49 protein-coding genes, 1 other RNA gene and 3 pseudogenes (2 of these 53 only partly in view) are annotated in these 57,671 nt (G+C 72.2%); 19 read left to right on the forward strand and 34 right to left on the reverse strand.

The features are described 5' to 3' along the window. The 3 genes from V6U90_RS00775 to lipB all read left to right on the forward strand — a co-directional run. Positions 1-245 carry the end of a DUF2079 domain-containing protein gene (locus V6U90_RS00775; RefSeq protein ID WP_442933493.1) on the forward strand. 1,627 nt of this gene lie to the left of the window's left edge, so 245 of the gene's 1,872 nt are visible here — the last part of the coding sequence; the start codon falls outside the window, past its left edge; its stop codon occupies positions 243-245. A gap of 237 nt (positions 246-482) precedes the next feature. Beyond that, entirely contained in the window at positions 483-1,736 is a 1,254-nt protein-coding gene (locus tag V6U90_RS00780; RefSeq protein WP_334430537.1) for a TolB family protein, read from the forward strand. 66 nt (positions 1,737-1,802) lie between these two features. Beyond that, positions 1,803-2,441, forward strand: coding sequence for a lipoyl(octanoyl) transferase LipB (lipB, locus tag V6U90_RS00785; RefSeq protein ID WP_334430538.1), 639 nt, complete (start codon positions 1,803-1,805; stop codon positions 2,439-2,441). Between the two features lie 73 nt (positions 2,442-2,514). Here the strand turns inward: lipB and aspS are convergent, their stop codons facing one another. Then, positions 2,515-3,801, reverse strand: coding sequence for an aspartate--tRNA(Asn) ligase (aspS, locus tag V6U90_RS00790; protein WP_334430539.1), 1,287 nt, complete (start codon positions 3,799-3,801; stop codon positions 2,515-2,517). A 460-nt stretch (positions 3,802-4,261) separates the two neighbouring features. Between aspS and lipA the strand changes: the two genes are divergently transcribed. Beyond that, positions 4,262-5,206, forward strand: coding sequence for a lipoyl synthase (gene lipA / locus V6U90_RS00795; protein ID WP_334430540.1), 945 nt, complete (start codon positions 4,262-4,264; stop codon positions 5,204-5,206). A 190-nt stretch (positions 5,207-5,396) separates the two neighbouring features. Next, positions 5,397-6,086 (forward strand): DUF4191 domain-containing protein, encoded by a 690-nt coding sequence (locus tag V6U90_RS00800; RefSeq protein ID WP_334430541.1) that lies wholly within the window; start codon positions 5,397-5,399, stop codon positions 6,084-6,086. 182 nt (positions 6,087-6,268) lie between these two features. On the opposite strand, the gene V6U90_RS00805 is transcribed toward V6U90_RS00800, so the two are convergent. Further along, positions 6,269-6,679: an RDD family protein gene (locus tag V6U90_RS00805; RefSeq protein WP_442933494.1), complete on the reverse strand. Its 411-nt coding sequence runs from the start codon at positions 6,677-6,679 to the stop codon at positions 6,269-6,271. A gap of 252 nt (positions 6,680-6,931) precedes the next feature. Between V6U90_RS00805 and glnA (V6U90_RS00810) the strand changes: the two genes are divergently transcribed. Continuing rightward, on the forward strand, positions 6,932-8,356 hold the full coding sequence (gene glnA / locus V6U90_RS00810; protein WP_334430543.1) for a type I glutamate--ammonia ligase: 1,425 nt from the start codon (positions 6,932-6,934) through the stop codon (positions 8,354-8,356). A 130-nt stretch (positions 8,357-8,486) separates the two neighbouring features. Here glnA (V6U90_RS00810) and V6U90_RS00815 read toward each other — a convergent pair whose 3' ends face one another. The 3 genes from V6U90_RS00815 to mptB (V6U90_RS00825) form a co-directional block, all read right to left on the reverse strand. Beyond that, positions 8,487-10,058 (reverse strand): pyridoxal phosphate-dependent decarboxylase family protein, encoded by a 1,572-nt coding sequence (locus V6U90_RS00815; RefSeq protein ID WP_334430544.1) that lies wholly within the window; start codon positions 10,056-10,058, stop codon positions 8,487-8,489. Positions 10,059-10,171: 113 nt separating this feature from the next. Beyond that, positions 10,172-11,683 (reverse strand): polyprenol phosphomannose-dependent alpha 1,6 mannosyltransferase MptB, encoded by a 1,512-nt coding sequence (gene mptB, locus V6U90_RS00820; protein ID WP_334430545.1) that lies wholly within the window; start codon positions 11,681-11,683, stop codon positions 10,172-10,174. A gap of 4 nt (positions 11,684-11,687) precedes the next feature. Further along, positions 11,688-13,082 carry a polyprenol phosphomannose-dependent alpha 1,6 mannosyltransferase MptB gene (gene mptB, locus V6U90_RS00825; protein ID WP_334430858.1) on the reverse strand — a complete coding sequence of 465 codons (1,395 nt, stop codon included), beginning with the start codon at positions 13,080-13,082 and terminating at the stop codon, positions 11,688-11,690. A 44-nt stretch (positions 13,083-13,126) separates the two neighbouring features. Between mptB (V6U90_RS00825) and V6U90_RS00830 the strand changes: the two genes are divergently transcribed. Next, positions 13,127-14,857, forward strand: coding sequence for a hypothetical protein (locus V6U90_RS00830; protein WP_334430546.1), 1,731 nt, complete (start codon positions 13,127-13,129; stop codon positions 14,855-14,857). Positions 14,858-15,095: 238 nt separating this feature from the next. Here the strand turns inward: V6U90_RS00830 and V6U90_RS00835 are convergent, their stop codons facing one another. Further along, positions 15,096-18,119 (reverse strand): bifunctional [glutamine synthetase] adenylyltransferase/[glutamine synthetase]-adenylyl-L-tyrosine phosphorylase, encoded by a 3,024-nt coding sequence (locus V6U90_RS00835; RefSeq protein ID WP_334430547.1) that lies wholly within the window; start codon positions 18,117-18,119, stop codon positions 15,096-15,098. A 9-nt stretch (positions 18,120-18,128) separates the two neighbouring features. After that, a complete protein-coding gene (locus tag V6U90_RS00840; protein ID WP_334430548.1) occupies positions 18,129-18,896 on the reverse strand; it encodes a type 1 glutamine amidotransferase in 768 nt (255 codons plus the stop codon). A gap of 53 nt (positions 18,897-18,949) precedes the next feature. Here V6U90_RS00840 and V6U90_RS00845 point away from each other — a divergent pair, with 53 nt between their 5' ends. Further along, complete coding sequence (locus tag V6U90_RS00845) at positions 18,950-19,900, forward strand: S66 peptidase family protein (protein ID WP_334430859.1); 951 nt, start codon at positions 18,950-18,952, stop codon at positions 19,898-19,900. A gap of 138 nt (positions 19,901-20,038) precedes the next feature. Further along, positions 20,039-20,494 carry a hypothetical protein gene (locus V6U90_RS00850; RefSeq protein ID WP_334430549.1) on the forward strand — a complete coding sequence of 152 codons (456 nt, stop codon included), beginning with the start codon at positions 20,039-20,041 and terminating at the stop codon, positions 20,492-20,494. An 81-nt stretch (positions 20,495-20,575) separates the two neighbouring features. Here V6U90_RS00850 and V6U90_RS00855 read toward each other — a convergent pair whose 3' ends face one another. From V6U90_RS00855 to glnA (V6U90_RS00880), 6 genes are all read right to left on the reverse strand, one after another. Beyond that, complete coding sequence (locus V6U90_RS00855; protein ID WP_334430550.1) at positions 20,576-20,950, reverse strand: VOC family protein; 375 nt, start codon at positions 20,948-20,950, stop codon at positions 20,576-20,578. 209 nt (positions 20,951-21,159) lie between these two features. Beyond that, positions 21,160-21,330, reverse strand: coding sequence for a DNA-binding protein (locus V6U90_RS00860; RefSeq protein WP_334430551.1), 171 nt, complete (start codon positions 21,328-21,330; stop codon positions 21,160-21,162). Positions 21,331-22,052: 722 nt separating this feature from the next. Continuing rightward, positions 22,053-25,367: an NACHT domain-containing protein gene (locus V6U90_RS00865; RefSeq protein WP_334430552.1), complete on the reverse strand. Its 3,315-nt coding sequence runs from the start codon at positions 25,365-25,367 to the stop codon at positions 22,053-22,055. A 138-nt stretch (positions 25,368-25,505) separates the two neighbouring features. After that, positions 25,506-26,201, reverse strand: a complete 696-nt coding sequence (locus V6U90_RS00870) for a helix-turn-helix transcriptional regulator (RefSeq protein WP_334430553.1) — start codon at positions 26,199-26,201, stop codon at positions 25,506-25,508. A 101-nt stretch (positions 26,202-26,302) separates the two neighbouring features. After that, the gene (locus tag V6U90_RS00875; RefSeq protein ID WP_334430555.1) at positions 26,303-26,728 is read right to left on the reverse strand and encodes a DUF350 domain-containing protein; all 426 of its coding nucleotides are present in this window, start codon (positions 26,726-26,728) and stop codon (positions 26,303-26,305) included. 152 nt (positions 26,729-26,880) lie between these two features. Beyond that, on the reverse strand, positions 26,881-28,230 hold the full coding sequence (gene glnA, locus V6U90_RS00880) for a type I glutamate--ammonia ligase (protein ID WP_334430557.1): 1,350 nt from the start codon (positions 28,228-28,230) through the stop codon (positions 26,881-26,883). A gap of 278 nt (positions 28,231-28,508) precedes the next feature. Here glnA (V6U90_RS00880) and V6U90_RS00885 point away from each other — a divergent pair, with 278 nt between their 5' ends. Both V6U90_RS00885 and panB read left to right on the forward strand, forming a co-directional pair. Further along, a complete protein-coding gene (locus V6U90_RS00885; protein ID WP_334430559.1) occupies positions 28,509-30,302 on the forward strand; it encodes an NAD+ synthase in 1,794 nt (597 codons plus the stop codon). A gap of 122 nt (positions 30,303-30,424) precedes the next feature. After that, positions 30,425-31,348, forward strand: coding sequence for a 3-methyl-2-oxobutanoate hydroxymethyltransferase (panB, locus tag V6U90_RS00890; RefSeq protein ID WP_442933495.1), 924 nt, complete (start codon positions 30,425-30,427; stop codon positions 31,346-31,348). A 132-nt stretch (positions 31,349-31,480) separates the two neighbouring features. Here the strand turns inward: panB and npdG are convergent, their stop codons facing one another. The 4 genes from npdG to V6U90_RS00910 form a co-directional block, all read right to left on the reverse strand. Continuing rightward, positions 31,481-32,179 (reverse strand): NADPH-dependent F420 reductase, encoded by a 699-nt coding sequence (gene npdG / locus V6U90_RS00895; RefSeq protein ID WP_334430561.1) that lies wholly within the window; start codon positions 32,177-32,179, stop codon positions 31,481-31,483. 162 nt (positions 32,180-32,341) lie between these two features. Further along, a complete protein-coding gene (locus V6U90_RS00900; protein ID WP_334430563.1) occupies positions 32,342-33,769 on the reverse strand; it encodes an RNB domain-containing ribonuclease in 1,428 nt (475 codons plus the stop codon). Positions 33,770-33,875: 106 nt separating this feature from the next. Further along, complete coding sequence (locus V6U90_RS00905) at positions 33,876-34,994, reverse strand: hypothetical protein (RefSeq protein ID WP_334430565.1); 1,119 nt, start codon at positions 34,992-34,994, stop codon at positions 33,876-33,878. A gap of 83 nt (positions 34,995-35,077) precedes the next feature. After that, positions 35,078-35,281: a hypothetical protein gene (locus V6U90_RS00910; RefSeq protein WP_334430566.1), complete on the reverse strand. Its 204-nt coding sequence runs from the start codon at positions 35,279-35,281 to the stop codon at positions 35,078-35,080. 199 nt (positions 35,282-35,480) lie between these two features. Between V6U90_RS00910 and V6U90_RS00915 the strand changes: the two genes are divergently transcribed. Both V6U90_RS00915 and V6U90_RS00920 read left to right on the forward strand, forming a co-directional pair. Further along, positions 35,481-35,942, forward strand: coding sequence for a hypothetical protein (locus V6U90_RS00915; protein ID WP_334430567.1), 462 nt, complete (start codon positions 35,481-35,483; stop codon positions 35,940-35,942). A 104-nt stretch (positions 35,943-36,046) separates the two neighbouring features. Beyond that, complete coding sequence (locus tag V6U90_RS00920) at positions 36,047-36,550, forward strand: NUDIX hydrolase (protein WP_334430568.1); 504 nt, start codon at positions 36,047-36,049, stop codon at positions 36,548-36,550. A 28-nt stretch (positions 36,551-36,578) separates the two neighbouring features. On the opposite strand, the gene V6U90_RS00925 is transcribed toward V6U90_RS00920, so the two are convergent. From V6U90_RS00925 to V6U90_RS00935, 3 genes are all read right to left on the reverse strand, one after another. After that, positions 36,579-36,701 carry a hypothetical protein gene (locus V6U90_RS00925; RefSeq protein WP_334430569.1) on the reverse strand — a complete coding sequence of 41 codons (123 nt, stop codon included), beginning with the start codon at positions 36,699-36,701 and terminating at the stop codon, positions 36,579-36,581. After that, positions 36,692-37,600 (reverse strand): hypothetical protein, encoded by a 909-nt coding sequence (locus V6U90_RS00930; RefSeq protein WP_334430570.1) that lies wholly within the window; start codon positions 37,598-37,600, stop codon positions 36,692-36,694. The genes V6U90_RS00925 and V6U90_RS00930 overlap by 10 nt, the downstream gene beginning before the upstream one ends. A 229-nt stretch (positions 37,601-37,829) precedes the next feature. Then, the gene (locus V6U90_RS00935; protein WP_334430571.1) at positions 37,830-37,958 is read right to left on the reverse strand and encodes a hypothetical protein; all 129 of its coding nucleotides are present in this window, start codon (positions 37,956-37,958) and stop codon (positions 37,830-37,832) included. 187 nt (positions 37,959-38,145) lie between these two features. On the opposite strand from V6U90_RS00935, the pseudogene V6U90_RS00940 reads away from it, so the two are divergent. Both V6U90_RS00940 and V6U90_RS00945 read left to right on the forward strand, forming a co-directional pair. Next, positions 38,146-38,399, forward strand: a pseudogene (locus V6U90_RS00940) (hypothetical protein). A gap of 1,566 nt (positions 38,400-39,965) precedes the next feature. After that, positions 39,966-40,910 carry an acyltransferase domain-containing protein gene (locus V6U90_RS00945; protein WP_334430861.1) on the forward strand — a complete coding sequence of 315 codons (945 nt, stop codon included), beginning with the start codon at positions 39,966-39,968 and terminating at the stop codon, positions 40,908-40,910. 554 nt (positions 40,911-41,464) lie between these two features. On the opposite strand, the gene rnpB is transcribed toward V6U90_RS00945, so the two are convergent. Next, positions 41,465-41,881: RNase P RNA component class A (gene rnpB / locus V6U90_RS00955), an RNA gene on the reverse strand. A gap of 38 nt (positions 41,882-41,919) precedes the next feature. Further along, on the reverse strand, positions 41,920-42,420 hold the full coding sequence (locus V6U90_RS00960; protein WP_334430572.1) for an imine reductase family protein: 501 nt from the start codon (positions 42,418-42,420) through the stop codon (positions 41,920-41,922). Here V6U90_RS00960 and V6U90_RS33880 point away from each other — a divergent pair. From V6U90_RS33880 to V6U90_RS00970, 3 genes and pseudogenes are all read left to right on the forward strand, one after another. Then, positions 42,414-42,527: pseudogene (locus V6U90_RS33880) on the forward strand (hypothetical protein); the annotation flags it as partial. The gene V6U90_RS00960 and the pseudogene V6U90_RS33880 sit on opposite strands and share 7 nt — an antisense overlap. 30 nt (positions 42,528-42,557) lie before the next feature. Next, positions 42,558-42,761 (forward strand): hypothetical protein, encoded by a 204-nt coding sequence (locus V6U90_RS00965; RefSeq protein ID WP_334430573.1) that lies wholly within the window; start codon positions 42,558-42,560, stop codon positions 42,759-42,761. A 143-nt stretch (positions 42,762-42,904) separates the two neighbouring features. After that, positions 42,905-43,666, forward strand: coding sequence for a sulfite exporter TauE/SafE family protein (locus V6U90_RS00970; RefSeq protein WP_334430574.1), 762 nt, complete (start codon positions 42,905-42,907; stop codon positions 43,664-43,666). Between the two features lie 69 nt (positions 43,667-43,735). Here the strand turns inward: V6U90_RS00970 and mctP are convergent, their stop codons facing one another. The 7 genes from mctP to V6U90_RS01005 form a co-directional block, all read right to left on the reverse strand. Beyond that, the gene (gene mctP / locus V6U90_RS00975) at positions 43,736-45,433 is read right to left on the reverse strand and encodes a monocarboxylate uptake permease MctP (protein WP_334430862.1); all 1,698 of its coding nucleotides are present in this window, start codon (positions 45,431-45,433) and stop codon (positions 43,736-43,738) included. Between the two features lie 6 nt (positions 45,434-45,439). Then, complete coding sequence (locus V6U90_RS00980; protein ID WP_334430575.1) at positions 45,440-45,679, reverse strand: DUF3311 domain-containing protein; 240 nt, start codon at positions 45,677-45,679, stop codon at positions 45,440-45,442. A 235-nt stretch (positions 45,680-45,914) separates the two neighbouring features. After that, the gene (locus V6U90_RS00985) at positions 45,915-47,159 is read right to left on the reverse strand and encodes a bifunctional RNase H/acid phosphatase (RefSeq protein ID WP_334430576.1); all 1,245 of its coding nucleotides are present in this window, start codon (positions 47,157-47,159) and stop codon (positions 45,915-45,917) included. Further along, positions 47,156-47,896 carry a zinc ribbon domain-containing protein gene (locus V6U90_RS00990; protein WP_334430577.1) on the reverse strand — a complete coding sequence of 247 codons (741 nt, stop codon included), beginning with the start codon at positions 47,894-47,896 and terminating at the stop codon, positions 47,156-47,158. Before V6U90_RS00990 ends, V6U90_RS00985 begins: the two co-directional genes overlap by 4 nt. Next, complete coding sequence (locus V6U90_RS00995) at positions 47,893-48,765, reverse strand: Nif3-like dinuclear metal center hexameric protein (RefSeq protein ID WP_334430578.1); 873 nt, start codon at positions 48,763-48,765, stop codon at positions 47,893-47,895. The genes V6U90_RS00990 and V6U90_RS00995 overlap by 4 nt, the downstream gene beginning before the upstream one ends. 91 nt (positions 48,766-48,856) lie before the next feature. Next, positions 48,857-49,456, reverse strand: a complete 600-nt coding sequence (locus tag V6U90_RS01000; protein WP_334430579.1) for a flavoprotein — start codon at positions 49,454-49,456, stop codon at positions 48,857-48,859. Between the two features lie 16 nt (positions 49,457-49,472). Continuing rightward, the gene (locus V6U90_RS01005) at positions 49,473-50,699 is read right to left on the reverse strand and encodes a helix-turn-helix domain-containing protein (protein ID WP_334430581.1); all 1,227 of its coding nucleotides are present in this window, start codon (positions 50,697-50,699) and stop codon (positions 49,473-49,475) included. A 221-nt stretch (positions 50,700-50,920) separates the two neighbouring features. Here V6U90_RS01005 and V6U90_RS01010 point away from each other — a divergent pair, with 221 nt between their 5' ends. Then, entirely contained in the window at positions 50,921-51,595 is a 675-nt protein-coding gene (locus tag V6U90_RS01010) for a bifunctional DNA primase/polymerase (protein ID WP_334430582.1), read from the forward strand. Between the two features lie 137 nt (positions 51,596-51,732). On the opposite strand, the pseudogene V6U90_RS01015 reads toward V6U90_RS01010, so the two are convergent. From V6U90_RS01015 to V6U90_RS01035, 5 genes and pseudogenes are all read right to left on the reverse strand, one after another. Continuing rightward, positions 51,733-52,443, reverse strand: a pseudogene (locus V6U90_RS01015) (FAD:protein FMN transferase); the annotation flags it as partial. A gap of 80 nt (positions 52,444-52,523) precedes the next feature. Then, positions 52,524-53,120: an FMN-binding protein gene (locus V6U90_RS01020; protein WP_334430584.1), complete on the reverse strand. Its 597-nt coding sequence runs from the start codon at positions 53,118-53,120 to the stop codon at positions 52,524-52,526. Between the two features lie 27 nt (positions 53,121-53,147). Beyond that, positions 53,148-54,368 (reverse strand): ferredoxin reductase family protein, encoded by a 1,221-nt coding sequence (locus V6U90_RS01025; RefSeq protein ID WP_334430586.1) that lies wholly within the window; start codon positions 54,366-54,368, stop codon positions 53,148-53,150. A 198-nt stretch (positions 54,369-54,566) separates the two neighbouring features. Beyond that, entirely contained in the window at positions 54,567-55,946 is a 1,380-nt protein-coding gene (locus V6U90_RS01030) for a DUF1501 domain-containing protein (RefSeq protein ID WP_334430588.1), read from the reverse strand. Between the two features lie 8 nt (positions 55,947-55,954). After that, positions 55,955-57,671 carry the 3' portion of a DUF1800 family protein gene (locus V6U90_RS01035; RefSeq protein WP_334430590.1) on the reverse strand. 449 nt of this gene lie beyond the right edge of the window, so the window shows 1,717 of its 2,166 coding nt (coding positions 450-2,166); its start codon lies beyond the right edge, outside the window; it ends in the stop codon at positions 55,955-55,957.

Genomic DNA, 57,671 nt, shown 5'->3' on the forward strand with positions numbered 1-57,671 from the left:
CCTTCGACACCCTGGTGATGCAGGCCGCGCGGTACGGCCGGGTGCCGATCGTCACCGAGGGGACCCGGCAACTGGTCCGCGACGACCTGCGGTACTGGCGGGTCGAGGTGGTCGTGCTGGCCGACCGGGTGCACGGGGCCAAGTTCCCCGTCGATGCCGACGTGCTGCTGCGCACCACCACCGCGCTGCTCGGCCCGCCGCAGCGGGTCGACGACGTCTGGCTCTGGCGGGTCGGACCGGCCTGACCCGCGCCGACGTCCGGGCCGGACCAGCCTGACCCGCGCCGACGTCCCGGTCGGACCAGCCTGACCCGCGCCGACGTCCGGGCCGGTCGCGCGGCACCCGCGTCCCGCGCAGCAGACCGGACCGATCGACGGGCAGCGTTCCTCGACCGGATCGCGTCTAATGGGCCAATGGTCTCGCGTGCACGTTCCGGATGGCGACCGCGGAGCAGGGCGGAACTGGTCCGGGGAACAGCCGCGGTGTTCGCCGCCCTGGTGCTGCTGGCCGCCGCCGCGATCGCGCCCGACTGGCTGGCCCGGACCGCCGGCGCCACCGCCACCGGCCAGCCCGCCGCACCGAGCCGGCTGCACGATCCCTGGTTCTGGCAGGCCACCGTCGGGCAGCGTCCGGTGGGTCCGGCCACCGTCCTGTTCTTCACCGACCGCACCCGCTATTTCGAGTCGACCGGGGTGATGGTCGGCCGCCGGGGTGGGTACCGCCTGCTCCCGGTCGATGTCGGCGAGGGGCAGGGGATGCTCTCCCCAGACGGACGGCTCTATCTGCGCCCGGGCAGCGGGGTGGTGGTGGACCTGGCCACCGGCGAGGAGCGGCGGGCCGGCCCGGCCGGGTTCCGCCCGCTGGCCTGGTCACCCCGGGGCGTCGAGTTGCTGGGTACCCGGGACAACGACGACAGCGTCATCACCTACGGCCCGGACAACCGGTCGGTGGACGACCCGGCCCGACCGGACGACCTGCTCACCGTCGACCTGCACACCGGGCGTACCCGGGTGGTTCCGGCCGACACCTTCGCCAGCCACGCCGCCGCGTCCTGGTCCCCGGACGCGCGGCTGATCGTGGTCGCCGGCGCGGTCGGACCGGGCGACGGGGACCGGCAACGGGTGTCGGTCGTCGACCCGTCGACCGGGACGGTGCGCTGGAGCCGCGACCTGGACGGGCGGTACCGGCTCGGCGGCCGGGCCGCGTGGAGTCCGGACGGCAGCCGGATCGCCCTGCTCGGACACGAGGGCTGCGCCGGGGACGCCTGTCCACCGGACGCGGTGGCCGCCCGGCAGTGGCGGATCGGCTACCTGGACGCCCACACCGGCGCCCCGCTGGGTCCTTCGCTCCCGCTCGACGGGTGGCCGAAGGAGGTGGTCGGCTGGCGGGCCGGTACCGAGCCGGTGCTGACCCGGGTACCGGAGGGCGAGGTCCGGGTCGAGGGCGGTCACCTGGTCGTCGTCGCGGTACGGGGCGACGGCCGGGCCGAGACGCTGCTGGACTCCCCGGCCGGGGTGACCGGTATCGAGTTGCCGGACGTGGTGCTGGCCCGGTCGGCGTTCGGCGGTGGGGATCCCCGGCCGTCGGTGTTCGCCGCCCCGCTCTGGTGCTACCTGCTGGTCGCCACGCCGCCGTTGCTCCTGGTCGGCTGGCTGATCCGGAGCCGGCGCGCCACCGGTACGCCATCCGGTGGCACCCGGGCCGACACCACAACCGGCGCGACACCCGCCGACTGACCCGACACCCGACGGGTGAGCGGTCTCACCGGCCGCTGCCCGTCCCGGCCGGACTACGCTGGCGACGTGACCAGTACGACTTCCGGCCTGACGGCCGTACGCGCCGGCGTACTCGACTATCTGACCGCGTGGGACGAGCAGCGCCGCCTGCACGAGGCGGTGGTGGCGGGCGAGGAGTCCGACACGGTGCTGCTGCTGGAGCATCCCAGCGTCTACACCGCCGGTAAGCGGACCGAGCCGTGGGACCGGCCGATGGACGGTACCCCGGTGGTCGACGTCGACCGGGGCGGCAAGATCACCTGGCACGGTCCGGGGCAGCTCGTCGGTTACCCAATCCTGAAGCTGCCCGACCCGATCGACGTGGTCGCCTACGTACGGCGTACCGAGCAACTGCTGATCGACGTCTGCGCCGAGCTGGGGCTGGCCACCACCCGGGTGGAGGGGCGCAGCGGCGTGTGGGTACCGGACGACGAGCGCGGACCGGCCCGCAAGGTCGCCGCCATCGGGATCCGGGTGGCCCGGGGCGTGACCCTGCACGGCTTCGCCATCAACTGTGACTGCGACCTGACGTACTACGACCGGATCGTGCCCTGCGGCATCCAGGACGCCGGGGTCACCTCGCTCAGCGCCGAACTGGGCCGGCCGGTCACCGTGGCCGAGGTGCTGCCGGTCGTCGAGCACCGGCTGCCGACCCTGCTCGCCTGACCCGCCTCAGGTGTTAACAAGGGCCCCTTCCTATACCGAAAACGATAAGAAGGGGCCCTTCCTTACACCCCCGCTAGGGGGTGAGCCGGTTCAGGTCGCGCGGGAAGGCGGTCACCTCGCGGACGTTGGTCGCACCGACCAGCCGGGCGACGAAGCGTTCCAGCCCGATCGCGAACCCGCCGTGCGGCGGCATGCCGTGCCGGAACCCGTCCAGGTAACCGGTGTACGCCCCGACCGGTTCACCCCGGGCGGCCAACGCCGCCAGGTAGTCGTCGTACCGGTGCAGTCGCTGCCCGCCGGTGACCAGCTCCACACCCCGGAACAGCAGGTCGAACCCGTTGGAGTACGCCGGCCGGGCCGGGTCGGGGTGGGTGTAGAACGGCCGTTTCGCCATCGGGTACCCGGTGACGAAGACGAAGTCGCTGCCGTGCTCGCGGGCCGCCCACTCCCCCACCGCCCGCTCGTGGGCCGGGGCGAGGTCCGGCTCGTCGTCCGGTGCACCGGCGACCGCGAGCGCCTCGGTGAAGTGCAGCGCGGGGATCTCGGCCGGTACCGACGGTACGGCGAGCCCCAGCGTGGCCAGCGCGCCACCGGCCCGGACGGACACCTCCGCGAGCATGCCGGCCAGGACGTCCCGCAGCACCGCCATCACGTCCCGGTGGTCGGTGACGAACCCTAGTTCGGCGTCGAGCGAGGTGTACTGCGCCAGGTGCCGGACGGTGTCGTGCGGTTCGGCCCGGAACACCGGCCCGACCTCGTAGACCCGTTCGAAGACCCCCACCATGAGCTGCTTGTAGAACTGCGGGGACTGGGCCAGGTACGCCGGCCGACCGAAGTAGTCGAGGGCGAATACGGTCGCCCCGGACTCGGTCGACGAGCCGACGATCTTCGGGGTGTGCACCTCGACGAAGCCCTGCCCGTCGAGGGCGGACCGGAACCCGGCCACCGCCGCCGCCGAGATCCGCAGTGCGGCGGCCCGGGTGGGATGGCGTAGCGCCACGGCCGCGTGGTCGAGCTGCGTCGGCAGGCTCGCGGTGAGCGCCGGACGGTACAGGTCGAACGGCGGGGGTACGGCGGGCGCGCCGAGCAGGCGTACCCGTGGGTCGGTCAACTCGACCCCGGCGGGCGCCGCGGGTTGGGCCACCGGTGTACCGGTGACCTCGACGGCGCTCTCCTCGGTGAGCTGCTCGACCACGGTGCGGGTCGCCGGGTCGGTGATCACCACCTGGGCCAGGCCGGTGGCGTCCCGGACGATCAGGAAGGCCACCGACTTGAGCAGCCGGCGGCGGTGTACCCAGCCGGCGATCCGAACGGTGGCGCCGATGTGGGTGGGGAGTTGGCGGGACAGGACGCGTTGCATGGCGGCTACCTCCTCGTCTGTACGCAACGCCTCCGCCACCGGCGGATGCCGGGCGGCGGAGCCTGCTGTCAGCCCCGGGAGGTGTGGGCGAGCGGGAACTCGCGGTGCCACCACACCTTCACCACCGGTCAGGTACGGCCGGTGGCCTCGTTTGTCGCCCGTGACGCCGGGCGTGGTCGGCGGGTTCTACACGGACGCCGTAGCGCCGTTCTTCCCGCAGCTCGGGAGGGTCTTCACGTCCGGTGCGGAGACCACCTTCCCAGCTACCGGTGGTTCTCTCTGCTCCGCTGGCCGGACGCTACTCGGCTCCGTCATCGCCGTTGCCGCCCGATGGTAGTGCGTTTTCCGGGCCGGAGCCGCGAATCTTCCCGGCCCGGGTGACCGGACTCACGAGATTTCCCGTGGTGAGCCGCGTCGCCCCGCTCCATCGACCACCGCCATCGGGCGTAGGCTCGGATTCGTGACGATTGCTCCCGAGGGCCGGCGCCTGCTGCGCATCGAGGCCCGCAACGCCGAGACCCCGATCGAGCGCAAGCCGCCGTGGATCAAGGTCAAGGCCAAGATGGGGCCGGAGTACACCGAGCTGCGGGGTCTGGTGTCCCGCGAAGGGTTGCACACGGTCTGCCAGGAGGCCGGCTGCCCCAACATCTACGAGTGCTGGGAGGATCGCGAGGCGACCTTCCTGATCGGCGGCGACCAGTGCACCCGCCGGTGCGACTTCTGCCAGATCGACACGGGCAAGCCGGCCGAGTTCGACGCCGACGAGCCGCGCCGGGTCGCCGAGTCGGTGGCCACCATGGGGCTGCGGTACGCGACCATCACCGGGGTGGCCCGCGACGACCTGCCCGACGGCGGTGCCTGGCTGTACGCGGAGACCGTCCGGCAGATCCACGCCCTCCAGGCCGGTTGCGGCGTGGAGCTGCTGATCCCGGACTTCAACGCGGTACCGGAGCAGCTGGCCGAGGTCTTCGGTTCCCGCCCCGAGGTGCTGGCGCACAACGTGGAGACGGTCCCCCGGATCTTCAAGCGGATCCGGCCGGCGTTCGGCTACGAACGGTCGCTCGATGTCATCCGGCAGGCCCGCGCGGCCGGCCTGGTCACCAAGTCCAACCTGATCCTGGGCATGGGTGAGGAGCGGGCCGAGGTCTCCCAGGCGCTCCGGGACCTGCACGACGCCGGTTGTGAGCTGATCACCATCACGCAGTACCTGCGCCCCACCCCGCGGCACCACCCGGTCGAGCGCTGGGTGAAGCCAGAGGAGTTCGTCGAGCTGCGCGAGGAGGCCGAGGAGATCGGCTTCGCCGGGGTGATGAGCGGGCCGCTGGTGCGTTCGTCGTACCGGGCCGGCCGGCTCTACCGGCAGGCGCTGGACGCCCGCACGGAGCAGGCGCCTGCGGCGCTCTGACCTGGCCCGGCAGGACTGACCCGATCCCGGTGCCGCCCGCCTGCCAGCGGGTGGCACCGTCGTCCGGGCCGCTCTTGGCCGCAGGGCCGGGTGGCCCGGCTCAGGGCCACCGGGCTGCTCCGGCCGGCATGTCCGGGTGGCGGCCGGGCGCGGATCAACCCGGTGTACGTGGACCACTAGACTCCCTGGCATGGCAAAGCCCCAGGAGAAGGTCTCGTTCGGCCAGCGGCTGAAGCAGATCGGGATGGTGTTCTCGTTCACCGCCAAGCAGGACCGGTGGTTCGCGCCGCTGGCCGCCGCCGCGGTGCTGATCCCGCTGTCGTTGACCGTGGTCGCGGTCCTGCTCTGGGGCTGGCTCTGGCTGCCGATCGGCATTCTGCTCACGCTGCTCGCCCTGCTGATCGTGCTGAACGTACGCTCCAACGCGGCGATGATGAACGCGGCCGAGGGGCAGCCCGGTGCGGCTGCGTCGATCGTGGAGAACATGCGGGGTGACTGGCGGGTCACTCCGGCGGTCAGCTCGACCACCCAGATGGACATGGTGCACCTGGTGATCGGGAAGCCGGGCGTGATCCTGCTCGCCGAGGGCAACCCCCAGCGGGTACGCGGGCTGCTCGGCCAGGAGAAGCGGCGACTGTCGAAGGTGATCGGCAACGCCCCGCTCTACGACTACGTGATCGGGCAGGGCGACGGTGAGCTGCCGGTCCGCAAGCTGCGGATGACCATGATGCGGCTGCCCCGGAACCTGACCGGCAAGGACGTCAACGCGCTCGACAAGCGGCTCAAGGCGCTCACCGCCCGGCCGCAGATGCCGAAGGGCGCGATCCCGAAGAACATGCGCCCGTCGAAGGGCGCATTCCGGCAGATGCGCGGTCGCTGACCGTCGACGGTTCCACCGTCGCACACCGCCCCGATCACCTTCAGGTTGTTGATGAGGTTTGCGGGGCGAGCAGGTCGGCAGTTCCCGCCGGCCTCGATCAACAGCGGTTCCCCCGCCACTTTCCGGACCAACAGCGGGCGTGGCGGCGCCGCCGCCGGGCGCCGCCCCTGCACCGCCGGCCGCTACCGGGTGGCCGGGACGACGACCGAGCCGACCAGCCGGTCGTGCAGGCCACGCCGCTGCTCGTCCATCAGCAGGGCCGGGACGACGAGGGCGAGCAGCACGCCACGCAGCAGCGCCCGGATCACGCCGATCCGGCCGCCGTCGGCCCAGGCGAGGCAACGGATCCGGGTGACGAACATGCCGGGGGTCTGGGCGAAGAGCCCGATGAACAGGGCGTACTCGAAGACCAGGACCACCACCGGCGCCCAGCCGTCGCGTACCGGGTCGGCGAAGAGGTTCGACACCAGCAGGCAGAGCACCCAGTCGATCAGCAGGGCGCCGAACCGGCGGCCGAGGCTGGCCGGGACGAACTGGGAATCCGCAGCGGGCGGTACGGGTACCGGATCATGCGTCGTGGTCACAGCAGTCAAGGTTAGCCAGGGCGCCTCCGGGGTCCGCCCACCGGTTCCACAGATGGCGGCAAACAGGACCAAAAACATGAATTGCCGGAATCCGGCACCTGCGGGTATCGTCCGAACGGACATCGGATGACGGCTGAGCGGCGCGTACGACGCTCCGCGAGTGACGTAACACGGCAGAAACACTCAAGACACGGCCGGGCAACCCCACGGTCATAGCGTCGCCAGCAGCCTAGCCACCCAGTGGACGTGCCAGGAGGACGTGTGTTCGCCAATCCCGAGGAACTCCTGCGATACCTCAAGAACGAGGACGTAAAGTTCGTCGACGTACGTTTTTGTGACCTGCCCGGTGTGATGCAGCACTTCAACCTGCCGGTCGAGTCGTTCGACGAGAGCGTCTTCGCCGACGGTCTCGCGTTCGACGGTTCCTCGATCCGCGGGTTCCAGGCGATCCACGAGTCGGACATGCTCCTGCTCCCGGACGTCGCCAGCGCCTTCATCGACCCGTTCCGGGCGCAGAAGACCCTCGCGCTGAACTTCTTCATCCACGACCCGTTCACCCGTGAGGCGTACTCCCGGGACCCGCGGAACGTGGCCAAGAAGGCCGAGGCGTACCTGGCCGCGAGCGGCATCGCGGACACCGCGTACTTCGGTGCCGAGGCGGAGTTCTACATCTTCGACTCGATCCGCCACGAGACCTCCGCGCACCAGGCGTTCTACTACATCGACTCGATCGAGGGCGCCTGGAACTCCGGCCGCGAGGAGGAGGGCGGCAACCGCGGTTACAAGACCGCGTACAAGGGCGGCTACTTCCCCGTCCCGCCGGTCGACCACTACGCCGACCTGCGGGACAGCATGGTCCGCCGGCTGGTGGACACCGGCTTCACCGTGGAGCGCTCGCACCACGAGGTGGGCACCGCCGGCCAGTCCGAGATCAACTACAAGTTCTCGACGCTGCTGCACTCGGCCGACCAGCTCCAGCTCTTCAAGTACATCATCAAGAACGAGGCCTGGGCGGCCGGCAAGACCGCGACCTTCATGCCCAAGCCGCTCTTCGGTGACAACGGCTCCGGCATGCACACCCACCAGAGCCTCTGGCTCAACGGTGAGCCGCTGTTCTACGACGAGACCGGTTACGCCGGCCTGTCCGACACCGCCCGCTGGTACATCGGCGGTCTGCTGCACCACGCGCCGTCGCTGCTCGCCTTCACCAACCCGACGATCAACTCGTACCGTCGGCTGGTGCCGGGCTTCGAGGCCCCGGTCAACCTGGTCTACTCGCAGCGCAACCGCTCCGCCTGCACCCGTATCCCGGTGACCGGCAGCAACGCCAAGGCCAAGCGCGTCGAGTTCCGCGTGCCGGACCCGTCGAGCAACCCGTACCTCGCCTTCGCGGCGATGATGATGGCCGGCCTGGACGGCATCAAGAACAAGATCGAGCCGCCGGCGCCGATCGACAAGGACCTGTACGACCTGCCGCCGGAGGAGTGGGGCTCGGTCAAGCAGGTTCCGGGTTCGCTGTCCGAGGTGCTCGACGCCCTGGAGGCCGACCACGACTACCTGCTGGAGGGTGGCGTCTTCACGCCGGACCTGATCTCCACCTGGGTCGAGTGGAAGCGCGCCAACGAGGTCGACCCGGTCCGCCTGCGGCCGACCCCGCACGAGTTCGCGATGTACTTCGACTGCTGAACCGACCCGCTCGACGGCTCGGGGCCGGTCCGCTCACCGCGGACCGGCCCCGAGCCGTTGCGGTAAGGAAGGGCCCCTTCTTAACGCATTCGGTAGAGGAAGGGCCCCCTCTTAACACCCGTCGCCCGCCTCAACCCGCCAGTTTGGCGGTCAGCTCGCGTACCACCCCGACCAGCAGGTCGATGTCGGTCTCGGTGGTCCGCCAGTTGACGATCGCCGGACGCAACGCGACCCGCCCGTCGTAGACGGTGGTGCCGACGAAGACCCGCCCGTCATCGAGCAGGGCGGCGCCGACACGCCGGTTGAGGTCGTCCAACTGCTCCTCGGTCCGCCCGGCCGGGCGGGCCCGGAAGCAGACGATGCAGAGCGGCACGTCCGCGAGGCGTTCGAGATCGGGCGCCTCGTCGACCAGCCGGGCCAACCGCTGGGCCAGATCGAGATGGCGCTCCACCATCGCCCGGTAGCCGTCCCGCCCGTACGCGGCCAGGGTCGCCCAGATCGGCAGGGACCGGGCCCGACGCGACGACTCCGGACCGAGCAGGGCGTAGTCCGGACCGCCCGTGTCCCCCTTCGCCCCGTCCCCGGGTACCCGATCAACGGCCGCCGGAGCGACGGCGGCCGGGGCAACGACGGCCGGGGCAACGACGGTGGCCTGGTCGTCCGCCGCAACGGAAGCCGGCTGGCGGAGCGCGCTGCGTTCCCCCGGCAGGTACGCCGCTCCCGGCATGCCGAACGCGGCGGCCAACCGGGACGGATCCCGCAGGAACGCGAATCCGCTCTCGTAGGGCACGTTGAGCCACTTGTGCCCGTCACCGGCGATCGAGTCGGCGCGTTCGATCCCCTGGACCAGCCGTCGGGTCCTCGGCGAGAGCGCCGCGAAGAGCCCGAACGCGCCGTCCACGTGCAGCCAGGCGCCGTACCGCTCGGCAAGGTCGGCCAACTCGTCGACCGGGTCGAAGTCGCCGGTGTTGACCTCGCCGGCACTGGCGATCAGCACCGCCGGTGCGGCCAGTTCCGCCAGGCGGCGCTCCAGTGCCACCAGGTCGACCCGCCCGACCCGGTCGGCGGCGAACACCTCGACCGCGTTGCGGCCGTGGCCGAGCAACTGCAACGCCTTGCGGTCGCTCGGATGGACGTACCCGCCGGAGAGCACCGGCATCCGGGGCAGGCCGGTCAGCCCGTCGGCCGCCACGTCCGCCCCGTGCCGCTCGCCCCACCAGTGGGTCGCGGCGGCCAGCGCGGTGAAGTTGGCGAAGGTGGCGCTGGCGACCAGGGCACCGCCGTACGACTCCGGCAGGCCGAACAGCTCGCGCAGCCAGCGCAACGCGACCGTCTCCGCCTCCGCGGCGAACTGCGACGAGGCGCGGAAGCTGGCGTTCTGATCCAGCAGGGCGGCGGTCCAGTCGGCGGCGAGCGCGGCCGGCGTGGCCCCACCGGTGACGAAGTGGAAGAAACGCGGCCCGGCCGAGTGGGTCGCGGCGGCGGTCCCCACCCGCAGCAGCCGCCGCAGTGCGGCAGCCGCCCCGTCGCCCTGCCCGGGCATCGGGTCTCCGGCGGCCGGCACGGCAAGTTCCGCGAGCAGGTGCCGTGCCGCCGGGTCGTGCACCGGGCGGTCGGCCAGGGATTCGAGGTACGGTCCGGCGGCCTCGTACACCTGCCGTAGGACGTCCACGGTCGCGTCGTCCCGCAGCGGATCGGTCATCACGTCTCCCCTCGGCCGGCCCTGGCGGCGGTCCGCCCTCACCCTGGCAGCAGGGATGGACGGCGACAGGAGCCAATCCGTGCCGGGTGGCTCCGGGCGCAGATGCCTCGGGGTCAGTTGTTAATAGGGGGCCCTTCCTCTACCAAATGCGTTAAGAAGGGGCCCTTCCTTACTCGGTGGGCGAGCGCAGCGAGCACCAGCGCGGTCATCAGGACGGCGCCGGGGGCCTTGGTGTAGCGGGCCAGGTTGGTGCCGTCGGGCAGGACGAGGAAGGCCGCCACCGCGCAGGGCAGCAGGAACCAGGTGGTCCGGGTCATCGTGACGGCGAGCAGCAGCAGCGGCCAGGTGGCGTACCAGGGGTGGAAGACCGGGGCGAGCACGACGGTGCCGGCCAGCGCGAGACCGGCGCCGGTCAGCGCCACCCGGGGGCGGGCCGCGTCCAGCCGGGCCATCCGGTTGCGCCCGGGACCGAGCCGGCCCACCTGGTCGACGGAGGTGCCGACACCGCGCAGTTCCACCCAGGCCCGCCAGAACAGCACCACGATCAGCAGGGCGAGCAGTACCACCGCGACGGCCCGGGTGACCGGTACGGCTTCCGGGTCCCGGCCGACGAGCCCGCCTGCGTAGTCGATGACGAAGCCGACCGCAGTGGGTGGGGAGGTCCACTGTTTCGAGTCACCGCTGCTGGCCAGGGCGCCGACCCAGCCGGGGCCGAGCCCGGAGAGTCCGGTGACGGCGGCCAGCGCCGCCAGTGTCCCGGCGGCCAACCACGCGCCGTCGGCGGCGAGCCGGCGCGGCCGGTACAGCCCGGCGAGGCCGGCGAGCGCGGCGAAGGGCAGCACCACGATCGCGGTGGCCTTGACCGCCACGGCCAGGCCGAGCAGGGCACCGCCGGCCAGCAGCGGCCCGGGGCGGCCGGGGTGGCGGACCACCAGCAGCAGTGCGGCGGCGAGCAGACCGAGCATGACCGCGTCGTTGTGCGCGCCGGAGACCAGGTGCACGCCGACCAGCGGGCAGGCCAGCACCAGCCACAACGCCCGCTGCGGCGGGACCCCGCAACGCCGGGCCAGTTCGGGCAGGCAGAGCGCGGTGAGCAGCACCCCGGCCAGGGCGACGATCCGCAGCACGACGAGGGTGCCGGTCAGGGTGCTGCCGAGGTCGGCGGCCAGCCCGGCGAGGGCCATGAAGACCGGGCCGTACGGGGCCGGGGTGTCCCGCCAGATCGGGGCGACCGCGTCCACCCAGGGGCAGCCCGCCCCGGCGGGGCCGACGGCGTACGGGTCACCGCCGGTCGCGTACATCCAGCCCTGGCAGGCGTACGAGTAGACGTCCCGGCTGCCCAGCGGGGGCGCGACCAGCAGCGGCAGCAGCCAGAGGGCCACCGTGCCGAGCACCCAGCGGGTACCCGGTGTGCCGTGCCGCAGGGCCCACCAGGCGGCGGTGAGCAGGGCGGTACCGGTCAGCCAGGCGACCGCCGGCCACGGCCCGTACCGGCCGGCGAGTGGTCCCGGGGGCACGGTCGACAGTGCCCCGCCGAGTCCGGCGGCGACGGCGAGCAGCACCGAGCCGACCAGTCCGCCCCAGCGTGCGAGCGGGTAACGGGCCGGCTGGTCGTCACCTGTCACCGGGTCACCCGTTCCGCTGGCCGGTCCTCCGCGCCGACCGTACCAAGTGCACGACGACCGCGATCACGATCAGCGTCATCAGGGGGGCACCGGGCATCTTGGTGTAGCGGGGCAGTCCGGTGCCGTCGGGCAGCACCATGAAGCTCACCACCAGGGCGGTCACGGTGAACCAGCGGGTGTGCAGTGCGGTGGCGGCGAGCAGGACCAGCGGCCAGGTGGCGTACCAGGGGTGGAAGACCGGGGCGAGGGCGACGGTGGCGGCCAGCGCGAGGGCGGCGCCGTGCAGCGGGTCCCGGTGCCGGGACCGCCACCAGAGCCAGACCAGCAGCACGGCGAGGACGGCCACCCCGGTGGCGCGGGCGGCGGGCAGCGCGTCGATGTGCCAGCCGCCGAGGACGGCCAGGTAGCCGATGGTCTGCCCGACCGCGGTCGGGGGTGAACTCCAGGCGATCGCGTCGCCGCTGCGGGACAGCCCGGCCACCCAGCCGAAGTCCAGGCCCGCGGCGAGGGTCGCGGCCACCACCGCGCCGGCCGCGCCGCCGACCACCCACCCGCCGTCGCGGGCCAGCGCCTTGAGCCGGTACGCCCCGACGACCGCCAGCAGTGCGGCGAACGGCACCACGACCAGCGCGGTCACCTTGATGGCGACCGCGAGGCCGAGCAGCGCTCCCCCGGCGAGCAGCGGTCCGGGGCGCCCGGGGCGGGACACGATGACGGCGAGGCCGGCGACCAGCAGGCCGATCATCAGCGCGTCGTTGTGCGCCCCGGAGACCAGGTGCACGCCGACCAGCGGGGAGGCCAGGCCGAGCCAGAGGGCCCGTTGCACGGGTACCCCGGCGTGCCGGGCGAGCACCGGCAGGCACCAGGCGGTGAGTACCACGCCGGCCAGGGCGATCAGCCGGAACGCGGCGATGATCAGGGTCAACGAGTCGGTGGCCTCGACCACCCCGCCGGAGATCAGCACGAAGAACGGCCCGTACGGCGCGGGAGTGTCCCGCCAGATCAGCGAGATGGAGTCCAGCCAGGGGCAGGGCAGCGCGGACACTCCCTGGGTGTACGGGTCTCCCCCGGCGGCCCAGGTCGCGCCCTGGCAGGCGTACGCGTAGACGTCCCGGCTGCCCAGCGGCGGCGCCACCAGCAGCGGGACCAGCCAGAGCCCGGCGGTGACCAGCGCCCAGCGCGCGGACGGCACCCGGTCGCGCAGCGTCCACCAGGCCCAGGCCAGCAGGGCGGTGCCGGCCAGCCAGAGCGCGATGGTCAACGGTCCATGCTCGCCCTGCCAGATGCTGACCGGGGTGACCTTCGGCGGCAGTTCGGGCAGTGCGCCGCCGAGTACGGCGGCCACCGCCAGCAGGGTCGAGCCGAGCAGGCCGCCGTAACGCGCGAGGTGGTGGGGCACGCCGGACATGCTGCCAGTACGGTGGTCGCGGTCAGGAGGTGGGCATGCGGGACGGTCGGGTGGTGCTGGTCTCCGCCGGCTGCGCCGCCGTGCTCGGCGCGGTGTACCTGACGCTGCCGACCATGGGCTCGGACCTGTCCGCGCAGGTGGCGCGGGCGGAGTTCTTCGCCGCCCACGGTGCCGCCCCGGTGGACCTGCGCTGGTACGGCGGAGTGCACCCGTTCGGCTACAGCCTGGTCTCCCCGCCGGTGATGGCTCTGCTCGGGGTACGCCTGACCGGGGTCCTGGCGCTGGTGGTGGCGTCCGCCGCGTTCGCCGCGCTGCTGGTCCGTACCCGGGTACCCCGGCCGTTTGCGGGCAGCCTGGTCGGGGTGGTCTGCATCGCCGGCAACCTGGTCTCCGGTCGGGTCACCTACGGGCTGGGGGTGGCGTTCGGGCTGCTGGCGCTGCTCGCGTTGACCGTCGGCGGGCCGCAGTCCGGCTCCGGCGGATTGCCGCGCCCCGGACGGTGGCTGCGGTACGGCGGGGCGGTCGGCGGTGCCCTGCTCGCCTCGGCGACCTCACCGGTGGCCGGGCTCTTCGTCGGGCTGGTGGGGGCGGCGCTGCTGCTCAGCAGCGTGCCGGAGACGGCGGCGGGTTTCCGCCGGTACGTCCCGGGGCTGGCGCTCGGGCTGGCCGCCGCCGGACCGCTGGCGGTGACCACAATGGCCTTCGGCGAGGGCGGCTGGATGAACATCAGCCGCACCGACACCGTGCACGCGGTGCTGACCAGCCTGGTGGTGGCAGGGTTGGTGGCGTACCGGCCGGTGCGGGCGGCCGCCCTGCTGTCGGCGGGCGGGGTGCTGGCCGCCGCGCTGCTGCACACCCCGGTCGGGTTGAACGCGACCCGGCTGGTGGTGATGTTCGCGCTGCCGGTACTCGCGGCGTGCGCCACCCCGCCGGCGGCCCTGCACCGGCGGTTGGCCGCCCGGGTGTCGGTACGGCTCGTCGGGCAGCCCGCCGGGCGGGTGGCTGGACGGCCAGGTGGCTGGACGATGTGGCCGGACGGTCCGCCCGACCGCGCCGGCGGGGGCTCGGCCGGCGTGGTCGGGCGGGTGGCGCTGGTGGTGCTCCTCGGCGCGGTCTGCTGGTGGCAGCCGCCGGTGGTGGTCGCCGACCTGCGCAGTATGGGGGACGCCCCGAGTGACCGGGGCTATTTCGCGCCGCTGCGGGCCGAGCTGGACCGGCGGGGCCTGACCGGCCGGGTGGAGATCCCGCCGACCCGCAACTACTGGGAGGCCGCCCACCTGGGTGACGTACCGCTGGCCCGGGGTTGGCTGCGGCAGGCGGACATCGACCGGAACCCGCTCTTCTTCAGCACCGTCCCGGGGGCGGCCGGGACCGGCGTGCCGCTGACCGCCGGGTCGTACCGGGCCTGGCTGGCCGGGAACGCGGTGCAGTACGTGGCGGTACCGGACACCGCGCTGTCCTGGGTGGGCCGGGCCGAGGCGGAGCTGGTCGCCTCGGGCCTGCCGTACCTGGCGCCCGTCTGGTCGGACGCGCACTGGCGGCTCTACGCGGTCGCCGACCCGGAGCCGATCGTCGGGGCGCCGGGCGTGCTGGTCGGGTGGACCGCCGCCTCGGTGACCTTCCGGGCCCCGGCGGCGGGCGCCATCGACCTGCGGGTGCGGTACAGCCGGTGGTTGACGGTCGACGGCGGGGCCCGGGTCGCCCCGGCCGGGGACTGGTTGACGGTGACTGTGCCCCGGGCCGGCACGTACACGCTGGGCGGCTGACCCGCTCCGGGTTCAGGTGTTAAAAAGGGCCCCTTCCTCTACCGAAAGCGATAAGAGCGTCCGGCAATAGGGCGGTGGAGGCGAGGCGGGGTCTGGCCGAGGGCGGCAAGGCGGAGGAGGAGGCCATGCCGGTGTTGCATGGCCGACGACGACAACGCCGCCAGCCGATGTGCCAGGGCGCGCCGCAGCCCCGCTAGTCCTATTGCCGGACGCTCTAAGAAGGGGCCCTTCCTTACATCTAGCCGAGGACGCGTTCCATGGCGGTACGGGACCGGCGGCCGGTACGCAGGTACTCGTCGAGGAACTCGCCGGTGTCGTCGGCGCCGAGCAGCCGGGTCACCCCGGCCAGCTCGACCCCGTGCCGGGGCAGCTGGTCGCCGGCCCGGCCCCGGACCAGCATCAACGCGTTGCGGACCTGGGCGGCCAACCGCCAGCCGGCGGTCATCGCCGTGGCGTCGGCCGGGTCGAGCAGGCCGGCGTCGGCGGCGGCGGTCAGCGCGTCGAGGGTGCGCGTACCGCGCAGCGCGTCGATCGTGCCGGCGTGCTGGAGCTGGAGCAGTTGCACCGCCCACTCGACGTCGGCCAGTCCGCCCCGGCCGAGTTTGGTGTGGGTGGCCGGGTCGGCGCCGCGCGGCATCCGTTCGGTCTCCACCCGGGCCTTGATCCGCCGGATCTCGATGACCTGTTCGCGGGTGAGCCCGCCGAGCGGATAGCGGACCCGGTCGATCATCGACTCAAACTCGGTACCCAGGTCGGCGTCGCCGCAGACGAACCGGGCCCGCAGCAACGCCTGCGCCTCCCACACCTTCGACCAGCGGGCGTAGTACTGCGCGTACGCGGCGAGGCTGCGGACCAGTGGCCCCTGCCGTCCCTCCGGCCGCAGGTCGGCGTCGACACCGAGCGGCGGATCGGGGGCGGGCATGCCAAGCAGGCGCCGCAGTTCCTCGGCGATCGCGTGCGCGGCGGCGCTGGCCGAGTCGTCCGGTACCCCGGGCGCCGGGTCGTAGACGAAGAGGACGTCGGCGTCGGAGAGGTAGTTCGACTCGTACCCGCCGAGCCGGCCCATCCCGATGATGGCGAACCGCAGCCCCGGCGGGGCGGGTTTCGCGGCCCGGGCGATGTGCAGCGCGGCGGCCAGGGTGGCGTCGGTGACGTCGGACAGTGCGGTGCCCACCGCGGCGATGTCGCCGAGGGTCGCCGGCCCCGGCGGGCGGTCCGCGCCACCCCGGCTGCTGGTGGAGGCGAGTGCCCCGGCCCGGCTGAGCACGTCGGCGCAGGCGAGCCGGACCAGTTCCCGGCGGCGCAGGGCGCGTACCGCCCGGATCGCCTCGACCGGGCCGGCGTGCCGCGCGGCGGCGGCGGTGAACCCGTCCCGGAGTACGTCCGCCGGGCGGGCGGTCAGTTCCGGGTCTTCGGCGAGCAGCCGCAGCGCCTCCGGGTCGCGGGCCAGCAGGTCGGCCGCGTACCGGGACAGCGAGAGCACCCGGGCCAGCCGGCGGGCCACCGGCCCGGAGTCGCGTAGCAGCCGCAGGTACCACGGGGTGGTGCCGAGCTTGTCGGAGACCTGCCGGTAGTTGAGCAGGCCCCGGTCCGGTTCGGGGGCGTCGGCGAAGTCGGAGAGGAGCACCGGCAGCAGGGTGCGCTGGATGGCGGCGGTCCGGCTCACCCCGCCGGTGAGGGCCTGGATGTGGCGCAGGGCACCCGCCGGGTCGGCGAAGCCGAGGATCTCCAGCCGGTGGCGGGCCGCCTCCGGGGTGAGCCGCAGCCCGTCGGCCGGTACCCGGGCCACCGACTCCAGCAGCGGCCGGTAGAGCAGTTTCGCGTGCAGCCGGCGTACCTCGGTGGCGTGGGTGACCCAGTCGGCGCGGAACGCCTCGACGGCGTCCCGGCCGGGCATCGCGGTGTAGCCGAGCGCGGCGGCCAGCCAGCGCAGCGCGGCCGGTTCGGTCGGTACGGTGTGCGTGCGACGCAGTCCCTGAAGTTGCAGCCGGTGCTCGACGCCCCGCAGGAACCGGTAGCCGCGCAGCAGCGCCTCCCCGTCGGCGCGGCCCACGTAGCCGCCGGTGACCAGGGCGCGCAGCGCCGGGATGGTGCCCGGCAGCCGCAGCGACTCGTCGGCCCGGCCGTGCACGAGTTGCAGCAGCTGGACGGCGAACTCGATGTCGCGCAGCCCGCCCGGTCCGCGTTTGATCTCGCGTTCCAGTTCCTTGGGCGGGATGTTGTCGATGATCTTGCGGCGCATCGCGCGGACGTCGTCGACCGCCTCGGGGCGGGCCGCCGCCGCCCAGACCAGCGGCGCGAGCTGGTCGATCCACTCGGCCGCCAGGTCTAGGTCACCGGCGGCCGGGCGGGCCTTGAGCAGGGCCTGGAACTCCCAGGTCCGGGCCCAGCGCCGATAGTAGGCGAGGTGGCTGGCGAGGGTGCGGACCAGCGGACCCCGGCTGCCCTCGGGGCGCAGCGCGGCGTCCACCGGCCAGGCGACCAGGCCGCAGATATGGATCAGCCGGGTGGCGATGGTGGTGGCGGCGGGCAGGTCCTCGTCGCCTGCCGCGACGAAGATGACGTCGACGTCGGAGACGTAGTTGAGTTCCCCGCCACCGCACTTGCCCATCGCCACCACCGCCAGCCGGGGGGTGGGCGTACCGGCGGGCAGCTCGGCCACCGCGATGTCGTAGGCGGCGGTGAGGGTGGCGTCGGCCAGCGCGGAGAGCGCGGCCATGCTCTGTTCCAGCACCCGTCCGCCGGTCAGGTCGGCCGCCGCGATCCGCAGCAGCGCCAGCCGGTACGCCCGGCGCAGCGCCGGGATCGCTGATCCGTCCACACCGGTCGGCTCCAGGGTGCCGTCGGCGGTCGGGGCGGACCCGTCGGGGCTGGTGGACAGCGCGGTCCACTGGTCCGGGTTGGCGACCAGGTGGTCACCGAGCGCGGAGGAGGCGCCGAGCACCGCGACCAGCCGGCGGCGCAGCCCGGCGTCAGCGAGCAGGGCGGCGAGCAGCGCCGACTGCGCACCTTCCGGGGCGGTACGTCGTTCCGCCTCGACGATCCGGTGCAGCTGACGCAGCGCCAGGTCGGGGTCGGCGGCCCGGGAGAGCGCGGTGAGCAGCTCGGCCGCCGCCTCGTCGGTCGGTTCCTGGGTCTCCGGGCGCCACAGTCCCAGCCCGGTCGGGCCGAGCAGGTCGGCGGCGCGGGCGCCGCCGTCACCGTCGCTGACCCCGAAGCCGTACCGGGCGAGGCGGGCGGGTGCCCTGGTGGGTCTGCTCATCGCCACCCCTCAGTGGCCGAGCAGCGGCAGGGTCCGGCGCGGGCCGCCATCGTCCAGCTCGCCGAGGGCCAGGGCGGCGAACCGGGCGGCGAACGGCTGCCACACCTCCTCGACGTCGGTCATCACCGCATCGCAGGCGGCCACCACCAGCTCCGGGTCGTACCCGAGGTCGGCCAGCAGCCGCGAGTCGGTCGCCCAGTCGGCGATCATCGCGGTGTCGCACTCGATGTGGAACTGCAACCCCCAGGCCCGGTCGCCGAGACGGAACGCCTGGTGCGGGTAGCGGGTGGAGGCGGCCAGCAGGGTGGCGCCCCGGGGCAGTTCGGTGATCTCGTCGATGTGCCACTGGAACACGTCCGGGATCAGCGGCACGTACCGGAACAGCGGGTCGGTCTCGGCGGCGTCCCGGCGACCGACCACGGCCGGTCCGACCTCCGGCCCGGCCGCGCTGCGCTCGACCTCACCGGCGTGGCTGGTGGCGAGCAGTTGCGCGCCCAGGCAGACGCCCAGGGTCGGCACCCGGTGCCGGACCGCCTTGCGCAGCAGCCCCTCCAGGGCCGGGAACCAGGGCGCGCCGGGAGTGCCGTCCGGGTACGGGTACGGCTGCTGTTCGCCGCCGAGCACCACCAGGGCGGCGTACCCGTCCAGGTCGGCGGGAAGTTCGTCACCGGCGTGCGCACGCAGGACGTGCAGTTCGAGGCCGGCTTCGGTCAGCCACTCCCCCAGCCGGCGGGGGTCATCGGTCGGGTCGTTCTCGATCACCAGCGCGGTTGCCACCCGTCGAGGCTAGCGGGTGCCGCCCGGCGGTCCCGATAGGCTCGACGGCTGTGATTTCCGATGTGACGGTCGACGCCGCCGATGGTGGGGCGGTCCGCCCGCCCGCGCTGCGTCCCGGTGACAAGGTGCTGCTGGTCTCGCCTTCCGGGCCACTACGGCCGGAGCGGCTGGCCCGGGGTGTCGAACTGCTCACCGGCTGGGGGCTGCGGCCGGTGCCCGCCCCGCACGCGTACGACCGCAACGGCTACCTGGCCGGGACGGACACCGACCGGGCGGCGGACCTCAACCTGGCCTTCGCCGATCCGGAGGTGCGCGGGGTGATCTGCACCCGGGGCGGGTACGGCGCGCAGCGGATGGTGGACCGCATCGACATGGCGCTGGTCCGCCGCGATCCGAAGGTGGTGGCCGGCTTCTCCGACATCACCGCGTTGCAGTTCGCGCTCTGGCGGGGCGCCCGGCTGGCCGGGGTGCACGGGCCGGGGGCGGCCTGGTCGGACGAGCGTACCGGCCTGCGGTCGGCGGAGTCGCTGCACGCCGCGCTGATGACCTGCGAACCGGTGACGGTGCGGCGCGACCCGGCCGAGGAGACCGCTGCGGTGTGCGTGCCCGGTACGGCCACCGGGCTGCTGCTCGGCGGGAACCTCTGCCTGATCGCCGCCTCGGTGGGCACCCCGGATCTACCGGACCTGACCGGGGCGGTCCTGCTGATCGAGGACGTCGAGGAGCCGCCGTACAAGGTCGACCGGATGCTCACCCAGCTACGCCGGGCCGGGGCGCTGGCCGGACTGGCCGGGGTGGCGGTGGGCCAGTTCACCAACTGTGCGGACGGCTGGGACACCACGGTCAACGACGTACTGACCGAGCGGTTGGGTGATCTCGGCGTGCCGGTGCTCGGCGGGTTGCCGATCGGGCACGGGCCGGGTCAGCTCACCGTGCCGGTGGGGGTGCCGGCGACCCTGGACACCGACTCGGGCACACTCACCGTGAGCCCTGCGGTCCGCTGAACAGGCCCGTGACCGGGCCGGCCACGGCGCTGAGCTGCGGATACTCAGCAAACTTGCAGGTCCGTCACAAGCTGCAATCAGCCAGATATGTCACTCTGAGTCAGGTAAGGAAACTCACCGACGATCTGGAGCGCCATCATGTCCCGGAGATTCACCCGGAAGAACGTGCTGATCGGGCTGGCTGCGGCCGGCGTACTCGGCGTCGGCATCGCCGCGCCGGCTGTCGCACTCGCCGACAGCAGCGCGAGCCCGACGCCGTCCGCCTCCTCGTCGACCGAGGACCGGCGCACCGAGCACCGGACCGAGTTCGCCGAGGCCCTGGCCAAGGAACTGGGCGTACCGGTGGAGAAGGTCACCGCCGCGCTGGAGAAGGTGCACGAGCAGCGGAAGGCGGACCGCGACGAGCGGTGGCGGGACCGGGTCGGTGACCGGCCCGACCGGGCCGACCGGCAGGCCGCGCTGGCCGAGCGGCTGAAGCAGGCCGTCGAAGACGGCAAGCTCACCCAGGAACAGGCCGATGCGATCACCAAGGCCGCCGAGGCCGGCGTACTCGGTGGTGGTTGGCGCGGTCACTGGGGCGGACCGGGACGCTGACGACGTCCGGGCGCCCCGCCCTGGTGAGGCGGGGCGGAGCGCCCGGCACCCGTCGTGCCCTGCGCCCGGCAACCCGACGGATCAGTTGCCCGCTGGCGGGGCGTAGACGCCGATGTGGTTGCCGGTCGGGTCGAGCAGGTGGGCGAAGGTGAGCCCGCTGGCCGCGCTCTTCGCCGGTACCAGCACCTTGCCGCCGGCCGCCTCGGCCCGCCGGCAGGCGTCGGCCACATCCGCCACCTGCACGTAGAAGATCGCGTACCCGGGGTACGCGCCCCCGCTGTCCCGGATGCCCCCACCGATCGAGCCCTCGACACCGGTGTCGGTGGTCCGGTACGCCGGGTCGCCGGCGGCACCCGGCTCGGTGCCGAACGTCCAGCCGAACAGTTCGGCGTAGAAGCGCTCGGCCGCTTCCGGCTGGTCGGTGCCGATCTCGAACCAGGTCACCGCGTTGGTCATGGTGTCACTCACTCCTGTACCGGCCGGTCGGTCGACCGGCCCTCGACAACAAGGATCGGCGGGTACCGCGACAACCCTGTGTCGGTGTTTCCGGACCCAGCCCGGTGACCCGGCTCACTGGGCAGGAACAAGGCCGCTACGACGGCCTGAGCAGGAACAGAGAACGGTCCGGCCCCTTGGAGGGTCCGGACCATCTTTCTGCTGGCCGCTCAGTTCTCCGGCGGCGGTGGTTCGTCCGCTCCCCGCGCCTTCCACGGCTGGTGCTCGGTAATCCAGGCTTCCACCTCTTCGACCAGCCAGACCGCTCCGCCGGCCAGGCGGTCGAAGGGCTCCGGGAAGTCGGGGCGGCTGGTGAGCTGAACGACCCGCACGCGCGACACGCCCAGGCGCTCCTGCAGCTCCGCGCTCCCGTACAGCCTCCGCCTCCAGCCCATCTCCGAAGCATCCTGAGCTTACCCCCTTTCGAACCTGAAAGCCGTGACCGGATCACTCTTATGCGCTGCTCAGATGGCCCAGCAACGCCCATCAACACCCCCTGTCATACTTGAAAGACGGTACAGACTCCGGTCTCCTAAGAGGGGAAGCGGTCCGGCCACGTGACTAGGGCTCCGTGGCCGGACCTGCCTGTCTCTGGAGGTGGGTATGGCGATGGTCGACGGACCACCGGGCCGCGCGGACCTGTTCCTGGCGGCCAGGGGGACAGCCGAACAGCACCGGGACGGCAAGCGGTGCGGGGAGTGCACCGGGCACAGCGGGTGCCGCCAGTGGCGCTGGGCGGAGGAGCACCTAGCCACCAGGGTGGCGGAGCGGCACGGTACCGACGTGTTGGCCCGGTGGCGCGAGGTGCGCTTCCGGCACGGATACCGCCAGGACTACGGCAGACCGTGCAGTTACTGCCGGCGCGACGGGTGCTGGCTGAACGACTACGCCCGGAAGCGGCTGGGCGCCGTGGAACGCGCGGCGGACGGCCAGCAGACGTGCGCGTGGAGCGGGTGGTCCGCCGGGAGGTCTGGGTCCCTGAGCTGGCAAAGCAGATCATCCGGCCCGGGAGCGGAGCCCTTTCTCTTCGCTGGTCAGTTCCTCTGCCGCGCGTCGGCCCGGCTCACTCCGGGCCGTCGACCAGCGGGCGCAGCCGCTGCACCAGGTCGGGCCGGCGATCGCCGTAGCGCTGCCGGAAGCTCTCCGCCTCGGCCGTCGAGAGCGGCACCCGGCCCAGTTCGAGTTCGTGGAGCCGGACCAGCACGTCGGCGAGGAGGTCGTCCAGCCAGTCGACGTGCTCGCCCCGTCGGGCCAGGCCGAGCAGTTCGTCGGTCATCACGTACAGCTTCACGTCGACCGTCCGGTCCCGGCCGAGCAGGGCCAGGATGCAGCGGAGCGCCGCTGTTGTCCCGGAGCCCAGGTCCAGTACCACGTTGACACAGGCCATCAGGACCTCGAAGGCCAGATCGGCGGGGACCGTCCGGTCGCCGGCCAACCGGTCCAGCAGCAGCAGCGGATAGGTGTACGAGACCGGCCCCCACTGGTTCTCGACGGTGGCGGCGATCCGCGCACACCGCCGGTACACCCGCGCCTGTTCCTCCGGCGCTACCCCGTGGAAGTACGGCAACAGCCAGGCGTCGAGCAGCAGGTGGGCGGCGGAGGACAGGTCGTCGGCCCATGGTCGGGCGAACCGGCCGGTCGAGTCCGGCAGGTACTCGACGATCGGCTCCAGGGCGTGCCGCACGGTGTCGTCGTCGACGTCGCACTCGAAGTGCGCCCGGCGCCGGAACCAGGTCTCCTGGTCCGGCACCTGGTAGAACATCTGCTCACCGGCCTCGGCAACCGGGCCGAGGTTGTGCGCCCAGCGCGGGTCCACCGGCGGTGGGGTGAAGCTGCCGTCGTCCCGGGACAGCGCGACGTCCCGGCCGTGCCCGGTCACCCGGCGGTCCAGGGCCAACGCGTTGACCAAGGCGGCCCACTCCTCGTCGTCGAGCTGGGAGCGCCAGAGCAGGGCCTGGCCGCGCCACCGGCCGACCACGTCGGTCACGCCCGGGAAGAGCTGCCCGGCGGTCACCTCGCCGGCCGCACAGACCGCGAGCAGCAGCAGGTTGGCGGTGTACGCGGCGTGCCGGGCCGGCACCGGCAGCACCATCGGCCGGTACCCGTCGAACCGGCGCCCACCGGTCGCGTACGGCGCACTCCGGAACAGGCGGAGCAGCAGGTCCGCCCAGTCCGCGCGCCGCTGGTCGTTCAGGGTGGCGGTGTGCTCGGCGAGGAAGGCGACCACCGGGGCGCGGCTGGTCAGCACCGCGTACGACAGCAGGGCGTGCAGCAGGTCGTCGTCGACCGGTTCCCCGCCCAGCGACAGGCTGGACGCGGCGTCCCGGGCCACCAGGTCGGCCACCACCTGGGCGGTGAACCGGGCCACCAGGTATTCGCCGAAGGTGGCGTGCAGGAATTCGTAGGTCTCCCGCCGCGTGTCGTCCAGCGTGGCCCGGGACCGGTGGATGAAGAAGAACCGCCCGAGCACCACCTCGGCGGCCCGCAGCGGGGTCCGCAGACCGGACCGCTCCACGGCGGACCCCGGGGCACCGACCTTCAACGCGGCGAGGTCGACCTCCAGGTCGGTGTCGGTGACCGACTGGGCCCGCCGGTTGAACATGGCGAACGCGACCACCGACAGCCGCCGCAACTCCTCCTCGACCGCCCGGTTCAGGTCCCGGGTGGAGAGCCCGTCGCGGTGCTTGACCACCTCCCGACGGGCGAAGCGGCGCAGCAGCCGCTCGTACAGCTCGCCCCTGCGCAGTTCGCGCGCGCTGCGCAGGTCGTTGCCCTCGGCGTCGTAGAGCGCGAGCATCAGCAGCAGCAGGGGTTGCCCGGCCAGCTCCCGGTGGGCTAGCACGGTCGGGGTGTCCAGCGGCTGCACACCGAGCGCAGCGAACGGGGCGGCGTTGACCGTGTTCCAGGTGGCCACCCAGGCGGCGACCCGGGTGTCGTCGAACGGTTCCAGCCGCACCGCCACCGTCCCGGCCGGTGGCTGGGCCCGGTCGGCGACGCTGGTCCGGCTGGTCACCAGCACCGCGACCGGGCGGCCTTGGTCGGCCTCCCGGCGCTGGAAGGCGGCGACCCGACGCAGGTAGTCGGTCTGGGCGACCCCGGTGGCCTGGAGCAGCTCGTCGAAGCCGTCGAGCAGCACCACCGGCAGCGCGTCACCGGCGGAGCGGGACAGCGCCGGCCAGTCGACCCGTTCCCCGGTGTCGTACCGGACCGCCTGCTCAATCTGCTCCTGGAGGTCGGCGGCGGCATGGACGTGCCGCAGCGCCACCCGGACCACCATGAAGTCGGCGGCCGGGAGCTGCGCGGCGAGGATCCTGGTCAGCAGGGACTTGCCCGAGCCGGGCTGGCCGAGCACCAGCAGCGGCGCCCGGGCTGCACCGGGTGCGGTGAGGTGGACCAGCAGCGACTGCCACAGGTCGGCCCGGAGGGGGTGGCGGTCCCACCAGGCCTCGTCGCTGGGCCGGTCGGCCGGGGCGAGTTCGACGATCCGGCACAGCGGCGGCACGTACGCCCCGCCGAGGGTGGGTACCCGCAGGCCGGCCGGCACCTCCCCGGAGGCGACGATCGGCTGGTCCAGTTCGGCGGCGTACGCCCGGGCCAGCGCGGCCCGCCGCTCGTCCGGCGCCCGGCCGGTCGAGATGGCGTCGAGGGCGTCCCGCAGCTCGACCAGGCCGGCGGCCAGCGACCGGATCTCGCCCCGGGTGGCCTCGTGCTCGTACAGCCCGAGCCAGAACCGCACCTCGGGGAACTCGGCGGCGAGCTTGGTGAACAGGTGCCGGTGCCGGACGGCGGCCCGTTCCGGAGCGTCCTCCAGCAGCGCGGCGAAGGCTCGCTGACCGGCCCGGTCGAGCCGGTCCCAGGCGGCCAGTCCGTGCACGAAGTTGCCCAGTCGCCCGCCGACCGCGCCGTAGAACTCGACCAGTGCCGCCCGGTAGCGCGGGTAGGGCAGGTGCGGGCCGGGCACCGGGGCGACGGTGCCGAAGAGCGCGTCGGTCAGCATCCGGGGGTCGGGCGCGTACGCCCCGGCCAAGGTCAACTGCTCGCCCGCGTCGACCGCCAGGTCGGTGAAGGCGAACGGCAGCTCCGCCCCGGCCAGCACCTCGAAGTACGCGGTGACCGCGAGGACCGCGTGGGCCGCCTCCAGCCGCTGGGTACGGTCGTACCGGGACAGGCCGGAGCGCCGCTCGGACGCGGACCGGACCAGGTCGTGGCCGAGCCGGACGAACTCGGCCTTGGCGTCGAAGATGCCGAGCAGGGCCGGTACCGGCACCGAGGCGGCCAGCAGCGCTCCCCCGGTCAGTTTGTCGAACGCCTCGACGAACCGGCTCTGCTGCCCGCCGAGCAGGCGTACCGCATCGGCGTAACTGAGCACCTGGGGCACGCTGGTGGTTCCTTCCACATCGGACCGTGTCTGCGTGTTTCAGCATGCCGGACGGAGGCGACCGCCGCGACGCGGGTCAGACCGGGGGGCGACCGCCGCGACGCGGGTCAGACCGGGTGCGACTCGCCGCAGCCCGGGTCAGACCAGGCTGACCCGGCGGAGTTGCTCGTGCGGAATGTCCAGGTCACCGGGGCCCAGCTCGCGGGGCGGGGCGACCTCGGCCAGCGCGGTCACCGAGGAGATCCGGTCGGTGCGGAAGGCGCGCAGCCCGTCCCGCAGCCGGCACCAGGCCACCAGGTACCAGTGGGTGGGGTTGCCGAGGAAGCCGAGCGGCTCGACGTCCCGCACGGAGGCGGTACCGCCCCGGTCGGCGTACCGCAGGCGCAGCACCCGGCGGGCGGTCAGCGCGTCGGCGACGAGGGCCGGGACGGGCGTGGCCGGCCCCGGCCCGACCAGGTGCACCCGACGGGCGAGGTCGTGTGCCTGGGCGGCGGCGGCCGGGGGCAGCACAGCGAGCAGTTTGCGCAGCGCGGTGCCGGCCGGCCCGGCGAACGGGGTGCCGGCGAGCCGGTGCAGGGCCACCGCCATGGCCACCGCCTCGGCCGGGGTGACGTTGACCGGCGGCAGGGTACGGGCGGCGTCGAGCACGTACCCACCGGCCCGCCCCGGCTCGGCCCAGATCGGCACCCCGGACTGCTGGAGGGCGCTGATGTCCCGCTCGATGGTGCGGGTGCTCACCTCGAACCGGCCAGCGAGCCAGCGGGCACTGCGCGGGCGTGGGGTGACCGCACGCAACTCCTCGACGATGGCGTAGAGGCGGTCGGTGCGGTTCACGGCCGGAGACTATCCCCCGGGTACGACGCCCGGCCGGGCCGGCCGCGCCGGCTGATCCCGCCCCCGGCCTGCGCTGCGGGGCGGCTGCCCCGGACCGCCGGTCAGGCGATGCAGGCGCAGACGATCAGGGCGGCGCCGAAGTGGGTGGCGGCGCTGACCCGGGCCGCCGGGTGCGGCTCGTCGGAGCAGATGATCTCGCCGAGCTTGCCCGGGGTGAGCAGGTCGAGCACGAAGAAGGCGAGCGCCATGATGACCAGGCCGATCAGCCCGAAGACGACCGTGGAGGCCAGCCCCTTGCTGAACGACGTGTAGCTGGTGAGGATGGCGGTAAAGACGATGCCGGCGATGCCGAGCTGGTTGGCGGCGAGCAGCAGCGCGGCGTTGCCGTTGCGGCGGACCCAGATCAGCTCCCGCAACCGCCCCGGGGTCAGCACGTCGACCAGGACGAAGCCGGCCGCCATCAGGGCCACCCCGACCACACCGAAAACGATGCTCTGCCAGGCTCCCGTGAGCAGATCCTCCAGCACCGACTGCCTCCCATAGGGGTACGCCCGGCGCGGATGCCGGTCACGTGGTCGAGACGATAGCGTGCCCACCCCGGTCTGGCTGACCCACCGATTGTCCTGATCGGGATGTCCGACGGGTCAGCCGTGCCCCGGGGTGTCGGCGGGAAGGCGGTTCAGAGGGAGAGGTAACGCTGCCGCTCGTACGGGGTGACCTCACGCCGGTACTGCTCCCACTCGGCGCGCTTGTTGCGCAGGAAGAAGTCGAAGACGTGCTCACCGAGCACCTCGGCGACCAGCTCGCTGCCGGCCATCACGTCGATCGCCTCGGCGAGGTTCTCCGGCAGGGATTCGTACCCCATGGCCCGGCGCTCGGCGTTGGACAGCGACCAGACGTCGTCCTCGGCGCCCGGCGGCAGCTCGTAGCCCTCCTCGATGCCCTTGAGCCCGGCACCGAGCATCACCGCGAAGGCCAGGTACGGGTTGGCAGCCGAGTCGGGCGAGCGGACCTCGACCCGGGCCGAGTTGGGCTTGCCGTACGCCGGCACCCGGACCAGGGCGGACCGGTTGAGGTGCCCCCAGCAGACGTACGCCGGGCTCTCGGTGATCCGGTCCGGCAGGGTGAGCGGGAAGAGCCGCTTGTAGGAGTTGACCCACTGGTTGGTGACCGCGGTGTACTCCCGGGCGTGCACCAGCAGACCGGCGATGAACGCCCGGGCGACCTTGGAGAGCTTCATCGGGTCGCTGGGGTCGTGGAAGGCGTTCCGCTCGCCCTCGAAGAGGGAGAGGTGGGTGTGCATGCCGCTGCCGGGCTGGTCGGTGAAGGGCTTGGGCATGAAGGTGGCGCGTACCCCGGTGGAGAGCGCGACCTCCTTGACCACGTGCCGGAAGGTCATGATGTTGTCGGCGGTGGCCAGCGCGTCGGCGTAGCGCAGGTCGATCTCCTGCTGGCCGGGGGCGACCTCGTGGTGGCTGAACTCGACCGAGATGCCGATCCGCTCCAGCGCCAGCACGGCCTGGCGGCGGAAGTCGCGGGCCACGGCGTGGGTGGTGTGCTCGAAGTAGCCGCCGGTGTCCACCGGGACCGGCACCGAGCCGTCGGCGCCGCCGTTCTCCAGCAGGAAGAACTCGATCTCCGGGTGGGTGTAGAAGGTGAAGCCCTTCTCCGCCGCCCGGGACAGGGCCCGGCGCAGCACGTGCCGGGGGTCGGCCCAGGACGGGCTGCCGTCGGGCAGCAGGATGTCGCAGAACATCCGGGCGCTCTCGCCGCTGACCCCGCCCTCGAAGGGGAAGACCTGGAAGGTGGTCGGGTCGGGCATGGCGACCATGTCGGACTCGAAGACCCGGGCGAAGCCCTCGATGGCGGAGCCGTCGAAGCCGATACCTTCCTCGAAGGCCGCCTCCAGTTCGGCTGGGGCCACCGAGACGCTCTTCAGCGTGCCGAGCACGTCGGTGAACCACAGCCGGACGAAACGGATGTCACGCTCTTCCAGCGTGCGGAGCACGAACTCCTGCTGACGGTCCACTTCCACCCCTTGCGACTTCTTGCCGGCCTCCGGCAGAGCCGGCGCGCGCCTGGCCGCCCAGTCTCCACCGACCTCGTTACGCAGACGTTACGAGAATCCGATGACGGTCGATGACCTGGGGGTGATGCACGCACCTCCCGGGCCCTCCGCCCCAACATACTGCCCCGGACACCCCGGCGACGGCGGCAGTCCACCACGTGGTGGTCACCGGGTGGCAGCGGTCGCAACGCTGCGGGGCGCGGGCGTACCGGGCCGACGGACCGGGCAAGATGGGGGGCATGCCGACCCTGCGCCTCGCCCTCGCCCAGGTCAACCCGACCGTCGGTGACCTCACCGGCAACGCGGAGATCGTCCGGCGGGTGGCCCGCGACGCCGCCGCCGCCGGTGCGCACCTGCTCGCCTTCCCCGAGATGATGCTGACCGGGTACCCGGTCGAGGATCTGGTCTTCCGGCAGTCCTTCACCGCCGCCTCCCGGGAGGCGCTGCACCGGCTCGCCGCCGACCTGGCCGCCGACGGCCTCGGCGACCTGCCGGTGGTGGTCGGCTACCTGGACGCCGACGGCCCGCCCGCGATCAGCGCGGACGCCGAGCCGGGGCGGGGTCCGCGCAACGCCGCCGCGCTGCTGCACTCCGGCGCGGTGGTGGCCACCTACTTCAAGCACCACCTGCCCAACTACGGCGTCTTCGACGAGGACCGCTACTTCGTCCCGGGGGACACGCTGACCGTGGTCCGGCTCGGCGGGGTGGACGTGGCGCTGACCATCTGCGAGGACCTGTGGCAGGCCGGTGGCCCGTTCGCGGTCGCCCGGCAGGCCGGGGTCGGCCTGGTGGTCAACATCAACGGCTCGCCGTACGAGCTGAACAAGGACGACATCCGGCTGCCGCTGGTCCGGCGCCGGGCCGCCGAGGCCGGGGCGACCATCGCGTACGTCAACATGGTCGGCGGCCAGGACGAACTGGTCTTCGACGGGGACTCGATGATCGTCGCGGCGGACGGCACCCTGCTGGCCCGGGCGCCGCAGTTCGTCGAACATTTGCTGCTGCACGACGTGGCGCTGCCCGAGCCGGCCGGGGGCGGCGCGGTGACCAGCGAACCCGCCGGGGCGGCCGGGGAGTTGCTGGAGCAGCACGCCGACCACCTGCGGGTGGTGCGTACCCACCGCACCGACGCGCAGCCCGCACCGGCCGGGCCGCCGACAATCGGCGGGATCATCGAGCCGGTCGCCGACGAGGCGGAGGTCTGGCAGGCGCTGGTGCTCGGCCTGCGCGACTACGTCCGGAAGAACCGTTTCCCGTCGGTGGTGCTCGGGCTCTCCGGCGGCATCGACTCGGCGGTGGTGGCCGCGATCGCGGTCGACGCGCTCGGCGCGGACCAGGTGGTCGGGGTCTCCATGCCGAGCCAGCACTCGTCGGAGCATTCCCGGTCGGACGCGGCGGAACTGGCCATGCGGACCGGGCTGGACTACCGGATCGAGCCGATCCAGCCGATGGTGGACACCTTCCTGGCCAACATGTCGCTCTCCGGCGTGACGGTGGAGAACCTCCAGGCCCGGGTCCGGGGGGTGATCCTGATGGCGCTGTCGAACCAGGAGGGCCACCTGGTACTGACCACCGGCAACAAGAGCGAACTGGCGGTGGGGTACTCCACCCTCTACGGCGACTCCGTCGGTGGGTTCAACCCCCTCAAGGACGTCTGGAAGACGCTGGTCTGGAAGCTGGCCCGGTGGCGCAACGCCGACGCGGCCAGCCGGGGCGAGACGCCGCCGATCCCGGAGAGCTCGATCGGCAAGCCGCCGAGCGCCGAGCTGAGCCCGGGCCAACTGGACAGCGACACCCTGCCCGACTACTCGGTGCTGGACCCGATCCTGATGGCGTACGTCGACACCGACCTGGGCCGGCAGGGGCTGGTCGAGGCCGGTCACGACCCGGCCGTGCTCGACCGGGTGCTACGCATGGTGGACACCGCCGAGTACAAGCGTCGGCAGTCCGCTCCGGGTATGAAGATCTCGATGAAGGCGTTCGGTCGGGACCGGCGACTGCCGATCACCAACCGGTGGCGCGAACACGGTTGAGATCGGGACGGCCACCGGAGAGTGAAATCCTCCACTGCGCACTGCCGTGGCCGGTCGGACCGGTGCGACGATGCGGGTAACCCGGGGACCGCGAGGGCGGCCTTGAGGTGAGAGGAGCAACCATGTCCGAGTCAGGGACAAAACCGACATCCGGCACCGCCGACGCGCCTGGCAAGGTGCCCGCCGACGCGCCTGGCAAGGTGCCCGCCGACGCGCCCGGCGAGGTGCCCACGCTCTACGGTGGTCCGGCCACTCGACGGGTACGCACCCGCGACCTGATCGCCGCCAAGCAGCGGGGCGAGCGGTGGCCCATGCTGACCGCGTACGACCAGTACAGCGCGTCGATCTTCGACCAGGCGCGCATCCCGGTGCTGCTGGTCGGGGACTCGGCGGCCAACAACGTGTTCGGGCACGAGACCACCCTGCCGGTGACCGTCGACGAGCTGCTGCCGCTGGTCCGCGCGGTGGTCCGGGCCACCCAGCACAGTCTGATCGTGGGCGACCTGCCGTTCGGCTCGTACGAGGAGGGGCCGGTGCAGGCGGTACGCACCGCCGTGCGGTTCATGAAGGAGGGCGGCTGCCACGCGGTCAAGCTGGAGGGCGGCCGACGGTGCGCCGCGCAGATCGCGGCGATCGCGGCGGCCGGTATCCCGGTGATGGCGCACATCGGTTTCACCCCGCAGAGCGAGCACGCCATCGGCGGCTACCTGGTGCAGGGGCGTGGTGACGCAGCCGAGGACGTACTCGCCGACGCCCGGGCGGTGACCGAGGCGGGGGCGTTCGCGGTGGTGCTGGAGATGGTGCCGGGCGAGGTGGCCAAGCGGATCACCCACGAGCTGCCGATCCCGACGATCGGCATCGGCGCCGGTCCGGACGCAGACGGCCAGGTGCTGGTCTGGCAGGACATGGCCGGGCTGCGTACCGGTCAGGTGCCGCGCTTCGTGAAGCGGTACGCCGACCTGGCCGGGGTGCTGGCCGAGGCCACCCGGCGGTTCGCCGACGAGGTACGCGGCGGCGAGTTCCCGGCCGCCGAGCACACCTTCTGAGCCCTCACCGCTTGCCGATCATGGAGTTGTGGTACCCGGTTCGGGGGTGTTTTTACCACCTTGTCCCCCACCACAACTCCATGATCGACGGGGTGAGCCGGCGACGGGGTGAGCCGGCGACGGGCCGGTCGATCAGAGGTCAGTGACCCGGATGCCGGCGTGGGCCTTGTACCGCTTGTTGATCGCGATCAGGTTGGCGGTGAACGCCTCGATCTGGTGGGCGTTACGCAGCCGGCCGGCGTAGATGCCACGCATCCCGGGAATCCGCGCCGCCAGCGCCGCCACCACACCCACCAGCTCCCGGTCCTCGGCGCAGATCAGCACGTCCAGGTCGATCCGGTCGACGGCCGGATCGGCCAGCAGGGGCGCACTGACGTGGTTGAACGCCGCACAGACCCGGGAGGCGGGCAGCAGGGCCGCCGCCTGCTGCACCGCGCTGCCCTCGGCCACGGTCAGGGCGTACGGCCCCTGCTTGTCGAAGCCCAACGGGTTGACGCAGTCGATGACGATCTTGCCGCTCAGCGGCTCGGCGAGCGCGGCGACGGTGGCCCCGTGCCCGTCCCACGGCACCGCGATGATCACGATGTCGGAGCCGTACGCGACCTCGGCGTTGTCACCGCCGGAGACCCAGGCGTCGGCCGGCACCCCGTCGAGTGCGGCGATCTCCCGGGCGGCCTGCTCGGCGCGCTCCGCCGACCGCGAACCGATCAGCACCCGCTGCCCGGACCGGGCGAACCGGTAGGCGAGCCCTCGCCCCTGGTCACCGGTGCCACCGATAATGCCGACGGTCAGCCCGGACACGTCGGGCAGCGTGCTCGCGTCGTAAGCCATGGCAGCCATCCTCGCAAACTCCGGCGGCCGGCAGCAGTACCGGCCGCTGTGACAAATTCCCGCCGGCACGCAGGTCAGGCGCGTACACAGCACGGGCCAGCCCTGCGGGAGCACAGCCGGCACCCGGGTCAGGCCCTGCGCGGAGCACAGCCGGCACCCGGGTCAGGCCCGCTCGAAGCGCACCTTCCGGGTGGCCGGGTCGGCCGTCACCAGGCGGACCCGGATCCGCTCGCCGAGTGGCAGCTCGCCGTCACAGCGGGCCCGTACCGGCGGGTCGTCGAGCGCCACCGCCCCGCCAGGCAGGCGACGGGACCGGCCGTCCGCCGGGCTGTCCACGTCGACCACCGCCGCGTCGAAGGTCTCCCCGACCCGGTGGGCGAGCAGCACCGCCTCGGCCAGTTCGATGGCGCCCCGGGTAGCGGCCGAGGCGACCCGGTCGGTGGTCGCCATCACCCCCGGCAGCTTCGGCAGCGCGGTACGCGCCCAGTCCGGGACCGGCGTACCGGCGTGCAGGGCGAGACACACCTCGGTGGCGTACCGGTCGGCGAGCCGGCGCAGCGGTGCCGTGACGTGCGCGTACGCGCCACCGACGCCGCCGTGGCCCGGGTCCTCCGGCAGCGTGCCGTCGAACGCGGTGTAGCCCGCCCCGCGCATCAGCTCGGCGGCCTGGTCGAGGAAGGCCGCGTTCCGGAGACGGGCCGGGTCCAGCCCGGCGATCAGCCGTCCGACACTCATCTCCGCCGGCCAGTCCACGCCGAGCGGGACGGCGGCGGTCCGCAGCCGCTGCACCGCCTCCGGGCGCGGCGCGGGCATCGTCCTGAGCAGACCCACCCCGCCGGCAACCATGAGCTGCGCGGCGACCATGCCGGTGAGCAGCGATATCTGCGCGTTGTGGTCCTCCATCGGCACCGGCGGCCGAAGCACCAGCCGCCAGCCGTCGCCGTCAGGTTCGACGTCCTGCTCGGGCAGGGGCAGGTTGATCGCTCCCCGGTCCAGTCCCCGGACGGTCAGCAGGGTGCCGATCTCGGGCAGCAGCGCGATCGGCTCGGGTAGCCGTCCGGCCTCCGCGTCGGCCTGGGCGGTGGCATAGTCGAGCTTGGCGCGGCTGCGGACCAGGGCCCGCTCCAGCCGTACCGTCCCGGGCGCGCCGTCCACGTCCAGGTCGATGGTCCAGACCACGGCGGGCCGCTCGACGTCGGGCAGCAGGCTGGCCGCGCCCTCGCTCAGCGTCTCCGGGTGCAGCGGCACCTTGCCGTCGGGCAGGTAGATGGTCTGTCCCCGACGCCAGGTCTCCGCCTCCAGTGCCCCACCCGGGCGGACGAAGGAGCTGACGTCGGCGATGGCGTACCGGACCCGGTAGCCACCACCGGGCCGCCGGGTCAGGCACATCGCCTGGTCCAGGTCCCGCGAGGTGGCCGGGTCGAGGGTGACGAAGGGTACGTCCGTCCGGTCGGTCGACGGTCCCGGACCCGCCGCCACCGCCTCGTCCGCCTCCCGGAGCGCCTCGACCGGGAATCCACCGGGCAGGTCCAGTTCCCGCCGCAGCGCGGTGAAGTCGATGCGGGGGGCGAGTACACGTCGGATGACCACGGATCATTCTTAGCAGCGGGCACCCGGATCCGCCTCCTGCCGACGGGTGCCAGGACCGGCCCGTGACGTGCCGTTTCCGGTGGCCATCGGGTACCGGTCAGGTCAGTCAGCCCGCAGTCTTCCGGGCGGTGGCCTTACGAGCGCCGGAATGCACCCGGGCGGTACGCGTCGCGGTGGTCTGTTTCGCCGTTCCGGCGGCCCGGCGGGGCAGGGCGGTGGTCGCCTTACGGGCCGCACCCGACGCGGTGGAGGTGGCCTTGCGCGCCACGCTCGACGCGGCGGCCGTCGCCCTACGGGCCGGCGCGCTGGTCGCCGTCTTGCGGGCCACGGTCGGCCGGGTCGTGGTGGTCTTGCGGGCGGTGGCCTTCTTCGCCGGTACCGCCGGGCTGGCGGCGGTCTTCCGGGCCGGCGCCCGCTTGGCCACGGTCTGCGGGGCGGCGATGGAACGCTTCGCCACCGTCTTGGCGGCCGAGGTGCGCTTCGCCGCGGTCGTCTTCTTCGGCGCGGTCGTCTTCTTCGGCGCCACGGTCTTCTTCGCCGTGGCGGGCTTCCGGGCGACGATGTTCCGTTGGCCCGCCGACGTGGCCTTGCCCGCGATGGCCTTCGCGACGGCCGCCGCCGTGGTCGGCCGCGCCGCGGTGGCCGCCTTCGCCGGGGTGGTGGTCCGCTTCACAGGGGTACGCTTCGCGGCGCCGGTCCTCGCCGTGGCCGCCTTCTTCGCGGTCACCGCCGTCTTCGTGCCGGCCGCCTTCCGGGCGGTCGTGGCCTTCGCCGTCACGGCCTTCTTCGCGGTCGTGGCCTTCGCGGCCGTCGCCTTCTTCGCGGTGGTGGCCTTCTTCGCGGTCGTGGCTTTATTCCTCGCGGTGGCGGCCTTCTTCGCGGTCACCGTCTTCCTCGCGGTGGCGGCCTTCGCGGTCGTCGCCCTCGTCGTGCCGGTCGCCCTCGTCGTGCCGGTCTTCTTGGCGGTCGTCGCCTTCGTCGTACCGGTCGCCTTCGTCGTGCCGGCGGTCTTCCGCGCGGGACCGGTCGCGGTGGCCCGACCGGTGGTCGCCTTGCCGGCGGGCGCCGTCCGCGCCACGCCCCTGCGCGCGGTCGCGCCGGCCGCTGCGGCCTTGCGCGCCGGGTTGGTCCGGCTGGCTCCGGCACTCCTGCTCACCGCGGCGGTCTTCCGGGCGGTGGTCCGGTTGGTGGCCGGCCGGGCAGTGGCCTGCTGTGCTTCGGCCATCTCGGTTCCCTCCTTGGGGACATGCTCTCGGATGTCTCGTCACGGAGAGCACGGAGTGTCCGACCCGGGCCGAGACCGCCGGTCTAGCTCTCCTCCCCGGCCCAGCGGGCGTCCTCCGCCTCCCACGCTTCGTTGCGCTCCTGCACCCGTTGCAGCGCATGCTCGGCGTCGGACGCCGAGGCGTACGGGCCGAGAACGTGCTTGGCCGGGCACACGTCCGCGTCGGTCTCCACCCGCTGGTGTCGGACGCACCAGTAGTACCGGGTACCGCTTCCGCTGTCGCTCATGTGATCACTGTGCACCGCGAACCGGACAGGCGCCACCGGTTCGCGCGGGATGTCGACGTGTCATCCACTGTAGAGACGCTCACGGCGGTATCGGCAGAAACCGCAAAATTCAGACCAAATAAGTGAACAGCATGTCGAAACTGGCACCGTCGACGCGATGAGCCTCCCGGACACCGGTCGGTCCCGCAGAATCCGGGGCATGGAGTACGGGGGTTCCACCGCACGCCGACTGCTCGGCGTACTCGTCGGCGGTGCGCTGGTCGGGGCGGTGCTCGCCCTCGCCGGGGCGGTCACCGTGCCGGCGCTGCGCGACCGGTCCCAACAGCAACTCGACGACCGGGCCCGACGGGAGGTGGACCGCAAGGCCCACCTCGTACGGTCCGACCTGCTGGCCACGGCGGCCCGGGCGCCGGGAGCCACCTCGACCGTCGCGCCGGCCCGGCTCCGGGAGGCGGTGGAGCGGACCGGCGGGGTACGGGTGATCCGGATCGAGCCCGACCGGGACGGGGTGCGGCTGCTGTTCGAGGTCCGGGTGGTAAAGACCGGGACCACCCTCTTCGGGTACCAGCAGAGCACGGCGGTGGCCTGTTACCAACAGACTGTCCCGGCCAGCCCCAATTCGGCGGTACGCGAGACACCCTGCCCGCCCGCCGAACCGTGACCCCTCGTCCTGGCTGCCCGCGCGCCGGCAGTCCGACCGGCACCTCCCGCCCCGGGTGCCGCCCGCACTCCGGACCCGTCCACCGAAGGCCGTAGGGTCGACGGATGGGCACTCCCGACTACGTCCTGCGGATGCGCAAGCACATCGGCCACGACCTGCTCTGGCTGCCCAGCGTCAGTGCCCTGGTGCACAACGACGCGGGTGAGGTGCTGCTCGGCCGGCGGGCCGACGACGGCCGGTGGTCGGTGATCAGCGGCATCGTCGAGCCGGACGAGCAGCCGGCCACGGCGGTGGTCCGGGAGGTACGCGAGGAGACCGGTCTGCACGTCGAGCCGGAACGGCTGTGCTGCGTGACCAACCATCCGCACCGCTACCCCAACGGCGACCGGTGCGTCTTCCTGAACCTGGGCTTCCGGTGCCGCCTGGTGGGCGGTACGGCCCGGGTCAACGACGACGAGTCGACCGCTGTCGGGTGGTTCACCCCGGACCGGCTGCCACCGCTGGACGGGCACGCCCGACTCGTCATCGCGCAGGGGCTGGTGGCGCACGGCGACACCTGGTTCGCCGCACCGGGCGAGCCGTGCGGGCCGCTCACCGGCAGTCCGTAACCCCGCCCAGCGGGCCGACGAACCACGCCTACGGGCCGGCGAACAACTGGTCGAGGTGCAAGTCGACCACGGCGCCCGCCTCGTCCGGGGTGAGGTGGGGTGTCCGTACGCGGCCCCGGTACGGCCTGGTCAACAGGGCGGTCAGCCCCACGGCGCAATCGGGTACCACGGGATGATCTCCCGACGGGCGAGCAGGCGCACATCCCAGTAGAGGAAGGTGAAGGCGCCGGCGACAAGCAGTGCCACCGCCGTGACGACCGTCAGCCGTCGCGGGTTCGCCGCCATCCAGCGGTGCAGCCGGCCACCGAGGAAGAAGGCCATCACCAGGAAGAGCACGGCCATGATGACGATGTTGCCCAGTGACTGGAGGCTGAAGGCTGCGGCGCCGTACAACGGGTTGCCGCTCTCCGCCGCGTCACGGAACATCTGCCGGAACAACGCGAACGGCCGGCCGATCAGAAAACCACCGATCAGGGCCCCCATGAACACCATCGGCGCGTTCGGGAAGCGGCGGGCGAGCCCGGCGAACGGGTCACGCACGATACCGAGCGCCGCCAACCCGAGGTAACACATCACGAGCCCGATCAGGCCGAAGACCACCATGGACTGAATGCTGCGCGGAGACAGCCCGGCACCGGTCGGAGCCGTGGAGAACTGCGGCATGCGCGTACCGACGATGCCGACGACGGCACCGTACGTGGCGGAGACCGCGAGCATGCCCACCGACAGCCAGCCCAACGGCTTCAGGACCTGCCCGACCCTGGACCACCGGCCGCCCGTACCGCCGAGCATCGGCGCCACCGCGCCGAAGACGGCCACGTTGCAGGCGGTGAACGTCCCGGCGACGCCGGAAACGAAGGCGAAGGCGACGCCGGCGGCGATACCGGCGATCGGTGTCTCCTTCGCGTCATGGCCCAGCAGTGAGTTTGCCACGTTGTCCCCGATGGTCCGGTCAACGAACTCCGCCGACCAGACGACCGTCAGCAGAAATCCTCCCAGAATGCCCAGCAGCGCGACCAGCCAGCGTCGCCGAGGGAAATAGCCATTCACGAAGATCGAAGTCGTCGGGGCGTCCGCACCAGGCGGGACGGATGGCGACTGGGTCTGGACCACACCAAGAACTCGGGGATGTGTCATCACGGCCCTTCCAACTGGCTTAAGCACAATATTGCTCACCAGAATGGGCGACCACGCATTCGACCCACTACTTCAACATTGCGGATCCATGCCACGCACGACGATTACCGGCGGCGGCAGGCAGGGCCACCCGAACATCGGATCACCGCTCCGGCCCGAGCGGTTCCGCCCACCACCGGGCGTTGTCCTGAGGACGGACGTAGACGTCGCGACCCTGGTGGCCCTCGATCAGCCCTTCGGCGCGGAGGGTCAGCATCGCCGAGCGGATCACCTGCGTCGAACCTCGTACTGGACACACAAGCTCGGAGCAGGATCGTGATCGCCTGGCGGGCGGTTGACTGGCTACCCACCTCGTGCAGAACCGCAAGAGCCTTCGTGGCGGGCGGCTTGTGGCCGGGCGGCCACTTGCCGGAGACGGTAAAGCTCGCCTGAGGGTCCTCCCCCAACGGAGGCCACTGGTGAGTCGAGCACGCTGGATCAGCCACCTACCCGCCACCATCACCGAACGGTCCGCCACAGTTGAGCTGGCCACCGCGCTCCGCGCCTCGCTCGGCCACGTCGAGTTCATCGACTTCGGCGAGACCACACTGTCCGAGCAGACCGGCGGTTCCTGCGTACCCGGATCTGGTGCGACGCCCGACTGCCCGGCGGCGGTGGATGCTGTGCCCTGCCCGACGGGCATCCCGGGGGCCGCACGGCGCTCCCCCGCTGATCCGGTCACGGGCGGCGGCCAGTCGCGGCCGGGCGCGACGACGGCGGCGCGGCGGCAGCGGCAGCGGCAGCGGCAGCGGCAGCGGCAGCGGCGCAATTTCCGGGAAGTTGGTGTGTCCTGCGCTGCCGAGGGCACAACTTCCCGGAAATTGCGTCGCCGTCGGGATCTGCAACCCCCGCGACAATGCACGCGACCAGATTGCGGACAAGAAGCGGATCGCCCCTGGATAGTGCACCTGCTCCGTGATCCATATCGCTGTCGACCGCCCCACCCCAGATGGTGCACATCGGCGATGATGTGTCGATGGGGCGACTGCTGAAGGTGGTCACAGTGGTCACGCTGCTCGGCGGCGGGCTGGTTGGATTCGTGGTGGTCCTGGTAATGACGCTGGCCGGGCAGGGTCTGGACCGGGCAGAGAAGTGGGTGTCCCTGGTCGGCGTGTTCGCCTCTGTGGTGTTGAGCGGAGGAGGACTCGTACTGGGCTGGCTGACCTGGCGCCAGAGTCAGACCACGCCGGGTGGCGGCGGGTTACGGGCGAGCACCAGCGGCCCTGGTACGGCAATCGTTGACGGCGAGTACCCCAGCGGCCTTCAGCGAACGACGACGGTCGAACAGTCCGCAGAGGTCGAACAGCCCGGGAAGGTCGAGCAGTCCGGGAAGGTCGTATCCAGCGGCCTGGACGTGGCCACCGGACACGGGGACGGCACCCGACCTCCCGCACCTCCCCAGCGGACAACGGTCTATGCCCTGGCCAGCGCAAGTGTTGTGCTCGTCGGCATACTGCTCACCGTTGTGATCGTCAACGCGTCGGGGAAACAGGAACAACCCGGTGCTGCGGCTCACCTCAGTCCCAGTGCGACCGCGAGTCCTCAACCCAGCCCGACAACACCGGCGACCACCAAATCCGGCCCGGATCCGGTCTACCTGGCCTTCGCAGCGATGAAGAAGGGAAACTGCCTGACCGGCGACCTGGACGCGTTCGCCGACGACGGACCGGACACCGACGAGAAGCCGGGAGTCGTACCCTGCAAATCTCCCGAGGCGTACTACCGGGTCACCCAGGTGCTGGGCGAACACGGCACGTGCCCAGGCGCCGGCGGTGGTAGCACCCAATGGAGAAACTGGAGCGGCCCTCGCGAAATTCTCCTGTGCATCGATCGCCAGTTCCGTACCGGCCAGTGCTTCAAGGGCGCGGGAAGCGGCAAGATAGAGAAGGTGTTCCTTCTGGACGGCTTGAGCTGCGCTCTGAACTGGTTTCCCAGCGATTGGGATTACCTCGTGGAGGTTGTCAGGATTCTGGGCCCCGGAAAGGGCTCGGATTGCCCCGGCACCTATTCTATTCAGGCTCTTCATGACACCGTGACGCTGTGTTTCAAAGTGTACAAGCATGCCAACCAGATACCTTTGGCGATAGCCCCTGGAGCAGAAACTCTGTCGGCAAGCAACAAACCAGTGACCAGAGCGCCATCAGTCACGACCGCGACCACCAGCCCAATCTGCCCCCAAGTCAGGCATCAGGTCGGTACGGGCCGTAGAAGACGCCGACCGGCCGGTAGGGTCGTCCGCGTGGATCTGGACGACACCGCCGCCCGGCTCGGGGTACCCGTCGAGGACGTCGACCGCATGCACCGGCTCGCCGGCGACCGGCCGTCGGCTCCGCTGCCCGCCAAGGCCGATGCGCCCGCGATCCTCGACCGGCTCGCGGTGCGGCCGGACGACGCCGCCGAGATCATGGCGGGCTGGCCCGACCCCGACTCTCCGCTGTGGACTCCGGAGCTGCGCTGGCTGCTCGACCGCTCGATCGCCCTGGTCCGCGCCGATCTCGGGGGCCACGGCTGGCTGTCGCCCGGTCCGGCGCTGCCGCGCGAACGGGGCCCCGCCTGGCGGCATCTCTACGTGTACGCGTACCTGGCCCTGGTCGACGTCGTCACGGAGTACCACCGCGACCACGGCATCGCCGATGCCGTGTCGTGGGTGACCCTCGCGGACCTGGGCCGCAACCTCGCGATCGACCGGCGAATGCACCGCGAGGGCTGGCCGGTCATGCAGAGCTGGCTGACGCTGCACGCGCGCGGCGGCATCTACGAGCTGGGCCGGCTGCAGCACCAGCGCGGCGGCACCGCCATCGACCTGCACATCCCCGAGTCTGGGCCGATGACCCCGGAGGCGGTCGCGGCGTCGCTCGACGAGGCCCGCGTATTCTTCCCGCGCCACTTTCCCGACGAGCGCTACACGGCGTTCTCCTGCGGCTCGTGGCTGCTCGACCCGCAGCTGCTGGAGTACCTGCCCCGGGACTCCAACATCGTCCGGTTCCAGCGGAGGTTCGAGCTGGAGCCCTACGAGGAGCCGGAAGGGTTGGACGCCGACGTCGAGGCGCTGCGGTTCGTGTTCCGCACCCTGACCACGCCGCTCGACCAGCTGCCGCGCCGCACCGTGCTCCAGCGCGCGATCGTCGACCACCTGAAGGCCGGCCGCCACTGGCACTGGCGCCGCGGCCGCTTCCCGATCTAGCCACACCCCTAGGTTCTGTCTCGCGGATCTTGACGGTCGGGGACAGCGCGTAGCCAGTTGAGGGTTTCGACGAGGTCGAGGGTGGCTTGGTAGTGCGCGGCGAGCTTGTCATAGCGGATGGGCCACGCCGCGCCAGTGTTTGCGCCGATTGAAGCCGCGCTCGATCTGGTTACGGCGGCGGTATGCGTCCGGGTCGAACTTCGGAGGCCGACCGCCGCGTGATCCTCGGCGCTTCCGGTTGATCACCTGCCGGTGATCACGCCACCGACCACCCCGAAGACCCAGCTTGGGCAGCAACGGCGCCAACACCGCCCACTCATCACTGCTCAGATCACCACGCGCCACGACCGCTCGAACGATCCACAACCATGGTCCGCGAGACAGACCCTAGGCCACCGTAGACGAGTTCCACTGATCGGGGAGTCAAAAGTTCCTGGGCTGTCTGGGCCGTCACCGGGCCGCCAAACGCCACCCAACGATGACCAAGGTCAACCAACGGCACCAGATAACAAACCAGCTCAGAACCTTGATCGAGGCTCTGAGCTGGTGGGCGACGGACGAGTCGACCTGTACGCCGGATTCTGTCCCGGCGCGCACCGTTGCCGGCGGCGCCGGTGGCGGCCATCCATCTCGGTCTGCCGTTGCCGGCAGACTCCAGCGACCTACCCGCAGACATCGGGCGGGCCGCCCTCGAACGTCTGCGCGGACCGTCATCGTTGCCGGTGACGGTCCTTTCTTGGCCTTGCTCCGGGTGGGGTTTACCGAGCCATCCCGGTCACCCGGGATGCTGGTGGGCTCTTACCCCACCGTTTCACCCTTACCGGACCACATGGGTCCGGCGGTCTGTTTTCTGTGGCACTGTCCCGCGGGTCGCCCCGGGTTGCCGTTAACAACCACCCTGCCCTGTGGAGTCCGGACGTTCCTCGGCGACGGGCCTCTCGGCCCGCCGACGCGACCGCCCGGTCGACTCGTCCGTCGCTCCATCATCGTAACGATCAGGCCCCCGGCGTTATTGCCGCCCTCCACCGCTGCCCGCAACCGGCCCGCCCGCCGGGGCCAGGGCCGAGAACACGGACGGGGACGACGGGGACGGAGACTGCTGCCGGCGGATGAGTTCGAAGAGGCTGGCGACGCTGTCCGTACCGTGGCCGTCGGCGACCCGTCGGTCGAGCAGGACCCGCAGCGGGCTGTGTACCTCGGCGTCGACACCGTGCAGCTGACTGGTTCGTACCAGATTGTCGACCGCTGCCTGGTTCAGCGTGACCGGTGACACCCCGTTGGCGTAGTTTCCGGCCTCGATGTCCCGCCCCAACTCTGCCATGAAGGCGGTCATGCCGTGCAGCCACCAGGTGGCCGGCGGCAGGAATTCGGACGGTTTGACCCCAGCCGTGTCGAGCAGTGCGGCGCCGTGCAGGAAACCGGCCAGGGCGGCGGACCCGCTGCCGAGCAGGGCCAGGTCCCACAGCCCGGCGAGTCCCGGATCGGGTCCGAGGTAGTGGCTGGGTGCCATGGCGTCCAGGGCCGGGCGTTGCGCTACTACGAGACCCAGGGCTACTCCGGCCGGAGCGCCGGCCGAGCGGCTACCGCGAGTATCAGCCGGGCGACATCCAGCGCGTCCGGCACCTCCGTACGCTCCTGGCGGCCGGGTTGAACACCGCCACCATCGCTGAGGTGCTGCCCTGCATGGCCGAGGACGACGGGGCGCTGGTGCCGGGCTGCCCGGAGCTGGCCGAGGTCCTGCTGGTCGACCGGGAGCGGTTGAGCACCGCCATCCGGGACCTTCAGACCGCCCGGGACATCCTCGACGCGATCATCGCTGCCGCCCCGGCCGGTCCGGCGCCGCCTGGCTGACGGACCGGGCAGGACAGGGGTGACGGGACGGAACCAGGCCGGGGTGACGGGACGCAACCAGGCCAGGGTGACGGGGCCGGCCAGGCCAGGGTGACGGGTCACACCGTGCCGGGCTGCGGCGGTCGTACTAGCCTCAGCTCACCATGGACCTCTCCGACGCCGCGCTGCTGGTCAGCGCCGGGCTCGCAGCCGGCACCGTCAACGCGGTGGCCGGCGGCGGCTCGCTGATCACTTTTCCGGCGCTGATCGCAATCGGGCTGCCCCCGGTGTCGGCGAACGTGAGCAACTCGGTGGCGGTCTGTCCGGGGTACCTGGCCAGTGTCGCCGGCAGCCGGAAGGATCTGCCGGACCGTCGTACCCTGGCGAAGCTGGTGCCGACGGCGGCGGTCGGCGTGGTCGCCGGCTGCGTGCTGCTGCTGGCCACCCCGTCCCGGGCGTTCGAGCTGGTGGTGCCGTTCCTGGTGCTCGGGGCCACCGCTGTGCTCGCCTTCCAGGACCGGTTGCGGCGCCTGGTCGGGCATCCGACGGAGCTGAGCCCGCGTCGCCGTACCCTCAGTGTGCAGTTGGTGGTCGCGGTCGGCGCGGTCTACGGCGGGTATTTCGGCGCGGCGCTCGGGGTGATGCTGGTGGCCGGCCTGGCCCTGGTCACGGACGAGACGCTGGCCCGGGTGAGTGCCATCAAGAACGTGCTGTCGGCGGTGGTCGGGCTGACCACGGTGGTGGTCTTCGGCCTGTTCGGGCCGATGAACTGGGCGGCGGTGGCGGTGATCGCGCCGGCCACGCTGGTCGGTGGCTACCTTGGCGCGCGGTTGGCGCGCCGGTTGCCGTCCGCCGTGCTCAGGGCCGTGATCGTGATCTTTGGTACGACGATCGGGCTGATCCTGCTCTACCGTGCGCTGGCCTGACCGGTTAGGAAGGGCCCCTTCTTATCGCTTTTTGCAGGTAAAGGGGCCCTTCCTAACACTTGTTGGCCGCTAGACGACGGGTTCGGGGGCGGTGTCGGCGTCCCGGCCGCCACCGGGGGTGACCCGGGGGTCGACGGGGCCACCCCGGGGGTCGACGGTGGTGACCCGGGGGTCGCCCTCGTCGGCGAAGTAGTCGTCCGGGGTGGTGCCGTCGCCGCCGTCAGGCACCCTGACCGCACGCAGGACCAGCGTGCCGAGCGCGGCGACGACCAGGTTGACCAGTACGGCGACGATGCCGACGTAGATGGTCCTACCGGTGTCGAAACCGAAGTCGCGCAGCGGGAAGGCCGAGCCGCCGAAGTGGGCGCGGCCGGTGGCGGCGTTGGGGATCTGGTAGAGCATCCACATGCCGAGCCCCATGCCGGCGACCCAGCCGGCGATCAGGGCGCTGCGGTGGAACCAGCGGGTGTAGAGGCCGAGCGCGACCGCCGGCAGCGTCTGGAGGATGATCACGCCGCCGATGAGCTGGAGGTCGATGGAGAACTGCGGGTCGAGGAAGACGATGCAGGCGACCGCGCCGACCTTCACCACCAGTGAGGTGATCTTCGAGACGTTGGCCTCCTGGGCCGGGGTGGCGTTCCGCTTCAGGTACTCCTTGTAGATGTTGCGGGTGAACAGGTTCGCCGCCGCGATCGACATGATCGCCGCCGGTACCAGGGCGCCGATGCCGATGGCGGCGTACGCGACGCCGGCGAACCAGTTCGGGAACTGCTGGTCGAACAGGATCGGCACGACGGTGTTGCTGTCCACCGAGCCGGGCTTGGACCCGGGCAGCGGTTTCACCCCGGCCGCGATGGCCATGTACCCGAGCAGTGCGATCAACCCGAGCAGCAGGCTGTACGCGGGCAGCGCGGACATGTTCCGCTTGATGACGTCCCGGTTCCGGCTGGCCAGGATGCCGGTGATGCTGTGCGGGTAGAGGAACAGCGCCAGCGCCGAACCGAACGCCAGGGTGACGTACTGGAGTTGGTTGTTGGCGTTGAGCAGGATCCCGTCGTTGGGGTTCGGTGACGCCTGGAACTTCGCGTCGGCGGCGTCGAAGATCGCGCCCCAGCCGCCGAGCTTGTACGGCAGGTAGAAGACCGCCACCAGGATCACGATGTAGATCAGCGAGTCCTTGACGAAGGCGATCAGCGCGGGTGCCCGCAGTCCGGACTGGTAGGTGTAGGCGGCGAGGATGGCGAACGCCACGATGATGGGCAGGTGCCGGGCCAGCGTGCTCTCCCCGGTCACCCCCATGGTCTTGAGGACCGCCTCGATGCCGACCAGTTGCAGCGCGATGTACGGCATGGTGGCGACGATGCCGGTGATCGCGATCAGCAGGGCGAGGACCGGCGAGTCGAAGCGGCTCCGGACGAAGTCGGCCGGGGTGACGAAGCCGTGCCGGTGCGACACCGACCAGAGCCGGACCAGCACCAGGAAGACCAGCGGGTAGATGACGATGGTGTACGGCACGGCGAAGAACCCGGCCGCGCCGGCACCGAAGAGCAGCGCGGGCACCGCGACGAAGGTGTACGCGGTGTAGAGGTCACCGCCGACCAGGAACCAGGTGATCCAGCCGCCGAAGTTGCGCCCGCCCAGGCCCCACTCGTCGAGGTGGGCCATGTCCTTCGGGGCGCGCCACCGGGCGGCCACGAATCCCATCCCGCTGACCAGCAGGAAGAGCAGGGTGAAGACGATGATCTCGGTGAGATGGTCCCGCCACATCGCCACTCACCGCCGCTTCTTCGTCATCTGGTACACCAGCGTGGTGGTGGCCACCCCGAGCAGGATGTAGGCCAGTTGCAGCCAGTAAAAGAGCGGGAAGCCGGCCACCCGGGGTGAGTCGGCGTTGAACAGGGCCGGGATCAGCGGCACCACGATCGGGATGAATAGCAGCCAGTTCCACGGGCTCTTGTCGTGGGCGCGGGAGACCGCGGGTGGCGCGGCGGCGTCCGGTTCCGGGGCAGCCATGTGCAACACCTCCGGGTTGATTCAGGTGTACGACGGGCGGAGGCTACCGATCCAGTGACCTGGGTCACGCCACACGGTTTGTCGTACGCGCCGAACGGGCAGGACCCTGCGCCGAACGGCACTCCTTGATCAACCCATCGGGCACCTGCCGTGGTCCGGCATCGCGCCTGTGGTGGTTGTTAAGAAGGGGCCCTTCCTCTACCGAAAGCGTTAAGCGGGGGCCCTTCCTTACACCTCAGAGGTGGGCGGTGTCGTTGACGGTCCGCACCGCCACCCCGCCGTCCGGCCAGGTGTCCAGCACCGAGATGCCGGCCGGGTCGAGGTAGAGCCGGTGCAGGAAGGCGTCACCGGCGGCGAGCGCGTCGCGGAGCAGGATCTTCAACGGCGAGACGTGCGAGACCACCACGACGGTCTCTCCCGGGTACCCGGACAGCAACGCCTGCCGGGCCCGCCGGACCCGGGCGGTCACCTCGACGAAGGACTCGCCACCGGGTGGGGCGACGGTCGGCGAGGCGAGCCACGCGTCCAGTTCCCCGGGGAACTCGGCGCGTACGTCGGCGAAGGTCCGCCCCTCCCAGTCGCCGAAGTCGCACTCGATCAGGTCGTCGTCGGTGCGGACCGGCGGATCGCCGAGCGCCCCGGCGATCAGCTCGGCGGTGGCCGTGCACCGGGACAGCGGTGAGCTGACCACGGCCGCGACGGTCGGGGCGAGCGCGGCCACCCGGGCGGCGGCGGCCCGGGCCTGGGTCGCCCCCCGCTCGGCGAGCGGCACGTCCCCGCGCCCGGAGTAGCGGCGTTGCGCGGTCAGCTCGGTCGCGCCGTGCCGGACGAGGATCAGCCGGGTGGCGGTGGCCCCGGTGCGCGGCTCCCAGGAGGCCGGTACGGTCGCCGGGTCGGTGCCCGGGATGGTCGTCACGGCGGCCGGGCCGCCGGCGGCGGCGCCCGACGTGGCCCGGTTCGCGGCGGCGCGGGCTGCCGCGCGGGCCTCGGCCCGGGCCGGTGAGTCAGGGGCCGCCGGGACGCGTGGTTCCTCGGTCACCGGCGCCGGCCGCTCGGGGCGGCCGGCGGCCCGGTCCATCGCGGCGTTGGCCAACGCGTCGGCGTGCCGGTTGCGTTCCCGGGGGATCCAGGTGAAGGTCACCGACTCGAACCGGCGGACCAGGGCGGCGGCCTGCGCGGCGAGCGGGCGCAGCCCGGGGTGCTTGATCTGCCACCGGCCGCACATCTGCTCGACCACCAGCTTGGAGTCCATCCGGGCCTCGACGGTGGCCGCCTCCAGTTCGGCGGCGGCCTCCAGGCCGGCGATGAGCCCGCGGTACTCGGCGATGTTGTTGGTGGCCACCCCGATCGCCTCGGATCGCTCGGCGAGCACCTCACCGGTGGCGGCGTCGCGGACCACCGCCCCGTAGCCGGCCGGTCCCGGGTTGCCCCGGGATCCGCCGTCGGCCTCGATGACGACCTGGCGACCGGCAGTGCTCACAGGCCGGACTCGTCGGTCCGGATCATGATCCGGCGGCACTCCTCGCAGCGGACCACCTCGTCCGGCGCGGCGGCCCTGATCCGGGCCCGGTCGGCGCCCGAGAGTTCGAGCCGGCAACCACCGCAGCGTCCGGCGCGCAGCAGCGCGGCGCCGAGCCCGCCGGACGACTCGCGGATCTTGTCGTAGAGGGCGATCAGGTCAGCCGGCAGGTCGGCGGCGAGGGGCTGCCGGGAGATGCTCTTGAACTCCTCGTCCTTGGCGATCTCGGCGAGGCTCTCGTCCCGGCGCCGCTCGACCGCGGCCCGCTTGTCGCGCGCCTCGGCGAGCCGCTGCTCGATGCCGTCGAGGACGCCCTGCGCGGTCTCCCGCTGCTCCATCAGCTCCAGCTCGGCGTCCTCCAGCTCGGACTGGCGCCGGTTGAGCGAGACGAGTTCGTGCTGGAGCGCCTCCAGCTCCCGGGCCGGGCCGGTACCGGCGGCGAGGCGGGCCTCGTCCCGGTCCTTGCGGACCCGTACCTGGTCGATGTCCTTCTCCAGCCGGGCGATGTCCCGGTCGAGGTCGTCGACCGCGACCTGGGCCCGGACCCGCTGGTCCTCCAGGGCGGACAGCTCCCGGGCCAGCGCCTCCAGTTCGGCCCGCTCCGGCAGGGTACGGCGCCGGTGGGCGAGCTGGGCGAGGGCGGTGTCGATCGCCTGGAGATCGAGCAGGCGGCGCTGGACCTTCGGGTCAGCCTTCACTTCTCTGGGCTCCTTGTCACGGGGGGTGCCGGTGCGGTGGCGTGCACCGTCCACGGGTCGGTGTCCAGGTCGGACACCAGGGTCTCGATGCCCACCGTGTCCCGCAGGTACCCGGCGAGGTCGTCCAGCCACGGACGCTCGGTGGCCCAGTGGGCGGCGTCCAGCAGGGCCGGACCACCGGCGGCCAGGTGCTCGCTGGCGGGATGGTGGCGCAGGTCGGCGGTGAGGAAGGCGTCCACCCCGGCGGCGGTCGCCTCGGCGAGGAAGCTGTCACCGGCTCCGCCACTCACGGCCAGGGTGCGGATCACCCGGTCGGGTTCACCGGCGGAGCGTACCCCCCAGGCGGTGGGGGGCAGGACGGCGGCGGCGTGCGCGGTCAGCTCGGCCAGCGTCATCGGCTGCGGGAGTTGGCCGATCCGGCCGATGCCCCGGCCACCCCCGGCGGCCGGGCTGCCGGGGGCGGCCGGGTGCAGCGGACGGAGCCCGGTGAGGCCGAACCGGGCGGCGAGCGCGTCGGAGACGCCCGGTTCGGCCACGTCGGCGTTGGTGTGCGCGACGTAGAGCGCCATGTCGTGACGGATCAGGTCGTGCACGATCCGCCCCTTGTACGTGGTGGCCGCGACCGAGGAGACACCACGCAGCAGCAGCGGGTGGTGCGCCACGATCAGGTCTGCCCCGGCGGCCCGCGCCTCGGTGACGGTCTCCGGGACGCAGTCCACCACGCAGGCGATCCGGCGGACCGGGGTGGCGGGATCCCCCACCACCAGCCCGACCCGGTCCCACTGCTCGGCCCAGGCCGGCGGGTAGCGTCGCTCCAGCACGGCGACGACGTCGGCCACCGTCGGCGGCTGCGATCCGGTTGTGCTCACGGCGGCCCAGCTTACCGGCCGGCGAGCGCCGCGAGGCCCACCCGGCCGGGGGTGGCCGCGCCGGTCCGGGCACTCACCCGCCGGGCGCCGTTCACCCTGGCTGCGGTACTGCGGACGACCGGATCCGCAGCGCCTCCACCCCAATCTGCCAGGGAAAACGGTGCAGGTGCTGCTCACCGGCACCCGGCGCGGGCGGCGGCAGGACATGGTCGCCGAAGAGCACGGTGACCTGCCACTCCCGCAACCGGTCGAGGCTCGACCGGAACGCCGGGTGGCTGGCCATGGCGGAGTTGGTGAACGGCATCGCCACGATCGGCAGCCCTCTGCCCTGCGCCTCGACCAGCAGTCCGAGGGCGAGGGTGTCGGTGATGCCGACCGCCCACTTGTTGACCGTGTTGACGGTGGCCGGGACCACGATCATCGCGTCGGCCGGCGGCAGCATGTCCGGGTCGCCGGGGGCCTTGTAGGTGGTCCGGACCGGGTGGCCGGTCTGCCGGACCAGTGCCGGCACGTCGATGAACTTGGCCCCGTCCGGGGTGCTCACCACACAGACCTCCCATCCGTCCCGCTGGGCCAGGTCGACCAACTGCCCGACATCCCGGGCGAGCGGTGATCCGCAGGTGATCACGTAGAGCACGCCACGTCGGGCAGCCACCGGTTCCGGGGCCAGGGTGATGGTCTCGACGGTCATGCGGTACGTGCCTCTCTCATATTCCGACTCCCATGTGCTCAGCCAACTCTGCAATCGGTGAAGGGGGCGCACCGCGTGTGCGACGGAGCACATCCGACATCACTTCGTGGGCGATCGGGCGGCAGCGGATCTCGGACGGGGCGAGCCGGTCGCCCTTCAGCAGGGTTTCCCCGGCGTTGGCCAGATCGCCGACCTGGGCGAAGCCCCGGGCGAGGTCGAGCAGGTGGTGGGCCCGCCGCTCGGGCAGCAGCGCGTTGAAGTTGTCCTGGACGATCTTCCCGTCGGCCTCGACCGCCCGTCCGCCCTCGCCCAGTTCCACGGCGGCGGCGACCCGGTGCAGCAGGACGTTGGTCGGGCCGAAGCAGGTCCAGTAGTGGTTGTCATCGGCGCCGAGCAGCTCTGCCGCCTCGTCCGCCCCGTCGAGCAGGTCGTTGACGGTGGCCGAGTCACCGAGCCGGGCGGCGGCCATCGCGCTCTGGAGCAGCAGCATGCCGTAGACGGAGAGCTGCTCCGGCCGGAGGTCGGCGCTGGTGGAGGGGGCCAGCCGCTGGGCGATGTTGACGTTCAGCTCCAGTGCCGGGCGGGCCCGACCGAGGGCGAGCAGGGCACTGCCGACCCGGGTGGTGGCGATTCCGGCCAGCAGCGGGTCGCCGGCCCGCTGGCAGACCGCCAGCGCGCGGTCGGCGGCGAGCCAGGCCAACTCGTTCTCGCCCAGCTTGCGCAGCACCGAGGAGGCGATCTGGTAGACCTGCCCGAGCAGGTGGGCGGCGATCGCGGCCTGGTCACCCCGGTAGGCCGCGTCGGCGGCCTGGGCGTCGCGCAGCAGCTTGGGCAGGGCTCGGGTGAGCACGCCGTAGCGGGCGTACTGGTAGGTCAGCCAGGCGTGGTTGACCGCCTTGCGCATGTCGTCGAGCGGCGGCGGGCAGGGCGCCGCGTCGAAGTACGCGCTGATCGAGTCGTAGCGTTCCAGGGCGGCCCTGATCTCCTGCACCTCGACCTGGTCGATGCAGTTCAGCGCGTCGGTACGCCGTTCGGGGTCGCGGCCGAGGAGCAGCTGCACGTCGACCTGGAGGATGTCGGCGATCTCGTAGAGCACGGAGAACTTGTCCAGCCGCCGGACCCCGCGCTCGACCTTGTCGACCCAGCTCTTGGACTTGCCCAACCGGTCGGCGAAGACCTGCTGCGACATCTTGCGCCGCCCCCGCCAGTAGGCCACCCGTCGCCCGATCGGCAGTTCGTCCATGTGGGGGTCCCTTTCCATACGTCCCCGCAGGCCGACGGCGGGGACGACCAGTTCGTACTCATGTTTTGGCTGGTCGCACAGGGTGTACGTCAGCCAGGGAGTTGATTCTCGTAATTTTCGTGCAAGTTGCACCAGCCGTTCGTCAAAAGAAACGACCACGGGTTACGCCAGTGACGGCGCTCGACGCACCGGTGCGGCGAGGGCGAGAGGAGAAGCCGGTAATGTGGAGTAATGTCGGGCCGCGTGTGGTGCAGCTCTCCCCCCTGGAGCGGGCCCGGCTCCGCCGGGTCGCCGTCCGCTACGCGGGCCACGGCTGGGAGGTGACCCCCGGCGCCTGTCTGGCCCGCAGCCGGTTCGTCTGCGGCCGGGCCGGCTGTCCCACCGTCGGTTGCCACCCCGCCCTGGAGAACTGGGAGAACGCCGCGAGCACCGACCCGGCCCGGGTGGCGACCTGGTGGCGGGACCGTCCGCACGGAGTGCTCCTGCCGACCGGTCGGGCCTTCGACGTGGTGGAGGTGCCGGCCTACCTCGGTCGGCACGTGCTCGCCACGCGACGCGGCACCGGTGGCGGGTCCGACCCAACCCACGGCCCGGTGGCGGTCACCCCGACCGGCCGCTGGATGTTCCTGGTACGCCCCGGTGACCCCCTCCGCCCCGAACTCGACCAGTGCTTCTACGTGGTACGGCACGGCCTCGGCTCATGGATCCCCGCCCCACCGACCCGGCTGCCGGAGGGACCGGTGCGCTGGGCGGTCGCCCCGGAACAGGCCCGCTGGCGGGTACCGGACTCCTACGCCGTGCAGGGGCGGCTGATCGACGCACTGCGGGCGGTCGGCCCGGGGGTACCGGCCGAACCGCTGGTCGGCCGACTACCCATGCCCCGCCGCGGTTACTGAACACGGCCCACCAACCAGCGGAGGTCCGGAAGAGCAGCCGGCCCACCGGCCGGTACCGCGGCCGGGGCACCGACAACGGCCGCAGCCGGGTCACCGACCGGCGCCACGGAACCGTCGCCGACCGGCCGGTCGGCCAGCGGGAAGCACGGCGAGTGGACGGCCCGACCCTCGTCGGTCACCACCGCGTGGTGGTACCCGGGCAGCCGGGCCAGCCAGCCCCGACCGGCGGTGCCCATGGCCACCGCGGCGGTGGCGTACGCGTCGGCGGCCCCCAGGTCGGTGCCGACCACGGTCACCGAGCGCAGCCCGTGCGCCGGGACGCCCCGGCGCGGGTCCACGACGTGGTGTCCCCGCTCGTAGACGCCGGAGGTGGCCACCGCCAGGTCGGTACCGGTGAGCACCCAGCAGGCGGCCGTCGGGTCGAAGGGGTGCTGGATGCCGATCCGCCAGGGCCGGCCGGACGACGACCGGCCCCGGGCACGGACGTCCCCACCGGCGTTCAGGCAGTGGTTCGGCGCCCCCTCGGCGACCAGCCGGTCGGAGGCGACCTGCGCCGCCCAGCCCTTCACGTAGCCGGACGGGTCGAGCCGTCCGGTGGCGTACGCGTCGAAGAACCCGTCCGTGGCGGTCCACAGGTCGGCGCAGTCCGCCAGTACCCGGCGCAGGTCCGCCGACGCCCCGGCGAGCGGAACCTCACCCCGGTCGAAGCGGCACACTTCGCTCTCCGGGCGGTAGGCGCTGAACCGCTGGTCGACCTCGCGCAGCCAGTCGAAGACCAGGTCGGCCAGTTCCGCCAGCCGGGGTGCCGGCAGGTCGTCGGCGAGGTCCAGGCTGATCGGGGTACCCATGACGAACTCGACCCGGCGCAGCCCCGGGCGGGCGGACGGACCGGTCCCCGGGCCGGTGAACAGGCCGGTGCTGGGGCCGGTCACCGCAGTCCGGCCTGGTCCAGGGCGGCCTGCAACGACTTCTCGTACGCGTTGCAGGTGGAGGTGGCCCCGGAGACGGTGTCCAGGTCCGCCCCGGTGTTGGCGGCCCGGACAGCGGCCCCCTGCGGCCCGCTCCAGGCCCGGTTCACCGCGTCGGTACGGCGTACCGACTCCGGGGTGTCCTCCGGCATCTCCAGGGTGGTCACGTCGGTGACCCGCCCGTCGAGCACGGTGATCTGCACCTGCACGGTGCCGAAGGAGCGGTCCGGGGTGGTGCGTACCGCCGACCCGTAGTAGGTGCGGGGCCCGGCGGGTGATGGAGCGGCGGTCGTGGTCCGGGGGTCGGCCGGCGCGGTGGTGCTGCGTCGGGGTGCCGGGGCGCGGGTGGTGGTGGTCGCCGTGCCCGGCGTACGGGTGGCGGAGGCGCTGGTCGGTGCGGGCGGGGTGCCGGCGCCCGGACCGGCCGGTGCCGGTACGACCGGAGGCGGCTCGGTACCGGTCTGGGCGGTCTCGGTGCTGGCGGGAGCGGCCTTGAGCACCACCAGCAGGGTCGTGCTCGCGGCCAGTCCGGTGACGGCGAGGATGGCGCGACGCATGTGACGGACCTTCCGACGATCGGCGGGTTACAGCTCGAAGCTGGCCAGGTGGATCTGCCGGCGCGGCACCCCGGCCCGGCGCAGGGCGTCGACCGAGGTCCGCACCAGTCCGGGTGGCCCGCACAGGTAGACGTCCCGCCGGGTCAGGTCCGGGACGAGGTGGCGCAGCCCGGCGGCGCTGAGCACCTGCCGGGGGCCGGGGTCGTGGCGGGAGCCGACGACGTACCAAAGGTCCAGGTCGCGGGATTCGACCAGCAGGTCCAGCTCGCGACGCAGCAGCACGTCGTCCGGGGTGCTGGACCGGTAGATGAGCGCCGCACCGGGGGGCAGTTCCTCCAGCAGGGCGCGGATCGGGGTGATACCGCTGCCGCCGGCGATGAGCAGGGCCAGGTCGCCGTGCCGGTGGGCGGCCGTGAAGGTGCCCGACGGGCCCTCGGCCCAGACCCGGGTACCGGGGCGCAACTGCCCCAGGCTGGCGGTGTAGCCGCTGACCACCTTGACGGTGAGGCGCAGCCAGGTGCCGTTGGCCGGGGCGGAGAGCGAGAACGGGTGCGACTGCCACCAGTGCCCCGGCGCCAGGAACCGCCAGCGGAAGAACTGTCCGCCATGGACCCGTAGGCGGTCGAGGTGCCGGCCGGTGAGGTAGACCGAGACCGTGTCCGGGCTCTCGGCGACCACGTCGGTGACCCGCAGCCGGTGCCGCAGGTTGAACACCAGCGGCGCGACGACCCGACCCCAGAGCAGCGCGGCGAGCACCAGCAGGTAGAGGGTCTGCCACCAGGTCTGGGCCGCGCCGGGACGGAAGAGTTGCTGCCCGTTGGCGACCTGGTGGCCGAAGCCGAGCAGCAGCGCGAGGTAGCTGCCCAGGTGCAGCAGGTACCAGAACTCGTAGGGCAGGGCGGTACGGACCGCCCGGATGCCGGTGAGGCCGAGCATCACCATGATGCCGGCGGCGACGAAGGCGCCCACCATGTCGTGGTAGTCGCGGAGCAGCACCCCGGCCTCGGCGAGGACCGAGTGGCCCCGCTGGGCGGCGTACCCGGTGAGGATCAGGGACATGTGGGCCAGGACGGTGACCAGCAGGGTGGGCCCGATGTCCCGGTGCCAGCGGGCCAGTTCCTCCCCACCGATCCAGCGTTCCAGCACGCCCAGCCGGCTCATCAGGAGCACCTGCACCATCAGCAGGTAGCCGGCGACCAGGCCGGTGACCCGGCCGGCGGCGGTGAGGACACCGGTGGTGCCCTCCACCGACCCGGCCGGGGGTGCCCAGCCACCAGGGCAGCACGCTGACCAGCAGGCCGGCCCAGAGCACCGCCTGGATGGTGCGACGGCCGGCGGGTCCGCGCCGCTGCGGCATTTGCGCGGGTACGGGGGCAGCACGCCGCCGGCCGGTGGACCGGGACGGTGTCCCGGTCCGCCGGCCGGCGGCGTGCGCGGATCCTTGGGTCACGCGTACAGCTTGATCGGGGTGTACTTCTGTCGGGGGAAAATCTTGTCGACTTCGGCAACAGTCAGCCCGAAGCGGCCCTGGGCCACCGAGCCGTACACGTTGAACATGTTGTTGTATTCCGGTACGTCGCCACTATCCAGCTTGTCCAGCCCGTCCCAGTTACCGAGCAGCGAACCGGCCAGCTTCCGGCCGGAGAGGATGGTGACCACCCCGCCGTGCCCGTGGTCGGTGCCGCCGCTGTTGGAGGCGACCCGCCGGCCGAACTCGCTGGAGACCATGACGGTCACGTCGGCCGCCCGGTCGCCGAGGTCGGTGAAGAACGCGGCCAGCGCGGAGGCCAGCTCGTGCAGACGCCGGTGCAACTGGCCGCCGTCCCGGGTGCCCTGGTTCTCGTGGGTGTCGTAGCCGCCCATCCCGACCGTGGCCACCCGGACGTTGGCGCCGCCCTTGATGAGCTGCGCAAGCTGCTTGAAGGAGTTGCCGACCCCGGTGTACTCCACCCCCGCGGCCGGCTCGTACGGCTTCGCGGCGAGCTTCTGCGCGGTGGCCAGCGCCCCCAACCCGGACTGCACGGACTCCTCCACCGGGTGGTTGATCCCGGTGAACAGACCCCGGATGGCCTTCTCGGTGGCCGCCCGGTACTTCTCGTTGCCGTTGAGCCGCAGCGAGCCGACGCTGTTCAGGGAGAGCGCGCCGTTGGTGCCGACCAGCGAGCGGGGCAGGGTGCTGCCGATGCCGACGCTGCGGAACGCGGTGCCCTTGCCGAGCGCGTCGACCAGGCTGTCCAGCCAGCCCCGGCCGCCGGTCTCGCCGGGCAGACCGCCCAGGTTGCAGGCGTCGGCGGCCTGGAAGTGGCTACGGGAGAGCCGCTCGTCGGAAACCGCCGGGACGAAGCCGAGCTGACCGGCCTTGAGCCACTTCTCCAGCGGGGCGAACGCGCTGGTCAGCTTGAATCCCCGGGACAGCGGCAGGGAGTCGTTGCCGAGCAGCAGGTCCGGTCGGGCCTTGGCGAGCACCGGGTCGCCGTCCGGGGCGACCAGGCTGAGCCCGTCCAGCCCGCCGTAGAGGAAGACGTGGATCAGGGTGCCGGTGGCCGTCGCCGCGAAGGACGCCTGGGTCGAGACGAACTGGCTGGTGGCCAGGGCGGTCGCGGTGGCGGCGGCGCCCGCCACGAAGGTCCGCCGGGTCACCCCACGGCCGTCCTGCTGGGCCTCCTCCTCGGCCTCCAGCCGCAGGTAACGGTCACGTTCGGCGGCGTTCTCGGCGGCGACGACGTCGGCCTCGGCGCGCAGCACCGCCTCGGCCGGGTTGTCGGCCAGGCGTCGCAGGTCGGGGCATTCGGGGTGCAGGGGGTACGAGTACACAGTCTTCTCCATCGGGTGCCTCACCGGAGGTGGTGCTGGGGGGAAGCGAGGAGCGCCCGCGCGATCGCGGTGATGGCCCCGTTGAACGTGGCGTCGACCCGGTCGGTCGCCGCGACCCCGGCGATGCCGAGGATCAGCGCCTTCTCCTTGGCGGTCAGCTTCTGGTGCACCAGCCGCAGGGCCAACGCGTCGAGGTACGCCCCGGCGGTCGGCGCGGCCTTCGCCAGCTGCTCCGGCTTGGCGTAGGAGAACATCCGGCGGTTGCCGCTGAGGAGGTCACCGGACTCGTTCCAGCCGTTGACCATCGTGCCGGCCGAGGTCCAGGCCAGGTAGACGTCCGGGTAGCCGTCCGGGGTGGGCTGGCCCATCGGGTACTGGCCGAGCTGGCGCAGCTTCTCGTGGATCTGCCGCAGTCCCTCGCCGTACGGGGTCCGTTTGCGGTCCCCGTGGTCGTAGCCCGGCGACGGCTCCGCCGAGACACCGAGTACCCGGTAGGTGGCGACCAGGTACTCCATCGGCCGGCGGACCTTCTGGCCGACCGACGCCCAGAACTCCGAGGAGCTGAAGAGCGTCATCAGCAGCGGTTTCACCGCGCCCCTGTTGGTGGTGTAGCTCTTGGCCAGCCGGTCGACCAGGGTCTTCGGCGGGGTGTCCGAGACGAACCGGGTGGCCAGGCTCTGCGCGACGTACCGGGCGGTCGACGGGTGCAGGGCGAGGTACCGGATGTAGGAGTCGATGACCTTCTCGGCCTGCCCGGGGTCGTTGGAGCTGTTGGCGTGGGTGAACCCGAGAATCTTCACCTTGCCGGTGTAGTGCCGGTCGCCCCGGAAGACGTACTCGCCGTTGTTGACCCCGCGTCCGGTCTGGAGCAGGGCGGCCTGCCGGACGTCCTTCTCGGTGTAGCCGCCGTCCACGCCGACCGAGTACAGCTCCAGGTTCTCCCGGGCGAGGTTCTCGTTGACCGCGTCCTTGCTGGACTGGTTCTGGTTGAGGTACAGCAGCAGGGCGGGGTGGCGGTTCGCGGCGACCAGCATGTCCGGGTAGTTGGCCAGCGCGTACCTGCGGACCACGTCCCGGTCGAAGGACCCCCGGTACACCTCACCGCCGTCGAAGTCGGCGGCGACGTGCAGGAAGTCGTTCCAGAAGTCGACCATCACCTCGAACAGCTGCCGGTCGGACCAGATCTGCCGGGCGATGGTGGCGTCGACCACCTCCCGCTCCGGCTGGACCCCCCGCTCGTTGAGCTGGTCGCGCTGCTCCCGTAGCTGCATCGGGGTCATCTTCAGGCTGGGCAGTTCGGCGAGCTTCAGCTCGGCCTTCGTCGGGGCGATCCTGTCCGGGTCGAGCTGCCAGCGGATCCAGGCGTCGATACCCATCCGCTTGATGTCGGCGAGGACCTTCGGCGTCGCACCGAAGGTGGCCCGGGAGGCGAGGTGCCGTACCGGGTCCTTGGCCAACACGGTCTTGACCGTCACCGGCGTGTTGGCGGCAGCGGCGGCGGGACCGGAGTAGGTCTGCCCGCCGGCCGGCGCGTTGCGCTTGAGCGCCTCACCGGCCCGGGAGCCCATGTAGCTCTCGTTCTGCTCGGTGTAGGTACGAACCTGGCTGGGCTGCTGGCCACTGGGCCGGGCCGCGTTGCCGTCGGTCGCCGCGGTGGCGGTGGCGTCACCGACCGGATCGCCCCCGAACAGTTCCCGGATCTGCGGTGACATGGCCAGCGCGGCACCCCCGGCGACC

Source organism: Micromonospora sp. CPCC 206060 (assembly GCF_036906895.1).
Lineage (GTDB): Bacteria > Actinomycetota > Actinomycetes > Mycobacteriales > Micromonosporaceae > Micromonospora.

Coding starts and splice junctions, on each gene's coding strand:
- V6U90_RS01005 (WP_334430581.1), bottom strand. CDS start 50,699: ATGGACGAACTGCCGATCGGGCGACGGGTGGCCTACTGGCGGGGGCGG.
- V6U90_RS00855 (WP_334430550.1), bottom strand. CDS start 20,950: ATGACCAACGCGGTGACCTGGTTCGAGATCGGCACCGACCAGCCGGAA.
- V6U90_RS01020 (WP_334430584.1), bottom strand. CDS start 53,120: ATGCGTCGCGCCATCCTCGCCGTCACCGGACTGGCCGCGAGCACGACC.
- V6U90_RS00915 (WP_334430567.1), top strand. CDS start 35,481: ATGGAGTACGGGGGTTCCACCGCACGCCGACTGCTCGGCGTACTCGTC.
- V6U90_RS00920 (WP_334430568.1), top strand. CDS start 36,047: ATGGGCACTCCCGACTACGTCCTGCGGATGCGCAAGCACATCGGCCAC.
- V6U90_RS01000 (WP_334430579.1), bottom strand. CDS start 49,456: ATGACCGTCGAGACCATCACCCTGGCCCCGGAACCGGTGGCTGCCCGA.
- V6U90_RS00830 (WP_334430546.1), top strand. CDS start 13,127: ATGCGGGACGGTCGGGTGGTGCTGGTCTCCGCCGGCTGCGCCGCCGTG.
- npdG (WP_334430561.1), bottom strand. CDS start 32,179: ATGGCTTACGACGCGAGCACGCTGCCCGACGTGTCCGGGCTGACCGTC.
- panB (WP_442933495.1), top strand. CDS start 30,425: ATGTCCGAGTCAGGGACAAAACCGACATCCGGCACCGCCGACGCGCCT.
- V6U90_RS00980 (WP_334430575.1), bottom strand. CDS start 45,679: ATGGCTGCCCCGGAACCGGACGCCGCCGCGCCACCCGCGGTCTCCCGC.
- mctP (WP_334430862.1), bottom strand. CDS start 45,433: ATGTGGCGGGACCATCTCACCGAGATCATCGTCTTCACCCTGCTCTTC.
- V6U90_RS01030 (WP_334430588.1), bottom strand. CDS start 55,946: ATGGAGAAGACTGTGTACTCGTACCCCCTGCACCCCGAATGCCCCGAC.
- V6U90_RS00850 (WP_334430549.1), top strand. CDS start 20,039: ATGTCCCGGAGATTCACCCGGAAGAACGTGCTGATCGGGCTGGCTGCG.
- V6U90_RS00960 (WP_334430572.1), bottom strand. CDS start 42,420: ATGGCACCCAGCCACTACCTCGGACCCGATCCGGGACTCGCCGGGCTG.
- V6U90_RS00905 (WP_334430565.1), bottom strand. CDS start 34,994: ATGGCCGAAGCACAGCAGGCCACTGCCCGGCCGGCCACCAACCGGACC.
- V6U90_RS01010 (WP_334430582.1), top strand. CDS start 50,921: ATGTGGAGTAATGTCGGGCCGCGTGTGGTGCAGCTCTCCCCCCTGGAG.
- aspS (WP_334430539.1), bottom strand. CDS start 3,801: ATGCAACGCGTCCTGTCCCGCCAACTCCCCACCCACATCGGCGCCACC.
- V6U90_RS00970 (WP_334430574.1), top strand. CDS start 42,905: ATGGACCTCTCCGACGCCGCGCTGCTGGTCAGCGCCGGGCTCGCAGCC.
- V6U90_RS00815 (WP_334430544.1), bottom strand. CDS start 10,058: ATGACCGATCCGCTGCGGGACGACGCGACCGTGGACGTCCTACGGCAG.
- V6U90_RS00885 (WP_334430559.1), top strand. CDS start 28,509: ATGCCGACCCTGCGCCTCGCCCTCGCCCAGGTCAACCCGACCGTCGGT.
- V6U90_RS00800 (WP_334430541.1), top strand. CDS start 5,397: ATGGCAAAGCCCCAGGAGAAGGTCTCGTTCGGCCAGCGGCTGAAGCAG.
- V6U90_RS00835 (WP_334430547.1), bottom strand. CDS start 18,119: ATGAGCAGACCCACCAGGGCACCCGCCCGCCTCGCCCGGTACGGCTTC.
- V6U90_RS00910 (WP_334430566.1), bottom strand. CDS start 35,281: ATGAGCGACAGCGGAAGCGGTACCCGGTACTACTGGTGCGTCCGACAC.